The following is a 57409-nucleotide window of genomic DNA, read 5'->3' as shown; positions in this document are numbered from 1 at the left end:
TATGAAAAGAAGACCACTCCATGTTTGCAAATGAAACCAAGAAACAGTTTGCATACGGAAATGAAAACTGCAGACAAAGGAGCGGGATACTCACTTTGTCTGCAGTCTGCCGGGATATTCGGGTCAGTCTTCGTACTTAAGCGGATCGCCATCAAACGGGACATCCGCAATCTTGATGGAATCTGTCGGACAGCCGTCGAGGGCGTCTTCCATGTCCTCGATGAGCAGCTCTGGCACTTCGGTTGTGCCCGTGTTATCATCTAGGATAACAAATGACAGGCCCATATCATCATAGTCATATATATCAGGGGCGGCTGCGCCACAGGCCCCGCATGCGATGCACGTATCCTGATCGACGATCGTGTATTTCGGCATATTGGGTCTCTCCTTTTATCAGTTGAATCTTTTGTCCCACGATTCACGGGACAGGTTTTGCTTCAAACTAATCATAACACTTTATCCAGCGGAGGCGTGCCATGAGCTTTGATGACATTTTATTGAACATCATCAGCCGGCTTGACGGCGAGCGTTACAAGCATGCCGCCTTCCATCTGATGAAGGGCAAGCGTTCCGGCCAGACGCTGCAGGATACGGAATATTACGGGCTGCATCCGTTTTTCGGGATGCTGCCTTCTTTGCATGCAATGGATTTTGACCGGGCCTACCGCAGTCTTCTCGACTCGGGATTCATCGAGGAAAAAGAGGATCGCTCGGTTTTCCTGACCCCATCAGGCAGGGGCCGGGCTTCAGAACTGTCCCCGGTCCGGCTGAACGGCTGGGCCTACAGAGGGATGGAAAAAGTATTTTTCGCAAGGCTCGCGCTCACGGTTCAGACTGTTTCACATCTGTCTGCGGGCGATAAGACGTTCATGCCGGTGTCCGCCGATCCGGCCGTCCAGCGCGACGTCAGAAGACTCTTTTCATCCGTCCTGAAAGGGATCAAGCCTAAAGACATCGCTTTTGAAATCCGCTCATCGCTGGAGACCACCGGAATGGAAGAGGCCAGGCTTGCCAGGCTGGTGGCGCGCCTCACCGGCAAGGGCATGTCGGGCATGACGTGGCGCCAGCTGTCCGAAGTTACGGGCATGACTGAGATGGACCTGAAAGTCGAGTGTGTGGAATCCCTACATATATGGCTGGATACGATCTTCGCCCATCCGTCGCCATTGCTGTCCGAACTCGCCAAAGGCGTCAGGACTAGCAGCCCGCTCACCGGTTCTGCCGAAAAGACGGCTGAGTTGTACCGGGCGGGGATGACAATGCCTGAAATCGCAACGCGCAGAAATCTCAGAATGAGTACGATTGAGGACCATTTCGTCGAAATTGCGATTAACGATTCTGATTTTCCATTGCATCATTTTGCAGCAGACGAAGAGGTCAAGGCGGTCAGACAGGAAGCGGACCGCCTTTCCACCCGCAAGCTGAGCGTTCTGAAAAAGGCATTTCCGGAGTTAAGCTACTTCCAGCTTAGGCTGATCCTGGCGCGGCTCGGAAAGGAGGGGAATGAAAGTGAACGAGATGATTCAGCAAGACCTGACCGCCCTGCTCAAACGGGTAACCGGATTTGATGCATTCCGCGAAGGGCAGGAAGAGGTGGTCCGTTCGGTGATCAACGGGCACGACACCATCGCAGTGTTGCCGACCGGAGCGGGGAAGTCACTTTGCTACCAGCTGCCTGTCCATGCAATGGGCGGAACGGTGCTGATTGTGTCTCCACTCCTTTCCCTCATGGAGGACCAGGTTGCCCAGCTGAAGATGAACGGTGAAAAGCGGGTCGCGGCATTGAATTCCTTTCTGGCGCCCAAGGAAAGATCTGCAGTTTTAGCCAACCTGGGCAAATACCGCTATCTCTTCACCTCGCCGGAAATGCTGGTACAGCCCCATATTTCCGACCGGATCAAACAACTGGAACTGGCTTATATCGTTGCCGATGAGGCGCATTGCATCTCTCAGTGGGGCTTCGACTTCCGTCCGGACTATCTCAGGATGAGGGAATGGCTCGGGTCTCTCGGTGAACGGCCGCCTGTGCTTGCCCTCACGGCTACTGCTTCCGAAAAGGCTATTCAGGATATCGCGGACTATCTCCTGATGAAGCAGCAAAAGTTATTCATCCACCCGCCTGACCGGCCGAATATCGCGATGGAACTTGTCCGTCAGGAAAGCCGTGAGGAAAAGACAAAATGGATCCTGAATGCCCTTACCGGATGGAAAGGGCCCGGCATTATTTATGTGCAGTCCAGAAAACGGGCCGAAGAGCTCGCTGAACTGCTGAGGCTCCGGAATATCCGGGTTGCAGCATTCCATGCGGGCATGGAGGGCGAAGACCGTATCCTAGTCCAGCAACAGTTCCTGACCGGAGAACTTGAATGGATTTGCGCAACGAATGCATTCGGCATGGGCATCAATAAGCCTGATATCCGGTGGATCATTCATGATCAGCTGCCCCCTTCGGCGGCCCAGTATATTCAGGAGATCGGCAGGGCCGGAAGAGACGGAGGCCAGTCACTGGCAACGCTCCTATACACGGAGACCGATGCAGATAAAGCGGCTTTTATTGCCTTGGATGACCTTCCTGAACCGGAGACAGTCCGTTTTATCGGCAAATGCATATCGGAAGGCATGGAACTCAAGGAAGCCGGAGACCGTGCCGGATTGTCGGATACCGCTTTGCGTGTCGTCTCTTATTGGCTGGGCAGGCTCGGAACCGATAAAGCGGCAATCCAGATGGAGGAGCTGGCTGCAGGAAAACGGAAAGAGATATTCTCGATGGTCCGCTTTGCGGAAGGGGGAGGGTGTATCCGTTCCCGTATTCTCGCACTATTCGGTTATGCCCCGGCCACCCGGCCAGTCCACTGCTGTTCAGATTGCGGATTTGTGGCCGATCAATTTCTATCCGCAAGGACAACTGTCGACAACGCTTCGGGCCTGCTGGGCTGGAAAGAGCGGATCGACGGTTTACTGGGAGTGGGAGAATAACGTTTACTTTTCCGACAGCATTCGGCATAATATGTGTACGTACCTTTTATTGGAGGGTGACGGCCATGACGAATGACGATTTCAGGCAGAAGTTCGAGCAGCACCGCAAAGAAATCGCGGTAACTGATGATGCGGATGACTTGGACAAGCCGGTGACAAGAGCAGAACTGCACGGCCGCAAGGAACCGTCAGCCAAGAAAAAACAAAAGGCCGGTAAAGCGACGGGCAAGAAAAAAAGGCCAAAAGGCAGCACACTGATCAATACGCTCCTTATTTTATTCATGTTGATTCCCATTTCGCTATTTATCTATGTTTATAAATTCTATGACCCTATTGAAGGCGGCAGCGCGGCTGAGCTCGAGCAAAATCTCGAGATCGAGACGTCCATCGCGGGTGATGGAGCCGAGCCGCCTGAAGAGGCTTCCGCTATCGCAGATCAGGAAGAAAAGCAGAAGCTCGAAGAACAGAAACAGCAGGAAGACCAACAAAAAATCGAGGAACAGAAAAAGCTCGAGGAACAAAAGAAACTGGAAGAACAGAAAAAACTCGAGGAACAGAAGAGACTCGAGGAGCAGAAAAAACAGGAAGAACAAAAACGCCTTGCTGAACAGCAGCGTATTGAAGAGCAAAAGCGCAAAGAAGAGCAGGCCCGAATTGCCGAACAGAAAAAGCGTGAAGAGCAGGAACGCCAAGAGAAGGAAAAACAGCAGGCCAGTCGCGGTTCGCATACCGTACAGCCGGGTGAGACTCTTTACCGGATTTCCGTGAATATTTATGGTTCCGGTGATGGCGTGGAAAAGATCAAGCGCGCGAACGGCCTTTCTTCAAACGAAATTTCGGTCGGACAAACACTTATCATCCCGTAAATAGCCGGGATTAAAGGAATGACCGGCCCATCTGACGAATAAAAATAGCCAGGAAACAGATTCCATGAGGATGAGGTGGGACAATGTTTGTACGAAGCGTTATGATTCCAAAAGAAAAATGTGTGACCGTTCAGATCGGCGAATCGCTCGAAAATGTCCTTCAGCTGCTCCGGCGCGAGGATATCGATGCATTGCCGGTGCTGGATGGTGATGAATACAAAGGCATTGTCAACCAATATCTGACGTACGAAGCCTATTTCCATTCCGGAAAAGATAAGGAATCCTATCTTGCGGAGACGACTCTGAACGATATCGCCATCCGCAAGGAGATTACACTTTCGATTGATGATGTGTTTGAAAAATCATTTGTTGAGATCAGTGATTTTCCGATCATCGCAGTTACCGAGGGGGAAAAGTTTCTCGGAATTGTCACACGCCCAGACATTGTAAATCAAGTGAAAAGTGCATTCGGCATGCGGCGGAAAGGGGTCCGAATCACATTCACTTCTGTCGAGACGGAAGGCCAGATTGCCCGGCTCGGAGAACTGCTGCACAAATACCATGAAACGGTCATTTCTCTGATCACCTTTGATGAAACAGACAAGCTTGTCAGGCGGATTGTCCTTAAGGTTGAACAAAATGACAATCTGGGACAGTTTATGAAGCAACTTGAAAAAATCGGTTTCCGGGTACTGCACATCCATGAGGAAGACTGAACGAATTTCATAGTAACCGGCAGTGGCCTGCGGTGAAGCGACCCGAGCCATTGCCGGTTGCTTTTTTTATCGGGCCATTGTGGCAGAAAAAGCAGTGCGCAGAACAACTGCGGCCTGTTTTTTTGCATACTTTAGCAATATGAAATAAGGGCTCCGGCAGCCAGCGAAACAGGAAACAACTCCGGGAGTTGATGTATATGGAACTAAAGACTGCGGCAGCTATTCTGGCAGCAATGGCGGGCGCTGTGCTCGTGCCGATGTATGCCAGCGCCAAATGGGCTGTGCTCAGGAAACATGAGGCCATCATCCATGCTGATAATGATGATGTGGGGCCTACCCTATTCTTTATATCGGATATCCATCGCCGGCGGGTTTCCAGAAAACTTGTCAGGCAGGCAGGAGGTCCGTTTGACGCGGTGATCATCGGCGGCGATCTGGCAGAAGGCGGCGTGCCGGAAACCCGGATCCGCAACAATATCAAACGGCTATCTGCTCTCGGACCGATTTATTATGTCTGGGGGAACAACGACCGTGAAGTTGGAGAAGCTTTGATCCGTGCCGCTGTCTCCGAGGCGGGCGGAATGGTGCTGGATAACGAGTCTGCAGAACTGATGGCCGGTTCTGTCCGCTGGATGATTGTCGGAACCGATGATACCTCGTCCCATAATGTGGATGTCAATAAAGCATTCCGGGATGTGCAGCAGGGAGATGCGGTCGTTTTCATCTCACACTCGCCAAAAGTGTTTGAAATGCTCGGTTCCAAGAATCCGGAAGTGCGGATGGCCGGACATACCCACGGCGGACAAATCCGGCTCGGGCGGTTCGGGATGCTTGAAAAGGGCCGCTTTCGGTCGGATAATGGACAGGTGGAGCTCGTGAGTAACGGCTACGGGACCTCCCTTGTGCCGCTCAGGCTTGGTGCGCCTGCTGAATGCCATATCATCAGGCTCCGGGCAGAAAAGAAGGAAAGTACTGGAGAGTTGTAATCATGAATCAGGAAGAAGCAATTATCATCGGGGGAGGGCCATGCGGAATTGCCGCCGCAATCGCACTGCAGGATCAAGGCATCCGGCCTCTCATCATAGAAAAGGGCAATGTGGTCAATGCCATCTACAATTATCCGACCCACCAGACCTTTTTCAGTTCGAGCGAAAAGCTTTCAGTCGGAGACATCCCATTCATTACGGAGCGACTGAAACCGAAGCGGAACGAAGCCCTTGTCTATTACCGCGAAGTCGTCAGGAGAAAGCAGTTGCGGGTCAACCGTTTTGAACTGGTGGAAAGCGTTGGAAAAGTGGAAGGCGGGTTTGTCATTAAAACCGATAAAGCACATTATCGCACCCCCGTTGCGGTTGTTGCGACAGGTTATTACGACAATCCGAACTACCTTGGGATCCCCGGGGAAGACCTTCCCAAAGTGTTCCACTACTTCAAGGAAGCGCATCCGTTTTTCGATACGGATGTTCTGGTGATAGGCGGCAAAAACTCCGCAGTCGATGCAGCGATTGAACTTAACAAGGCTGGAGCCCGTGTGACAGTCTCATACCGTGGCTTGGACTACTCCCCGAGCGTCAAGCCTTGGGTGCTGCCCGAGCTGGAGGCACTCGTCCGGAGCGGCGCTGTCGATATGCATTTTGGTACGGCTCCTGTCCGCATTACCGATGGCAGTGTGGAACTTCAGGACAGTGAGGGCAACGTAAGCGCCTTGCCGAATGACTTTGTGTTCGCCATGACGGGTTACCATCCTGACCATGCGTTTTTGCGGGATATGGGCATCGGGATCGACGAAGAGACCGGTCGCCCGCAATACGATCCTGAAACGATGGAAACGTCGGTGCCCGGTCTTTTCATTGCCGGCGTTATTGCCGCAGGCAACAACGCAAATGAGATCTTTATCGAAAATGGCCGGTTCCACGGAGGCCTGATCGCCAGGAAAGCAGTGGAATATTTAAAATGAAATACCGGTCTGCATGGGTTCTCCCAAGCAGACCGGTATTATTGTTACTTTATAATATTGTTATGTAAACTAACCGCGAGCTGCTTTGTATCCTACCTGACAGATTCAGTCAATGACCCTTAAATGATTCGGCTATCTCTTCCGGGGTGATACCGGACGAAAGAGCAAGCAACAATTGGATCCGCGCTTTTTGTCCGCTGAGGCCATGAGCGAAAATGACACCCTCTTCATGTAACATTCTTCCACCGCCTTCATAGCCGTATACCGGTTGGGCAATGCCATTGAAGCAGCGGGAGACGAGTACAACAGGAATTTCGTCAGTGAGGAGCCGTTGGAGGCCGGGCATGAGAGAAGGTGGGACATTGCCCTGCCCGAGCCCTTCAAGAACGATTCCTTCATAGCCGGCATCTGCCGCATGAAAGAGGAATTCAGAATCCATTCCGGCATACACTTTCAGGAGTGCCACCCGACCGCCCAGCTTATCAACATTGAAACGGGTGCGCATCAGGGGAGCATGATGATAATGGATATGTCCGTTTGTCACGATCCCAATCGGTCCGTACTGCGGACTCTGGAAAGTCGAAACATTCGAAGTGTGGGTCTTCGTCACATTTTGTGCGGTATGGATTTCATCATTCAGGACGACAAGGACCCCTTTTCCCTGTGACCCGTCATCGGAGGCGACACGGATGGCGGACAGGACGTTATGGACACCGTCCGACCCGATTTCATCCGCGCTCCTCATGGCGCCGGTCAACACGACAGGTATCTTCGGATCAAGTGTCAGATCAAGAAAATATGCCGTCTCTTCAAGCGTATCCGTACCGTGAGTGATCACCACGCCGTCCGCCGGCTGCTCCAGGAGTGTACGGGTGATCAGCTCTTTCAGCTCCAGCATGTGCGCGGGGGTGATGTGAGGGGAAGGCAGGTTGAACGCATCGATTTCGATGATTTCATCCGCCAGCCCGAGTTTGTTGATCTCGCCCAGAAGAGGGTTGTGCAAGCCGGGCGTCACGGCGCCCCGTTCATCGGTGGTCATAGAAATCGTTCCGCCCGTATGGATCAGCAACAAGGTTTTTGTCATTTTGGTCCTCCCGGTAGATTTTGTCATGTTAAAATAGGATGATGGAAGTAGTTCGCAAGGAGGGGTAGACGCCCATGTTTATGCTTCTGACGGTGGCGATCGCCCCGGGCCTCGCGCTGTTCAGTTACTTTTATCTGCGAAAGCAAATACATAAAGACCCTTCGCGCAGCCTGCTGCAGACCTATGTTTATGGCATGATGCTGACATTTCCAATCCTCTTCATCCAATATGTATTCGATGAAGAAAGGGTTTTTGGATCCGCTTTTATCAATGATGTCCTTTTCACCAGCGGACTGGAAGAGTTTTTCAAGTGGCTTGTCTTGCTTGTTGTCGTCTATTCACATGTGGATTTTGAAGATCCCTATGACGGAATTTTGTTCGGTGCATCTGTGTCGCTCGGGTTCGCCACAGTCGAGAATATTCTTTTCCTGCTTACATTCGGCATGGACGAAGCACTGATCCGGGCGCTTCTTCCCGTCTCCAGCCATGCGCTGTTCGGTGTCGTGATGGGCTATTACCTCGGGCGCGCCAAGTTCGTCGAAGAATCGGGAACGAAGCCGATGCTTTTCCTCTCATTTTTCGCCGCATTTGGCCTTCACTTTGTATATAACTCACTCGTCATGGCCGGGAATTTCAGAATGTACTTATTGATTCCGTTTATGCTCTTTCTCTGGTGGTTCGCGCTGAAGCGCGTCAAGCGTGCCCATACGCTGAGTGTTGACCAATACATCCAAAAACAGCGCACCATGCGCTAACCCGGCCAACCGCCGGGTTTTTTTGTGTCTGTAAAGGGCAGAATTTTGATGGCAGAAAAGGGATGTATTCGTCTGTTGCAAACTGAACTTCCATGATTTATGTGCTGCCTGTTTATAATCCCCCTATTTTTGCACACGCTATGCAAAAGACCCTTCCGTAAAATTCCGGACTGGGCGATGCAAAACACACAGGAGGGATACATGTGCAATTGAAATCGGCGCGCCGAAAGCGCAGGCCCGTCCTGGCGGTGCTGGTTCTGGTCATGGCGCTGTCCGTCCCGGCCGGCAAGGACGCATTCACTGCGCAGGACATCGGTCGCGGGGCTTTCGGGGATGATGTCATCGAGCTTCAGGCCCGCCTGCAATGGACAGGCTTCTACGACGGGAAGATTGACGGGAAGTTCGGATACGGAACTTACTGGGCGCTGCGCAATTTTCAGCAGGCATACGGTTTGCCCATTGATGGCGTTGCCGGTGCCGGAACAAAAGAGAAATTGGTATCTGTATCAAAATATCACAAAGACTTTGTCATGGACAATATCGCTGCGGGCAAGGCATTCACTCATTACGGCGGCACCCCGCTTGACGCGCAAGTCAAGGGCGGAGGAGGCGGTGGCTCCGGAGGTGGAGGACAGGCTGCCAATACACCTCCAGGATACAGTGATCAGGATATACAGCTGATGGCCAATGCGGTTTACGGCGAGGCGCGGGGAGAACCGTATGAAGGCCAGGTCGCCGTTGCTGCGGTCATCCTGAACCGGCTGGAGCATGCGGACTTTCCAAATACCGTGAGCGGAGTCATCTTCCAGCCGCTGGCCTTTACCGCCGTGGCTGACGGCCAGATATGGCTCACTCCTAATGAGCGGGCAAAGGAAGCCGTCATCGATGCCATCAACGGTTGGGATCCTACGGAAAACGCCATCTACTACTTTAATCCGGTAACAGCAACAAGCGAATGGATCTGGTCCAGGCCTCAGATCAAAAAAATCGGGCAGCATATCTTCTGCATGTGAGGGGTTCCCATGAAAAAACTGATATTTATACTTGCCTATACTGCTGCAGCCCTGGCCATCTTCTCCTGGTCCGCCTCGGCGAAAAATGAAAGGCTGACCTTACTCCTGAATGGCCAGTATACTGACAAACTGACCGAAGCGACCGAGCAGATGAACGAACTGGAACAAGAAGTCAGGAAGGTTCTTCTATACCAAGACCATACGGCAGCCGAGGAACCGCTGGGCAACATCTGGCGATTGTCATCCGAGATCAGGAATAACATTTCATCCTTGCCGCTTGACCGGGAGTTTTCTTCAGAGTGGATGAATTACCTGACACGCCTCGGTGATTATGCTGATCTGGCATCGACAGGAGCGATTCCGCAAGAAAAGTGGGGGAAGGCGCTTGGAAATGCTGCGGCCAATCTGGACCAGTTTTCCACTGAATGGTCATCTGCGACGCAGGGGATGTTCGCCGGCGGCACGGGTCCCGAAAACTGGTTTGCCCAAGTGGAGAGTGAAAAGCCCGATAAAAGGTGGGCGGATCTCGGGCAGGCCGTCAAAACCTATTCTGAGAGTGATTTCCCGCTGACCGCCAGTGAGCATGACGAACAAAAGAAAAAGGATCTGGAACATCTGGAGGATCAGCCGATCAGCCGTGATGACGCACTCAGCCGTTTCAAGAAACTATTCCCTGAATACGAGGGCGCCACTGTACATGTAAGCGAGAGTGAGCCGGATGCACCATATCCGTTCTATCATATCCGCTTCCAGGACGGTGCCAGGATCGGATATGCCGACTTTACCGTGCGCGGCGGGCATCTCCTTTCCCTTCTTGTGGAACGTCCGTCAGGGAAGGGGACGATGCCAGAAGCGGAGATCCGAAAGCTTGCCGAGGATTTTCTCCGCCAGCTGGGTTATGAAGATCTCGTTTATGAGGAATCCAGGGAAAACAGTCATTTCTGGCACCTTAGCTTCGTGCGGATCGATCCGGATACCGGCGGTAAGGTATTCGCAGATGGGGTCCAGGTGAAGCTCGCAAAGGATAACGGAGAAGTGCTTGGCGTCAATGCGATGGAATACATTCAGAAAGAGGTGCTCGAGGCTCAGCCGGTCAAGCCGTTTGATCCGGAGGAATTCTTCACGGACGGGACCCAGGTCCAGTCTGAAGAGCTTGGATACACGGCCAACCGAGAGCTTGTCCAGAGGCTTTGCCACCTCCTGGTCGTCACGAAAAAGACCGGAGGCAGAACTGACACCTACCGGCTCATGGTCGATACGGAGACCGGGGAAGTGCTCAAGAGCGAATTGCTGCGCTAAACTGTTGAAAAGTCCCTGCCATCGGGGGCTTTTCATTTTTTGTTATGGTACAATGGGGTCGAATTGACTTGAGGAGAGTTGGAATACATGAAGAACGAAATCCGCATTGCAATCGACGGACCCGCCGCAGCGGGAAAAAGCACAATTGCGAAGTTAGTAGCTGAAAAATTAGGCTATACATATATCGATACGGGCGCAATGTACCGGGCGCTGACGTATAAAGCGATTGGAGCGGGCATAGATTTGGACAAGGCCGCCGAAGTGGAAGCTCTCCTTCCGGGGACCGAAATTGTCCTTAAGGCCGGTGCCGATGGACAAACAGTCTGGTTGGATGGCAGGGATGTTTCAGCTGAAATCCGCACAGATCCTGTAACGAACGGCGTTTCCGCCGTCTCGGCACATGCAGGGGTCCGTACCTATATGGTCGATGCCCAGCGCCGGATGGCGGAAGAGGGAGGTGTCGTCATGGATGGCCGCGATATCGGAACGGCCGTGCTGCCTGATGCGGAGCTGAAGGTCTTCATGACGGCAAGCGTAGAGGAACGGGCGCGCCGCCGACATGCGGAGAACCTGAGACGTGGATTTGACTCCTCCCTTGAACAGCTGGCGGGTGAAATCGCACTACGCGACAAAAAGGACAGCGAACGCGAAGTGTCACCGCTTGTCCAGGCTGAAGACGCCGTGCTCCTTGATACGACCTCGCTGTCGATCAATGAAGCTGCAGATGCCATCCTGGAACTTGTCAGGGAGAAGGTGGACTGATGGACTTTTACCATTTCGCCAAGTCAGTCGTCTATGGCGTACTGAAGCCACTGTACCGGCTGGACGTGAAAGGAACCGAACACTTCCCGAGAGAAGGTGGGGTCCTCGTCTGTGCGAACCACATCTCCGAGCTGGATCCGCCGGTAGTCGGGATCACAGCGCCGCGTCCAATTAACTTCATGGCCAAGGCGGAGCTTTTCGAAGCCCCCATCCTGAAAAACCTGCTGCCGAACCTTCATGTCTTCCCGGTCAAACGGGGACTCAGCGACAGGAACGCGATTCGTACGGCGGTCGGTCTGCTGAAAGACGGACAAGTTGTCGGCATGTTTCCTGAAGGAACCCGGAGCAAGGACGGCACCCTCGGCAAGGGCTTGTCCGGAGCCGGCTTTTTCGCATTAAAGGGCGGCGATGCGGTTGTCGTTCCCTGCGCGGTCATCGGCCCGTACCGGCCGCTTCGGAAAGTCAAGATCCGTTACGGCAAGCCGCTTGATATCACTCCGTTCAGGGATCGGAAAGCAGGGGCCGAAGAAGTAACAGAAGCGATCATGGAAGAAATACGCCTGCTGATTGAAAAAGAAAATTCCGGCAAATAAGCTTAATATTTTGTTTTTACAGGCGTTTTCTAATAAAATGGGGTCAGGAACCTTTATGGAGGAGGACTTAGGCATGAGTGAAGAGATGAAAAACATGGAGCAACATATGGAAGAGCAAGAGATCCGCGATTTCAAAACAGGAGATCGTGTAACGGGGAAAGTCGAAAAGATCGAAGATAAATCGGTGACGGTCACGATCCCCGGAGCACCGTTTGACGGTGTCATTCCGATCAGCGAACTGTCAAGCCTCCACATAGAAAAGGCATCCGATGCAGTCCAGGTTGGCGACACCCTGGAACTCATCATCCTCAAAGTAGAAAACGATAATGAGAACTTTGTTCTGTCGAAGCGCAAAGTCGACGCCGAAGCTGCCTGGGATAGCCTGAAGGAGCAGTTTGACAACAATGAAACAATCACTGCCGATGTAAAAGATGTCGTCAAGGGCGGTCTTGTGGTGGATCTAGGAGTCCGCGGCTTCGTACCGGCTTCCCTTGTGGAAGACCATTATGTGGAATCCTTCGAAGATTACAAAGGCCGTGAGATGACGTTCAAGATCGTGGAAATGGACAAGGAGAAAAATCGCCTCATCCTTTCCCACCGTGCTGTCATCGAGGAAGAAAAGAATGCCCAGAAGGGTGAAGTCCTGAGCAACATCCAGGAAGGCGATGTCATCGAAGGGACTGTCCAGCGCATTGCATCATTCGGTGCATTCGTCGATATCGGCGGTGTAGACGGGCTCGTCCATATTTCCCAAGTCGCACATGGTCACGTCGAGCAAGTGAGCGATGTCCTGTCAGAAGGAGATAAAGTGAATGTCAAGGTCCTGTCCGTGGACCTGGACAACGAACGCATTTCGCTTTCTATCAAGGAAACCCTTCCCGGACCATGGGAAGACATTGAAGAAAAAGCACCTAAGGGCTCCGTGTTGGACGGCGTCGTGAAGCGCATCGTTTCCTACGGTGCTTTCGTTGAAGTACTTCCTGGTGTTGAAGGGCTCGTCCATATTTCCCAGATGGCCCGCCACCATATCGGAACTCCTCACGAAGTTATTGAGGAAGGCCAGACCGTGCAGGTGAAAGTCCTCGACGTCAACAAACAGGACAAGCGTCTTTCCCTCAGCATCAAGGAAACACTTCCTCGCGAAGAACGGTATGAGGCACAGCCTGAAGAATACGACATGCCGGAAGAATCCAAAGGCTTCTCGATCAGTGACGTGATCGGTGATCAGCTAAAAGGTTTCCGGGACTGAGTTTAAGTCAATCCAGTGAATAATCCGGGCGGTGATGGCGAACTTTATGCCATCACCGCCTTTTTCAATGAAACGGAACCTTAGATGAACCCTGTTTTAATTAGCATCACAATCAGTATTGGCTCCACTCCCTGTCTGGGCATCCGTAACATAAAAAGCAGTCCCGCGTGCCAAATGTACAAAAAAGCTGTAATATCAAGGTTCTGTGACACCGGATGTTATCATCTGTTTACTGAAACGTTTTATTGTATAATGACACAAGAAGAAACCGGAAGGGTGGAACTGATGACCAAACCGATTGTAGCGATCGTCGGACGGCCGAACGTCGGCAAGTCAACGATCTTTAACCGCATCGTCGGAGAACGTGTCTCGATCGTCGAAGATGTCCCTGGAGTGACGAGAGACCGGATTTATAGCGCCGCAGAGTGGCTGAACCACGAATTCAATATGATTGACACGGGGGGCATCGACATCGGGGACGAGCCGTTCCTCGAACAGATCCGTCAACAGGCGGAAATTGCGATGGACGAAGCTGATGTCATCATCTTCCTCGTTAATGGACGCGAAGGTGTAACCGCAGCGGACGAGCAGGTGGCGAAAATCCTGTACCGGACCAAAAAGCCGGTTGTCCTCGGGGTCAACAAAATCGATAACCCGGACATGCAGAGCATGATCTATGATTTCTATTCGCTCGGTTTCGGCGAGCCATTCCCGATTTCCGGTTCCCATGGTCTTGGCCTGGGGGATTTGCTGGATGAGGTCGTCCGGAGTTTCCCTGATCCGGAGGAAGAAAAGATTGAGGATGACGTCATCCGATTTTCCCTGATCGGCCGGCCGAATGTCGGAAAATCCTCCCTTACAAACGTATTCCTCGGCGAAGAACGGGTCATCGTCAGCGATATCGCAGGAACCACGCGTGACGCGATCGACTCCGATTTTGTCCATGAAGGCCAGAAGTATAAGGTCATCGACACAGCGGGCATGCGCAAGAAAGGCAAAGTTTACGAAACAACAGAAAAATACAGCGTCCTCCGAGCGCTCCGTGCGATCGAGCGCTCCGATGTCGTCCTGGTCGTCCTCAACGGTGAAGAAGGCATCCGTGAGCAGGACAAGCGGATCGCCGGCTATGCGCATGAGGCAGGGCGCGGTGTCATCATCGTCGTGAACAAATGGGATGCCGTCGAGAAAGACGAGAAGACAATGAACAGGATGACTGAGGAAATCAGGAGCCACTTCCAGTTCCTGGACTACGCACCGATCGTCTTCGTCTCTGCGAAAACGAAACAGCGCGTATTCGGAATCCTTGAGACAGTCGACATGGTTAGTGAGAACCATGCACTGCGCATCCAGTCCAGTATCCTGAACGAGGTAATCGAAGATGCTGTGACCCGGAATCCTGCTCCGTCCGATAAAGGGCGCAAGCTCCGGATCTATTACATGACCCAGGTCCAGGTGAAGCCTCCGACATTTGTCGTATTTGTCAATGATCCGGAGATCATGCATTTCTCCTATGAGCGGTTCCTTCAGAACAAGCTCCGTGAGGCATTCGGTTTCGAGGGGACGCCGATCCGCCTCATCACAAGAAAACGCAGCTGATGACGGAAAGGATTTGAACGCAATGACCAAAGTCGCCGTGCTTGGAGCCGGCAGCTGGGGCACCGCCCTCGCCGCCGTTCTCGCTTCCAATGGGCATGATTGTACGCTATGGTCCCGCCGTACGGAACAGGCGGAAGAAATAGCAGAAAAACATACAAACGAGCAGTACCTGCCGGGAGCGGTGCTTCCGGATACGCTGAAGGCGGACCACAATCTGGCCAGAGCCGTGTCCGGAGCTTCCATCATCGTCATGGCCGTTCCGACAAAGGGCATCCGGAAAGTTTGCCGGGACCTGAACAGCGTGCTGGAAGGCCCGGTTCTGTTCGCCCATGTTTCCAAGGGGATCGAACCGGATACGCACAAGCGGATCAGCGAAGTCATGGAAGAGGAGCTGGACCGGGAAATCTGCCAAGGCATCGTCGTCCTGTCCGGACCGAGCCATGCCGAAGAGGTAATCCGGAACCAGCCCACAACCGTAACAGTTGCTGCCAAAAACACGGAACACGCGAGAAGAGTTCAGGACCTGTTCATGAACCAGTCATTCCGCGTCTATACAAACGATGACGTGGTAGGTGTGGAAATCGGCGGTGCGCTGAAAAACATCATTGCTCTTGCGGCGGGCGTGACCGACGGACTCGGCTATGGCGACAATGCCAAAGCTGCCCTCATTACGCGCGGCCTTGCCGAGATTACCCGTCTCGGAGTGGCGATGGGTGCCAATCCGCTTACTTTCTCCGGCCTTTCCGGCCTGGGTGACCTGATTGTCACCTGTACGAGTGTCCATTCCCGAAACTGGCGGGCCGGCAATATGCTCGGCAAAGGCAAGAGTCTCGATGAAGTGCTCGACAGTATGGGAATGGTCGTCGAGGGTGTCCGGACCACAAAGGCCGCTCATCAGCTTTCCAAGGAATGCGGCGTACCGATGCCGATCACGGAAGCCCTATACGCGGTCCTGTTCGAAGGCCAGAAGCCCATCGACAGGGTGGAACTCCTCATGGGCCGCATGAAAAAAAACGAAACAGAAGATCTCGCCGGTTGGTCCTGAAAACTGACCGGTCCTGAAAGGTGGACCCGTTTTGTCATCCCTGGATAAAATGTGGCTGTCATTTTACGCGATAGGAGCCATGTTCGTCTGCATACTCCTCGTCACGATCAGCCGCAACAAGATTAAAAACAAATTGTTAAAATTCGTATTCAGTGCCACAGCATTCCTGCTGCTTCTCTTCGGATTCTTCTCAATGGTCTACCTCGTATTCAACGGACCGACGGGAGGATGAGCGGCATGAAAAAAACATGGCTACTCCTTATTGCCGCAACAGTGGTCCTGCTGTCGGGATGCATGCTTCCTGACAGTGAGAAGGCTGCCGGCACGATCCCTTATGAAGAGCAGCTGAATTCCGTACAGTCCGCGGTCGAGCAATACCGTGAGAAGAGCGGGGGCCTGCTGCCGATCAAAACACGCGATCAGGACGTGGACGCCTTTATCAAATATCCGATTGATTTCTCCAAAATTGTTCCGGCACATCTTGAGAAGATTCCTTCAAACGCTTACGAGACCGGCGGGATTTTCCAATATGTCCTGATGGATGTTGAAGAAAATCCCACAGTCAAGCTCGTGGACCTGAACGCTCCCGAGCGGATTCGCGAGTTGAATCTCAGGAAGGGCGTAAATGGACATGTGCCGATCGAGGAAATGCTGACAGATCAGGTGTTTCTTCCGAACTTCTCCGCAATGGGCCTTCGTGAAGCACCTAAGGTGAAGAGCCCGTACAGTGACCGGGAATTGCCGGTTATACTGTCCTCGGACGGCAACTTCTACATTGACTATACAGCCGACCTCCATGACGTGATTTCGGCAGGCGATGCCGATGTAGAACCTGGAGAAGATATCCGGCATATTCTATATGACAAGAATCCGGTTCTTCCGGCGTACAGCCTGCCTTATACGGTGGATGAAGAAGGAAATGTCATCTTCATGACCGAGAAATAATCCGAGCGCTTCGTGCATCTGCATGAAGCGCTTTTAGTGTGCATACAATGAATTGCGCAGAAAAGGAGGGCGAAAGGTTTGAGCGAAGCATTGTATGAAGAATTGGCAAAACGAACCGATGGGGATATTTATATCGGCGTTGTCGGCCCGGTGCGGGTCGGGAAGTCGACGTTCGTAAAACGGGTCATGGAAGAAGTCGTCATTCCGAACATGGTCGAGGAAGGGGACAGGACCCGAGCGCAGGATGAACTGCCCCAGAGCTCCCCCGGCCCGGTCATTATGACTGCCGAGCCGAAATTCGTCCCGGCACGGGGGACAGGCATCTCGGTCGGTGACGGAGACCTGACCTTCCAGATCCGGCTTGCAGACTGTGTCGGCTATGTGATTGACGGGGTAAAAGGGCATATGGATGAGGACGGGCCGAAATACGTCCACACTCCATGGCACAACGAGCCTGTTCCGTTCGAGGAAGCCGCACGTATCGGAACTGACAAAGTCATTCGTGATCATTCGACGATCGGCATTGTGATGACAACTGACGGGACCGTAAACAATATCCCAAGGGCAGCCGCGCTCAAGGCGGAAGAGGAAATTGTCGGCAAGCTCAAAGAAATCGGCAAGCCCTTTGTCATCGTCCTGAACAGCCGGATGCCGGCTCATTCGGAGACAGTTGCTCTTCGGGATGAGCTGACGGATAAGTATGGGGTGCCAGTAATCGCCATCAGTGCCGACCAGCTGAATGCAAATGAAATCCAGCTGATTTTGCAGGAGGCATTGTTTGAATTCCCGATTTCCGAGATTGAGCTTCAAAAACCGGAGTGGATGGATGTCCTTGCGGATGACCATGATCTGAACACGGCTATCCGAAGCCGCTTGGACGAAGGACTGTCCGCTGTGTCCAAGATCCGTGATGTCCAGCGACTGGCCGCTTCCATCCAGGAAGAAGACTTTGTCCGCCGTGCCGAGGTTGTCAGTGTTGATGCCGGACAGGGCAAAGCGAACATACTCGTCGAAACCGAGGACGGTATCTTCCACGAAGTGTGCGATGAGATGATGGGCGAACCGATCCGGACAAAAAAAGACTGGCTGCTGTTCATCCGGGATGCGGTCAAGTCGAAAGAAGCTTTTAGCCAGTATGAAGACGCCATTGAATCCGCCAAGAAAACCGGCTACGGCGTCACCCTTCCCGTCATGCAGGACTTTGAACCGACACCTCCTGAGCTCATCAAGCAAAACAACTTTTTCGGTGTCCGTATGAAAGCCAAAGCCCCATCGCTCCACATCATGAGAATCGACATGGAGGCCGAATTCTCACCGCTCATCGGATCCGAATTCCACAGCCTGCAGCTTCTCAAGGACCTGAAAGAGGCCTATCTCAATGACAGGGAAGCCCTGTGGTCGACCCAACTGTTCGGCACACCTCTGCATGAGGTGATGAAGGAAAGCATTCGCTTCAAGACGACTGCGGTACCGGAACGAGCCAGAAACCGGATTCGGGAAACCATGGAACAGATGGTCAACGACGGAAACAAAGGTATGGTCACGTTCATTCTCTGAACTCATCCCGGCACCCATGGAGGTGCCTTTTTTGTGTTGGACAGATCCCACCCGTCCTGATAGAATGTCAGTCTTAGGCAAAGGGCCCGGCAATCGGCGTCTCTACTGCATTCCGGGCATTGTTTGTGTCATTTTTTGAACGAAAAATGACAATCGGGCAGTTTAGCAGCCCTGATTCGGGGGAAGCATGAAAAACAGGGCCGCCATTGGCCCGGAATGCCCGTGAAACCGGTTGCGGTGCGGGTTTCGATATGATACAGTTTGAACATGCTTAAGCAAACTTTCTCTTTGGGAGGAGGTGAATGGTATGAACAAGACAGATTTGGTGAACTCTGTGGCGGAAGCGACAGGTCTCTCCCGCAAAGATGCGGTCAATGCTGTTGAATCCGTATTCAGCACAATTTCCGATGCACTTGCTAAAGGCGAGAAGGTCCAGCTGATCGGTTTCGGCAACTTCGAAGTACGTGAACGTGCTGCCCGTAAAGGACGCAACCCGCAATCGGGTGAGGAAATCGAAATCGCTGCGAGCAAGGTTCCTGCGTTCAAACCAGGGAAAGCTCTCAAAGATGCGGTAAAATGATATCCTGACTACATAGGACGGTCCCACTCTTCCGGTTCCGGAAGAAGGGGGGCCGTCCTTTTAGTTTGGTACAAAAGGCGGGTATGAAGTCCCGCATTCCGGCTGAACCGGCGAATTGTACCCGGACTCCGGTTGTGCTAACATTTAGGAATGATGCGTAGAGGAAGCCGGTGAGGCTTCTGCGCCGTTTGCGGCGAGAGTGTTTCCGTATATGGAGGGACGAAAATGGGAAAAGTGGACCATGGCAAGATCGAGGAAGCGGTCCGGCTGATTCTTGAGGCGGTCGGGGAAGACCCGGAACGCGAAGGTCTGTTGGATACGCCGAAACGTGTGGCCAAAATGTATGAAGAAGTGTTCTGGGGCATTGGTGAAGATCCAAAGGAATATTTCAAAACAGTTTTCCACGAGGATCACGAAGAGCTGGTCCTCGTCAAAGATATTCATTTTCAATCAATGTGTGAACATCACCTGCTCCCTTTCTATGGAAAGGCTCACGTGGCCTATATACCGCGCAATGGTGAAGTGGCCGGGCTGAGCAAGCTGGCCCGCGCAGTCGAGGCGGTCTCCCGCAGGCCACAGCTGCAAGAGCGGATCACTGCGGAAGTGGCGGATGCACTGGCGGAAATGCTCGATCCGCTGGGTGTATATGTTGTGGTGGAAGCAGAGCATATGTGCATGACAATGCGCGGCATCAGGAAGCCGGGATCAAAGACAGTCACGGCATCTGCACATGGAATCTTCGACCAGGACGACAGCAAGAGGGCGGAAATCATTTCGCTTATCAAGATGTCCTGACGCCCGGCATTTTGCGGGCCCATTCCCCACTATGATATGATAGGAAAGATTATAGATAGGAGACTGAACATGGCACAAAACGAGTTTGTCGTCATCAAAGCCAAGGAAGACGGTGTCCAGGTAATCGGCCTCACCAGAGGTGCGGATACCAAATTCGGTCATTCGGAGAAACTGGACAGCGGCGAGGTTCTTGTCGCCCAGTTCACAGAGCATGTTTCAGCCATTAAAGTGCGGGGAGAAGCGGAAGTGCTTACCGCACATGGCATGGTGAAGGGCGAATCACGGAAATGACGGGCAGCCGTCCGGTTTCGGGCGGATGGGGAAAACTTTCAGATCCGTGCGGAAATGGAGCGGCGGAAGATGAATCCAACAAGTTTACATACAGAAGCAGAACTACTCAAAGACGAAATCAGCCGGCGGCTGGCCAACCGTACGCTCCTTAAGTACACTGGGCGGCCGATAGTTCCCGAGCCGGTTCTGATCTCTCTTCTGCTCCCGAAGATTTTCGGGGAAAAGTGGGAAGAAGAGGACCGGTTGTCGGCTGTTGCAGCAGGCGCGCTTTATGCTGCTTTTTCCGCGCACGATTCAATCGGGCGTGAAGCTTCGGAAAGCAGGCAGGGCCAGCTCACTGTACTGGCAGGCGATTACTACAGCGGGATCCATTACCGGATTCTGGCTGAAGTCCCTGATCTCCGGATGATCCGCAGGTTCTCCGGTTCGGTTACAGAAATGAGCGAGCGGAAGATCAGGCTGTTCGAACATCGCGAGGGGGAGCCCCCGAACTTTCTGCTGTCTTCTCTCGAGACGATTGAAGCCGCGACGGTTTCGGCGTTCCTGATGGGGCGGGGCTATGCGGCCTATGAGGCAGCGGCGCGCCATGGATTGACTGCGGCAAGGCTTAATTTTGAAATCAGCAATCTCCACGACGGGGAACATACGCCGTTTCTGGATGCCCTCCTCCGTTCGGAGGGCATCGGCGGCGACCCGGCGGCTGCGGCCCGGATACTGGACCGCTGCCGCCGGTTTCATGCAGGCCGGCTAATTGAAGAAACCGGACTGATTGGGAAAAGGGGAGGCCCGGACATTATGGCGATCGCCGAAGTCTATGGGGTCAGCGAACCGGCATCCATTCAGACGGGAAAAAAGGATTGAGCAGTTTGGAGACACAAAAAGAGCGACGGGTCCATGACGTGTTTGAAAAGATTTCGGACAACTACGATACGATGAACTCGGTCATCAGTTTCCAGATGCATAAGTCATGGCGCAAGGAAATGATGAAGAAGATGGATGTCAGGGAGGGGGCTTCCGCACTCGATGTTTGCTGCGGCACCGGTGACTGGACCATTGCGCTCGCCGATGCGGCCGGTCTTTCGGGTGAAGTGACCGGCCTGGACTTTTCCGCCAACATGCTGAGCGTAGCAAAAGAAAAGACCAAAGACCGCCCGAATATCAGGCTTGTTGAAGGGAATGCCATGGACCTCCCGTTCCCGGACAACAGTTTTGACTATGTCACAGTCGGTTTCGGTCTCCGCAATGTTCCCGATCTCCGGACGGCACTTTCCGAGATGCACCGGGTACTGAAGCCGGGCGGGATGATCGCCTGCCTGGAAACCTCCCAGCCGACATTGCCGGGGTACCGGCAGGCGTTCAAACTCTACTTCAACAACATCATGCCGCTCTTCGGCCGTATGTTCGCGAAGAGCTACAAAGAGTACCAGTGGCTGCAAGAGTCCGCGGAGACCTTCCCGGATGCGCGGGCACTGGCAGGCGTCTTTGCTGAAACCGGGTTTGAAGGCATCCGCTACAAGCCGTTCAGTGGAGGAGCGGCAGCGGGGCATATCGGCTACAAACGGAGATAACGAGAACAAAAAGCGGGGAAGGTTTTTCTCTTGGAGAAGTTGAAACTAAAGTCCATCTATTCAGAGTTCCGTACGGACCTGGAATTTATAGAGAGAGAACTGAACCGGTCGGTCCACTCGGCGTCCCCCATGCTGGAAGATGCCTGCCTGGCACTCATCGGTTCGGGAGGCAAGCGGATCCGCCCGGTCTTCACGCTTCTTGCGTCGAAGTTCGGGGACTACAATCCGTCAGTCACGGCGAAGGCAGCCGTACCACTTGAGCTGATCCATATGGCTTCGCTTGTCCATGACGACGTCATCGATGATGCCGATCTGCGCCGCGGAGAACGGACAGTGAAGTCGATTCACGGTAACCGGGCGGCTATGTATGTCGGCGATTTTCTGCTTGGCCGGTCTCTCGAAATCATCGGCGAACTGGATTCCCAAGAAGTTCACCGAGTCCTGTCACGGACGATGATTGAAATCTGTGTAGGTGAAATCATCCAGATCGAAGACAAGTTTGCTGCAGAGCAGAATCTGAGGGATTATCTTCGCCGGATCAAACGAAAAACCGCACTTCTCATCTCTTCCAGCTGTGAACTGGGAGGTCTTGTGGCAGGGGCGGACCCGGCGACGGTCAGGAAACTGAAGCGTTTCGGCTACTATGTCGGAATGTCCTTCCAGATTACGGATGACCTGCTCGATTTCACAGGTACGGAAAAACAATTGGGCAAACCCGCTGGAGGCGACCTTCTCGCGGGCAATATCACGCTTCCGGCAATATACGGTCTGCGCGATCCTGAACTCCGTCCTTATTTGCTTGATGCCCTTGGTGGCGGTCTGGATAAGGCCGGTGTAGCCAAGCTTCTCGGCTTGATGAGAAACTCGGAAGCGATCCGCGAATCGGTGCGCATCAGCGACCTCTATCTGGAGAAAGCGCTCCGTGAAGCGGAAGCCCTGCCCGACATCCCGGACCGTGATTCTCTGATTCGGATCGCGAAATTTATCGGAAAACGGAAATTCTGACCAATCGGGCACAACTTTTGTTGAAAGTCATACAGGTGCAGTGGTAACATTTTGGAGGCGGCATCGCCGCACACCCTCAACTCACAAGGAGTGTACAAGAAAATGGAAAAAACATTTCTAATGGTCAAGCCTGATGGCGTCCAGCGCAACCTGATCGGCGAGATCGTCAGCCGTTTCGAAAAGAAAGGCTTCCAGCTTGCTGGCGCAAAGCTGATGCAAATTCCACAAGAACTCGCTGAGCAGCACTACGGCGAACACAAAGAGCGTCCATTCTTCGGCGAACTCGTTGAGTTCATCACTTCCGGCCCAGTGTTCGCGATGGTTTGGGAAGGCGAAAACGTCATCTCGACAGCCCGTCTCATGATGGGTGCGACAAACCCGAAAGAATCTGCACCGGGCACGGTCCGCGGCGACTACGCAGTCACTGTGGGCAAAAACATCATCCATGGTTCCGACTCCCCTGAAAGTGCGGAGCGCGAAATCAACCTGTTCTTTAAGCAGGAAGAACTGGTTTCCTACGAAAAGCAAATCAATAACTGGGTCAACTGACCCTGATGCCCGGCGCATGCCGGGTTTTTTTATTTCCGGTGATTCTTCAGAGCAGATAAATAAGCATGGCTGTGGACTTTCTTAAAACTTTATTCTGGGGATAAATGACAGTTGAAATAAAGACTTTTCGCCTTTTTAAAAAAGAGAGCGTTTTCATTTGCGGATAGTGATTAAACCCTTGTGTTTTCTGCGAAAATCCAAATGATTCACACGATGGGTTGTGTTATAGTGGTAAGAAAATTAAATGTATTTAGAGCCTGGGGGGAGCAGAAATGAGATATTTGACAGCGGGAGAATCCCACGGTCCACAGCTGACCGCAATTATAGAAGGACTGCCATCCAATCTTGAACTGACGGCGGAGTCCATTAACGGTGACCTTGCCCGGAGGCAGGGCGGTTATGGCCGCGGCCGTCGGATGCAGATTGAAAAAGATACAGTCGACATCACGGCAGGTGTGCGCCACGGAAAGACGATCGGAGCACCGGTTGCGCTGACCGTGACGAATGATGACTGGAAGCACTGGACAAAGATCATGGGAATCGAGCCCCTTCCGGAGGATGTCGATCCGGACGAGATCAAGCGCCGTGTGACACGGCCCCGTCCGGGACACGCTGACCTTGTCGGCGGCATGAAATATGGCCACCGTGATCTCCGCAATGTGCTGGAGCGCTCATCAGCCAGGGAAACGACTATGCGTGTTGCTGCAGGTTCCGTTGCCAAGAGTTTCCTGAAGGCGCTTGGCATCGAAGTGACGGCACATGTTGCAGAAATCGGCGGTGTAAAAGCCGACATGACCCTCCGCAACGGCAAGACGGTCAATGAGATCCGCGAAATTGCGTCTGCAGATGACGTTTATTGCATTGATCCGGCAGCATCGGAAAAGATGAAGCAGGCAATTGATGACGCAAAGGCGGCCGGCAACTCAATCGGCGGCGTCGTGGAAGTCATTGTCGACGGCTGCCCTCCCGGAGTAGGCAGCTATGTTCAATACGACCGCAAGCTGGATTCGAAAATTGCAGGAGCCATGGTCTCGATCAATGCGTTTAAAGGCGTCGAGTTCGGCCTAGGTTTTGAAATGGCACGGCTTCCGGGCAGTGAAGTCCATGATGAGATCGAATGGACGGAAGAATCCGGTTACCGTCGCCGCACGAACAACCTCGGAGGTTTCGAGGGCGGCATGACAACAGGCATGCCGATCGTGGTGCGCGGCGTCATGAAGCCGATCCCGACACTCTACAAGCCGCTGGAGAGCGTCGACATCGATACGAAAGAGCCGTTTAAGGCGAGCATCGAGCGATCTGACAGCTGTGCGGTGCCGGCGGCGTCCGTCGTCGCAGAACATGTCGTCGCATGGGAAGTGGCCAAAGCCATCTCCGAAACATTCCACAGTGACACGATCGAAGGGCTCCGGAAGAACATCAGGGAATTCCTCGATTACTCACGGGAGTTCTGACATGGAAACGGTCAGGGTCGATACACAGGATCGCAGTTATGATGTAACAGTGGGTCCGGACGCGCTGCAGGGGCTTGAAAGACTTCTTGCTGATGCGGACCGGGTCGCTGTAATTGCGGATGAAAAAGTGACAGCCCTGCATGGGGAACATCTTCGTGCAGCGCTTGGCGGAAACCGAAAGGACGTGGCTTGGCTGGATGTTCCGGCTGGCGAGTCCTGCAAGACGCTCGAGTGGTTCGGGCGAACGCAGCAATTTCTCCTGGATGCAGGATGCACACGCAAATCGGTATTGATCGCGTTTGGCGGGGGCGCATGCGGCGACCTTGCCGGATATGCGGCAGCCGCCTACATGCGCGGAATCCGGTTTATCCAGTGCCCGTCAACGATCCTTGCTCACGACAGCTCTGTCGGCGGAAAAACCGCGATCAACCTCCCCGGGGGCAAGAACATGACGGGGGCGTTCCATCAGCCAATTGCAGTGCTGTATGATACGAATCTTCTCCGGACGCTTCCTGAAGGAGAAGTCCGCTCCGGTATGGCGGAAGCGGTCAAGCACGTGCTGATTTCATCCCGGGAAGATGCATTGGAGCTGCTCCGCACGCTCGAGCTTGACGAAATGGGCGAAGAGGAACTGATACGGCTCATCGTCCGGGGCATCCGCGTGAAAGCGGAAATCGTCGGCCGCGATGAGCGGGAAGGATCCGTCCGCAAATTCCTCAACTTCGGGCACACTTACGGCCACGCGGTCGAGGCGGCCGCCGGCTATGGCGGTATCACACATGGCGAAGCCGTCATGATCGGGATGGTCTATGCGCTGATCCTGAGTGAACAGCAGGCGGGTGCAGCCAGGGAACTGACCGATACTCTCCAGGCATTTGCCGAACGGAACGGCTATCCGCTGAAAAAAATTGCGGATTATCCGTTTGGGAAATTGCTTGGCTATATGAAGAAAGATAAAAAAGCTTCCTTCGGGGACCTTCATTTCGTCCTTCTTCCGGAAGCAGGTGCACCGGATGTCCGGAGCGTCACGGAAGAGGACTGCGAGAAGGCTGACAGGGAACTAAGAATACGCATGGGGGTGGAACCGGAATGATGGTGAGGGGCATCCGCGGTGCGACATGCATCACGGCAGACGACGAACAGCAGATCATGCAGGAGACCGCCGCCCTGGCAAAGGAAATGGCGGAACAGAACGGATTGGAACCGGAAGAGATTGTCTCGGTGATCATCTCAACGACAACGGATATTTCATCCGGATTTCCGGCCAAGGCTGTCCGGACGATGGAAGGCTGGGAGTATGTACCGGTCATGTGCACCCATGAAATGGATGTACCCGGGGCGCTCCCGCTTTGCATCCGGCTGCTCATGCATGCAAATACTGCAAAGACACAAAAAGAAATCAGGCATATCTACTTGAACGAAGCGGTCCGCCTGCGTCCGGACCTGGCCGGAGCCGCTGCACGAAAGGAGGAAGCGAGATGAGGTGGAATCCCCGACTGGAAGGCATGAGGGCTTACGAGCCCGGCAAGACGATCGGAGAGGTCAAGCGGGAATTTGGCCTTGAACGCATCGTCAAGCTCGCTTCCAATGAAAATCCATTCGGCTGCTCAGCAGAAGTAAAGAAATTCATCGCAGAATCAGGGCTGGAGACTGAACTTTATCCTGACGGTTATGCGACGGAGCTGCGGGAAGCGCTGTCCGATCATCTTGGCATCAGCCCGCGGCAGCTTCTGTTCGGCGGGGGTTCGGACGAGCTGATCGTCATCCTTTCCCGTGCCCTCCTATCGGAGAACGAGAACACGGTCATGCCGTGGCCCTCATTTCCCCAGTATCGCCATAATGCAAGGATCCAGGGTACGGAGATCAGGGAAGTTTCCCTTCACGAAGACTTCAGCCACGATCTCGACGGCATGCTGAAAGCTATCGATGAAAATACTTCGATTGTATGGCTGTGCACGCCGAACAATCCGACCGGCGGAATTATTCCGCATGAAGAACTGAAAGCTTTCATCCGAAAGGTACCGGAGCATGTGCTCGTGATTGTCGACAACGCGTATCATGAATTTGTGACGGACCCGGCATATGCCGATCCGCTTACTCTTGTCGAAGAGTTCCCGAATGTGCTCGTTTTGCGCACTTTCTCGAAAGCTTATGGACTCGCGGCATTCAGAATCGGTTATGCAGTCGCGCGTGAAGAAGTCATTGCAAAGCTCGACCCTGTCCGTCCGCCGTTTAATACGAACGTCCTCGGCCAGCAGGCCGCTGCCTTCGCACTTGCTGACCAGGAGTTTATCGCAAGGACACGCCAGCAGAACGTGGCGGGCAAGGACCAGTACGTCCGTTTCGCAGAAGCGCACGGATTAAACTGTCCGGTCTCAGAAGCGAATTTCGTGCTGTTGGAAGTAAAGGGAAGCGCGGATGCCGCAGCGTATGAGCTGCTGAAGCGCGGATATATTGTACGGAGCGGGGACAAACTCGGCACACCGGGTTATCTGCGCATTACCGTGGGAACGCAGGAAGATAATGCGGGCCTGCTTGCCGCGCTTGAACAAGTGCTGGCACACGGAGTGCCTGAAGCGTAAGCAGTGTTTGATGGGAGTGTTGGGTTTTGTCAGAGTTAAAAGCTGCGATCATCGGCCTCGGCCTGATCGGGGGATCACTCGCCCTTGCGATCCAGCGCCACGGGAATGTCACGGTCACAGGTTTTGATGCCGATCCGGTGACGCTGCGTGAAGCGCAGACGCTCGGGGTGGTTCACCATACGGCAGGATCGGCGGCAGAAGCCGCCGAGGGCTGTGATTACATATTTTTTGCCACGCCCGTCAATGAGACGGTGCGGATGCTGAAGGAAGCTGCCGCGGGCTGGAAACTGAAAGAGGGAGCCATTCTGTCCGATACGGGGAGCACTAAAACCTGGATCATGGAAGAGGCGGGCGGCTTCGCCGGCGGCAGCGCAACCTTTGTCGGCGGCCACCCGATGGCAGGCTCACACAAAAGCGGGGTCCGGGCGGCCCGTGAGCACCTTTTTGAGAACGCCTATTACCTGCTGACCCCTGCAAGCAAGGAGGATGCGCCGGCTGTCAGGAAGCTGGAGGAGTTCCTCAGTGTGACTAAAGCAAAGACTGCGGTCGTGAGTGCAGAACAGCATGATGCCATGACAGCCGTGGTCAGCCATTTCCCGCATGTCGTCGCGGCATCGCTTGTGCGCCGGCTTGAAGAGGAGACCGAAGAGATGCCGTTTACCCGTGAACTGGCTGCGGGAGGGTTCCGGGACATTACCCGGATCGCTTCTTCCGATCCGGTCATGTGGCGCGACATCACCCTGCAAAACCGTGACGAGCTGGTGGGCCAGATTAATCTGTGGATCGAAGAGATGACCCATGTCCGGGACATGATCGAATCGGGTGACGCAGAGTTGATCCATGATTTTTATGGCGGGGCGAAAACCTACCGGGATGCCCTGCCTGCAAAGTCCCAGGGGGCGCTCTACACCACATTCGACCTGAACGTCAACATCCCGGACAGCCCGGGTGCGATTTCGGAAATCGCCGGTTATCTGGCGGATGCAGGCATCTCAATCACGAACGTGCGGATCGTCGAATCGCGGGCAGACGTATTCGGAATCATGGTCGTCAGCTTCCAGACGACAGAAGACCGGGAACAAGGCCGCAGGCTGCTGAGCGACCGGACAAATTATGATATCTACATCAGTTAATGGGGCAGGAGGCCGGAACTTATGGATAAGATGACATTGAATTACCCGCATGTACCGCTCCGAGGCACGCTCGACGTGCCGGGGGATAAATCCATCTCTCACCGGGCTGTCATGTTCGGCGGGATTGCCAAAGGGCGTACGACAGTCTCGGGCTTTCTGCCTGGAGAGGACTGCCTGCGCACTATTGAATGCTTCCGTCTGCTGGGAGCGGAAATCAGCCGTGACGGAACGGATCTGGTGATCGACAGTCCCGGCATCGGCAGCTGGAAGGAGCCGGAGGACATCCTATATACCGGGAACTCCGGCACGACGACCCGCCTGATGCTGGGGATTCTTGCCGGATCCGGCGTTCACTCCGTGCTGGCGGGGGATGAATCAATCGCGCACCGGCCTATGAAACGTGTTACGGGGCCGCTCCGTCAGATGGGGGCGGATATCCGGGGCCGTGAAGGTGCCCAGTATACGCCCATCTCCGTTCTTGGCGGGCCGCTGCAGCCGATCGACTATGAAATGCCGGTTGCGAGTGCTCAGGTCAAGTCGGCGATCCTATTCGCCTCGATGCGTGCTGACGGCACGTCGGTCATACGTGAAAAGGAAGTGTCCCGCGACCATACCGAACGAATGATGCGCAACTTCGGGATGGAAGTCGGGACCGGTAACGGTGTCATTACCCTGCGGGGTGGCCAGGACCTGGTCCCTGCACACGTGGACGTGCCGGGCGACATCTCGTCAGCAGCCTTTTTCCTCGCTGCAGGTGCCATGGTGGCCGACAGCGACGTGGTGCTAAGGAATGTCGGCCTGAACCCGACACGTACAGGCATGATCGACGTCCTCGAAGAGATGGGTGCCGATTTTACAGTGGACGAGGCAGACTCGGATGATTCGGAGCTTCGCGGTACGGTTACCATGCGTTCGTCTGCACTGAAGGCCGTGGAAATCGGCGGTGAACTGATCCCGCGCCTGATCGACGAAATTCCGGTCATCGCCCTGCTGGCCACCCAGGCTTCAGGAACGACCGTGGTCCGTGACGCGGAAGAACTCCGGGTCAAGGAGACGGACCGCATCGCGGCAGTTGCTGAAGAACTGAACAAGCTCGGAGCGGACATCACCCCTACCGAGGATGGCATGATCATCAACGGGCCGACGAAACTGTCGGGAGCGGTCCTCGATTCGAGGGGGGATCACCGCATCGGCATGATGGCCGCGGTCGCCTCGCTTGTTACAGATGGCCCGCTGGAACTGCAAGGTCCCGGATGCATCGCTATTTCCTATCCGGAATTCTTTGGCCACCTGGAATCCCTCCGCGGAGAATAAGCTCCCCGGAGGGGCTTTTTTCTTGTGAAGGAAGCCCTGCATCCAGTAGCATTGAAGTATGAAAAACGCGGGGACGGGTGAATACTGATGGAGACAATTGAACAGCTTCAACAATATATTCTGGATGGTGATTTCAAGAAAGCGGAGTCGCTCGTCCTTGAGATCGGAGCTTCATCCGATATGGAGACGCGATACATGGCAGCGGGAATCCTGTCCGAGTACGGCTTCCTGCAGGAGGCGGACACGCTTTATGAAAGCATGATTTCTCTCATGCCTGACGAGGCGCAGCTGAAAATCGACCGGGCGCAGGTGCTGATCGAGCTCGGAGAGGAAGACGATGCCCTCCTTCTGCTTACATCGGTCGGTTCACGGGAGGAAGAGTACCCGCAGGCACTTCTCGTTCTTGCAGACTACTACCAGATGTCCGGCATGGCGGAAGCAGCACTCAGAAAAGTTGAGGAAGCCTCAGAGATCCTGCCGGATGAGCCCGCGGTGAAGTTCGCCAAAGCGGAGCTTCTGCTCGACGGCGGACGGTATGCGGAGGCTGCAAGGCTCTACAAGGAGGTCCGGCAGTCCGCCGGAGAAGTGGCAGGTATCAGGCTTTCCGACCGCATAGCGGAAGCCTACGCCGCCGGAGCGGCCTATGAAGAAGCACTGCCGTATTATGCGGAATCACTTGAAGATTCAAGGACGCCGGATATGCTGTTCGGCTACGCGTATGCCGCCTACCAGAGCAAGCAGTATGCAGAGGCTATCAGGACGCTGGAAGAACTTAAGGCGATGGACCCTGACTACTTTTCCGCTTATGCCCTTCTGGCACAGGCGCAGACCATGGAAGGGGAGGACGAAGCCGCCTACACGACACTTCGTGAAGGTCTGTCCCGGGACAAATATGACAAGGAGCTTTATTTGTCCGCGGGTAAGCTGGCACTCAAGACCGGCAGGCAGGACGAAGCCGAAACCCATTTCCAAGAGGCGATTGCACTCGACCCGGAGTATATGGAGGCGCTCCATGCGCTGATGTCGCTGTATGATCACCAGGAACGCAATGGAGAGATTATCGCGATGATCGGTGAGCTGCGGGAAGAAGGCCGTGACTGGCCGTCACTTTATCCGTTTGCGGCGTCCGCGTTTGAGCGGGAAGAACAATACAAAGAGGCATATGAATTTTACCGGCTGGCATATAATGATTTCAGGGAGGACCCGCATTTCCTCGAGAAATTTGCCCTTTTCCTTCTGGATGAAGGAAAAAGGGAAGAGGCCATCGAATTGATAAAGCAACTCGCCGTCCTAATGCCGGACGATCCGAGATGGTCTTCATTCCTGGAAATGGAAATGTAATGGGAAAGGAGGGGATGGTGTGACAGCGTCAGTCCCGGTCGCCGAGAAAAAGGAGTTTGTCAGGTGGTTTCTGAAAACCTACCATTTAAAACGGCGGGAATGCGTGTGGATCCTGAATTATCTCCTGAGCCACGACCAGCTTCTCAACCATGTGCGCTTTGTCGACGAGGCTCACTACTGCCCGAGGGCGATGGTCATGTCCACAACCGACTCGGACGGCATCCCGTTCCGTTTTTACAAAGGGAACCTGATGACGGCGGATGCCGAGAAGTCGTTCCACGACCTCCGGCTCCATCCGGAAGAGAACATGTACCTTCAGCTCAACTTCCCGAACCGGCATGCATGTCCGGAATATGCGGCAGTGCTGGAGGACAATCCGTTTGTGCCGGAGTATATCAGGATCAGCGACAAGGACCGCCGGGATGCGGAGCAGCTGCTTGAAGAAAGCGTCCTCGCTTTCCGGGAAGAACAGCTACTACGCCAGATCGACGAAGCCCTTGACAAGAACGACAAAGAAAAATTCTTCGCCCTCTCCAAGGCTCTGCAGTCTATCAAGGAGGTCGGCGCCAAATGACTTCATCGACCACGATGAAGTCTTTTTCTTTGCTTGGTAATTGATCAATTTCGTAATCATAATTCCATTTGGCATCTGCGTGCAAAAGCAAAGCATTGCGCGGCATCACTCGGGGGCTTCAGCTCATGCTATTCCCACAGGAATGCTCCATCGGAAAAGGAAGAGCGGAAAGACCCTGCAAGGGGCTTGATGCCTTCCCCGCGGAAAGCCTGCGCCGGAACGGAAATCAACCGCCCTTTCTTCATGAGGAGCTTTCTTTAGTTGATTCCATAGGGAAGACTTCCCCCTTCTCCACTGCGAAAAGTCAAAATCGACTCGTCCCTCGCCGTGTTTCCTTTATCTCATTTCGAAAGGTTTCAGTTTGTACGTTGCTGAACGGGCGCCTGCGCTTTTGTTGTGGTAAAGTGAGGAAGCGAAGTATGTATTGATGGAAGCTTTAGGAGGAGTCATTTAATGAACTGGACCGCTAACGACATCGATCTGTATATGCAGCAGCAGGAGTATATCGACACCGCACTGATTCCGCTTGTCCATATCGGCGGCGGGGGAGCGATGAAGCAGAGCGCCTCTTCGGCAGAGTTCCTCTTGAACCTGTCCGCCTTCATCGAACGCCAGTTCAAGGGGCGTGTCGTGCTGTTCCCGCCCTTTAGCTATACCGATGGCAATGACAGGGAGCGGCTTGCGGCTGAATGGGGGTCCTCGGTGTCGGACATGCCGTTCAGGCATGTCTTCTATCTGACCACTGACCCGTCCTGGTCCCGCGAAGGCATCATTGAAGATGCGATCTGGATTCCGTCCATTCCGCTCGAGAGCATGGACAAAAAACTGAAGCAGTCTGTCCTGGAGGATCAGGTCCGCCAGATCATCCCTGTTCTGACCTCGAAGTGGGCAAGTGAATAAAGCCGACAAAAAAAGTTCACAATCTACATGGACCGCCAAATGCTTTGTTGAATTTCGATTTTGATTGGGATATCATAGATATGTCCTAGCTAAGCTATTCAGTAAAAGTTTGTCCGATGGACTGAACCTTTAGTAAGAGGGGGGAACATGATGAGCAATACTCGAGTTTCACGACGCCAATTCCTGAACTACACACTGATGGGCGTCGGCGGATTCATGGCTTCCGGAATGCTCATGCCAATGATCCGTTTCGCAGTGGACCCTGTCCTCGAAGCCGGCGCTGCGGGAGATTACATCCCGACAAGCCAAAAGGTGAGCGAGCTGACAGAAGAGCCGGTACGTGTTGACTTCACGTACGATCAGGTTGACGGCTGGTATGAGTCCGAAGTGACCGGTACCGCATGGGTTTACAAGGAGGGCGACAAAGTCGTCGCGCTTTCACCTGTATGTAAGCACCTCGGATGCACAGTCAACTGGGGCGGGGATTCAGCCCATCCGAATCAATTCTTCTGCCCATGCCACGCGGGCCGCTATGAGAAGAACGGCCAGAACGTCCCGGGCACACCGCCGATCGGGCCGCTGGACGAGTTCGATGTAAAAATCGAAGACGACCTGCTCTATCTTGGGGCAACAAAACCGAATACGTTGATTTAATCTAGTTAGGGGGTAAGACAACCGTGCTGAACAAGATCTACGATTGGGTGGACGAGCGGTTGGACATCACGCCGATCTGGCGCGATATCGCCGACCATGAAGTACCTGAGCACGTAAACCCTGCGCATCACTTTTCTGCATTCATTTATTGTTTCGGTGGCCTGACGTTCTTCATAACGGTCATCCAGATCCTGTCCGGAATGTTCCTGACGATGTACTACACGCCGGACATCGAAAATGCATGGAGATCCGTTTACTATCTTCAGAATGAAGTAGCATTCGGCGAAATTGTGCGCGGTATGCACCACTGGGGAGCATCTCTCGTTATTGTCATGATGTTCCTCCACACTCTTCGGGTATTCTTCACAGGCTCCTACAAGAAGCCTCGTGAGCTTAACTGGATGGTCGGGGTTATGATCTTCGTCGTTATGCTTGGCCTCGGCTTTACGGGCTACCTGCTCCCTTGGGACATGAAGGCCCTGTTCGCAACGAAAGTCGGCATCGAGATCGCCGCTTCCGTACCGTTCATCGGGGAATGGATCAAGATCCTCCTTGCAGGGGATTCGACGATCCTTGGTGCACAGACACTGACACGCTTCTTCGCGATTCATGTCTTCTTCCTGCCGGCCGCTCTGCTCGGACTGCTCGCAGCGCACTTCATCATGATCCGGAGACAAGGTATTTCCGGTCCGTTGTAAGAATGGCGGACAATACGATCCTTAAAGAGGAGGGGACACTATGCATCGCGGTAAAGGGATGAAATTTGTCGGGGATTCCCGTATCCGTTCTTACGAGAAGAACCGGATCCCTAAAGACTATTCAGAGTATCCAGGCAAGACTGAGGCGTTTTGGCCGAACTTCCTTCTGAAAGAATGGATCATCGGCGCAGTCTTCCTTGTTGGCTACCTGATCCTAACGGCCGCACATCCGTCGCCACTCGAGCGGCAGGCCGATCCTACAGACACGGGTTATATCCCGCTGCCTGACTGGTACTTCCTACAAATGTACCAACTTCTGAAATATGAGTTTGCATCCGGCCCATGGAACATTGTTGGTGCCATCATCATGCCGGGTCTTGCCATCGGCGCACTCCTGCTTGTACCGTTCATGGATACATCGAAGGAACGACGTCCGTTCAAGCGCCCGCTTCCTACAGCTTTCATGCTCCTCACACTGTTTGCGATGATTTACCTGACTTGGGAATCCGTCGCGAACCACGACTGGGAAGCAGCAAAAGCACAGGGTGAAATCGTCGAGGAAGCAGAGTTTGACACTTCCGATCCGGGCTATGAGATCTACATGGGCCAATCGTGTGTCACCTGCCACGGCGAAAACTTCGAAGGAACACCTGCAGGAGTACCGCTCACAGGTACAGGCCATACACCTGAAGAGATTGCGGACATCGCCGTGAATGGCGTTGTCAAGGACGGCCAGCAGACCATGCCGGCTGACGCATTCTCCGGCAGTGAAGAAGAGCTCCAGCAGCTTGCCGAGTTCCTCTCGACTGTCACACAGCAATAATTCCGAAAGAAAGAGCCAGGGAACTGGCTCTTTTTTCTTACCCGGAGGTAAGCCATGCAATCCGTGATTCCATACGTCCGCGCGGCACTGGAAGACCGCCGCTTCCTCATCCTGTTGTTTTTCATCAATCTCGGCGGCACGATATACGGCTATATCTGGTATGAGTCCCAGCTCAGGATTACCGAACCGATCTTCCTCCTGTTCGTACCGGACAGCCCGACGGCAAGCCTGTTCTTCACCCTGGCAGTTGGGGCGTGGATCTGGGGAAGGCACTGGAAGCTAATCGAGGCGCTTGCCCTGATCACACTTGTCAAATACGGCCTTTGGGCGGTCGTCATGAACATCTGGACACTTGTAGAAGTCGGTACGATCGGTCCCAGTGGCTGGATGCTCGTCGCTTCCCACTTCCTGATGGCGGTCCAGGCGGTGCTTTATCTGCCGAAGTATGCATTCGGCATCTGGCATATCGCCATTGCCGGGGTGTGGACGCTGCATAATGACGTGATCGACTATGTGTTCGGACAGATGCCGATCTACGGCCGGATTATGGAACATATCCGCATCATCGGCTACTTCACGTTTTGGCTGTCGCTCGCCTGCATCGCTCTCGCAGTCTACGGGTGGCGCCGCCGGTCCGTTTCAGTTGCGGCAGGGGCACAGGAGCCGTTAAAATAAAGAGAGAGACAAAAGGGAGGAAGACGAATGTTCCTGATCTACCTGATCATCATCATTGCACTGCCCCTCTATTCGCAGTTCAAAGTCAAAAGTACGTACAACAAGTATGCTCGCGTCCGCTCCACATCCGGCATGACCGGAAGGGAAGTGGCACGGCTGATTCTTGACCGGAACGGTCTCGAAAACGTCAAAGTGGTTGAAACCCAGGGCGTCCTGTCCGACCACTATAATCCGATGACCAAGACAGTCGCGCTCTCCTCGGACAACTACCACAACGCATCCGTTGCCGGCACGGCTGTAGCAGCCCACGAAGTCGGCCACGCCATCCAGGATGCGCAAGACTATGCGTTCCTGCGCTTCCGTCACCGGCTGGCGCCTGTCGCGAACATCACGTCCAACGCGTCCTGGATTTTCATCATGGCCGGTCTTTTCTTCTCCAGCATGAACAATCTGCTCGGAATCGGGATCGTGCTCATGGCGGTCGGCGTCCTGTTCCAGATTGTGACGCTTCCTGTCGAATTCAACGCTTCCAGCCGGGCGATGAATACGATTGTCGAGCTGGGCATTATCCGAAACGAAGAGGAACCCCACGCCAAAAAGGTGCTTAATGCAGCCGCTCTTACCTATGTGGCAGCAGCAGCCGTCGCTGTACTCGAACTTGTACGTCTTGTTCTGATTTTCCAAAACCGCGAATAACAGACATGAAAAGCACCCCGGCATTTCTTCACGGAATGCCGGGGTGCTTTCGTATGTTTTCAGTTTGGTGCAGTCGGCCGTCAGCGTCAGTCCAGCGGCTTTTTTTCCTCATCCAGTGTGAAGCCTTCACCCATGACGTCATGGACATCGGTGACCGAAACGAATGCTGACGGATCCACGCTGTTGATGATGTTCTTCAGCCTGACAATTTCGTTTTTGCCGACCACGCAGTACAGGACTTCACGTTCCTGCTTGGTATAATGACCCCGTCCTTTCAGCACGGTCACGCCGCGGTCCATCTCCTGTGTAATCTTGTCCGCAATCTCATCCTGCCATTCGGAGATGATCCAGGCCCCGCGACCTGAGTATGCGCCTTCCTGGACAAAGTCGATGACCCGTGCGCCGACATAAACGGCGACAAGCGTATACATCATCTTCGGCATGGTCAGGTAGGTTGCCCACGACAGGAGGATGACACCTGCATCAAAGATGAACATCGTGCGCCCCATGCTCCAACCGTAGTACTTGTTCGCCAATCGGGCGATGATGTCCACGCCTCCCGTCGTCCCGCCGAACCGGAAGATGATCCCGAGCCCGATCCCAATGAAGACACCGGCGAACAGGGAGACGAGGAGGAGGTCATTCTCCATGTTGATATCGTATTGGTATACCGTGAAGATGCGGAGGAAGACCGACACCGCAACTGTTCCCACAACCGTATATACAAACGTTTTCCGGCCGAGCAGTTTCCAGCCGATAAAGAACATCGGCACGTTCAGGACCAGGTTCATGATCGCCGGGTCCAGGTCGAAGACGAACAGGAGGATCAGCGTCAGGCCTGTGAATCCACCCTCCGCCAGCTCATGCTGGATATTGAAATGGACAAGGCCGAAACTGAAGATGGCCGCGCCGATCAAGATCATGATCAGGTTTTTCAATTTGATTCCCCGGAACAAAAGCAACACCCCTTCGGAACAAGTCTGTCCCCACATCCAGTATCCTTTATTCAATTAGTTTTGACAATAGAGCAGGGGATTATATACGATTGACGAAGGAGTGATGGACGAATGAATGAATCCCGTACGATGAAGGACATGCAACAAGAAGTGGATCGTTACATATCCCAGTTTAAGGAGGGGTATTTCCCGCCAATGGAGATGCTCGCAAGGCTGACCGAAGAGCTGGGCGAACTGTCGAGGGAAGTGCAGCATGTGCACGGAACCAAAAAGAAAAAGCCGGGGGAAGCGGAAAAATCCCTCGAAGAGGAGACAGGCGACTTGTTCTTCGTCCTCGTCTGTTTTGCGAATGCGAACGGAATCGACCTTGACCAGGCACTGGCCGGGGTCATGGAGAAGTTCAACCGCCGTGATAGCGGGCGCTGGACAAAAATCGGGGAGGAATGATGATGATCCGTGTAGCAGTAGCTGGTCCGCGCGGACGCATGGGGGCGCTTGCGGTCGAGACGATGATCACAGGAAAGGATTTCCTGCTGGTTGGCGTCCTGGACAGAAAAATGGCGGAAAAGGCGGACACGCTGGCAGGCGCTGTCCCGATCTATACAGACATGGCCACCCTCGCGCAGGAGGCCCAGCCGGATGTGCTGGTCGAACTGACCAATCACGAATCGGTCTACCCGCATACAAGGGATGCGATCTTGAACGGCATCCGACCCGTGGTCGGTACGAGCGGACTCAAGGAAGAGCAGATCACCAGACTATCGGAACTCGCCAGTGAGCACAAAATCGGCTGCATCCTTGCGCCCAATTTCTCGGTCGGGGCGGCTCTTCTCATGAAGTTTGCTGCGATGGCCGTGAAGTATATGCCGGAGGCCGAGATCATCGAAATGCACCATGATGGAAAGAAAGATTTTCCTTCCGGTACGGCGGCGCTCACAGCGAGGATGATGGCTGATTCGAAGGGCACAGAACCTAATCAGCCGGATGGCCGGGGTACGGATATTTCCGGTGTCCCGGTTCACAGCGTCAGGCTCCCGGGGCTGCTTTCCCACCAGGAGGTGCTGTTCGGCGGCGACGGGCAACTGCTTACGCTCAGGCACGATTCCTTCAGCAGGCAATCCTACATGTCCGGAATGACGCTTGCCGTGAAGGATGTTATGAACAGGGACCGTCTCATTGACGGACTTGATAAGATCATCGGGTAACAGGAGGGGTTGGAATGAATATTGCACTGATCGCACACGACAGGAAGAAAGATGACCTGATCCAGTTTGTCATCGCTTACCTGCCCATCTTCAAAGAACACGCATTGTTTGCGACAGGCACGACGGGCAAGCTGATTGCCGAGGCGACTGGACTGGACATCCACCGGTTCCGGTCGGGACCTCTTGGGGGCGACCAGCAGATCGGAGCAATGGTAGCGGAGAACCGCCTGGATCTCATCATCTTCTTCCGTGATCCGCTCACGGCTCAGCCTCATGAGCCGGATGTTTCCGCACTCCTCCGGCTGTCGGATGTGTACAAGGTGCCGCTCGCCACGAACATGGGAACGGCGGAAGTGCTGCTCCGCGGACTGTCCGAAGATCACTTGGACTGGCGGCTAAACAAGAACCCGGATGGCGGTGGCGGCGCATGAGAAACCTGAAAATCGGAATCACTTGTTACCCGTCCCTTGGAGGGTCCGGAGTTGTTGCGACCGAACTTGGCATTTTGCTGGCTGAACGCGGCCACGAGGTGCATTTCATCACATCGGGCCGGCCGTTCCGCCTTTATATGGACCAGCCGAATATCAAGGTGCATGAAGTCGAAGTCGGCCAGTACGCTGTCTTTAAGTTCACGCCTTATGATATCGCTTTGGCAAACAAAATTTCTGAAGTCATCATTGAAGAGGAACTGGATATCCTGCATGCCCACTACGCCGTCCCCCATGCCATCTGCTCCGCGCTGGGGCGTGATATGGCGGGTGTGCCCATACCGATCATTACAACGCTCCACGGGACGGATGTGACGATCCTCGGCCATGACCGGACACTCGCGGGAACAGTTAAATATGGGATCAACAAGTCGGATATGACAACGGCGGTTTCCCATTCTCTAAAACAGGAAACGTATGAGCTGATCAGGCCGTCGAAGGAAATCCGCACCATCTACAATTTCATCGACGAAAGGCAGTACCGCCCCGTCGACGCCCACCATATAAAGGTTGGGCTCGGCATCGCGGAATCGGACAAGCTCCTGATCCACGTATCCAACTTCCGGAAGGTCAAGCGTATTGAAGATGTGATCCGGAGCTTCTCAATCATCAACCGGGAAGTCCCGTCGAAACTTCTCCTGGTCGGCGACGGACCGGAGGCAGAGGCGATCCATACACTCGTTCAGGAAGAAGGACTCGGAATGGAAGTGCTTTTCCTCGGGAAGCGCGACGACCTGCCTGATCTGTTTTCAATCAGCGACCTGAACATGCTCGTTTCGGAAAAAGAGGCATTCGGCCTTGTCCTGATCGAGGCAATGGCTTGCGGCGTGCCGTGTATCGGCTCTGATATCGGAGGAATTCCGGAAGTGATCGAAGACGGGAAAAACGGTTTTATCCGGCCTCTCGGCGACATCGAGGGGTATGCGGAGTCCGCAATCCGTATTTTGAAAGATCCGGAGCTTGCTGCAAAGTTTTCCGAAGATGCCATGCGGTCGGTGCGTGAACGGTTCAGCTCGGAGCGGATCGTCCGCGAATACGAGTCGGCTTATTACGAATTGCTGGAGCGGAAGGAACCGTGACGGATCTGCACTGGACCTCGGCTTTTGAAATAGTGGAACGTCTCAGGCAAGCGGGGCATGAGGCGGTGATTGTAGGGGGAGCGGTCCGCGACAGGCTGATGGGCCAGCCTGCCCACGACGTTGATGTCGCGACCGCAGCGCTGCCCGAAGAGGTCAAGGCAATCTTTCCTAAAACGGCTGATGTCGGCATCGCGCATGGGACGGTCATGGTCCTCGATCCGTCCCCTCCGGTCGAAGTGACCACCTACAGGACCGAGGGGACCTACACCGATCACCGCAGGCCGGACACGGTGGAGTATGTGACCTCGCTGAAAGAGGACTTGCGGCGCCGTGATTTCACGATGAATGCCATCGCCATCCGCGGTGACGGCTCCCTTTTTGATCCGTTCGGCGGAGAAGAGGATATCCGGCGGGGGATCATCCGGGCTGTCGGTGATCCCGGAGAACGCTTTGAGGAAGATGCGCTGAGAATGCTCCGTGCTGTCCGTTTTGCCGCGAAGACGGCCTTCACGGTCGAACCCGGCACAAAAACAGCAATTACCGCACATGCGGCAAGCATTTCCCATGTTTCTGTAGAGCGCATCAAGATTGAAATGGATAAAATCTGGTTAAGCGGACGCTCGGGACTGGCGGCCAGGCTGATGCAGGAGACAGGACTGGCAGGACAACTTCCGATGATGGGAAAGGCATTTGCCCCGGGGAATGCCGTCATCTGGGACAGGCTTGGCAAGCCTGATGAACCTGCCGAGGGCTGGGCGCTGCTTGAGCTCCTTGGCGGTGAACCGGATGGAAATCCGTACAAGCTGTCGAACAAGGAGAAGCGGGCGGTGCGTGAGATCCTCACCGCATGCCGGATCCGTTCGGAGCGCCAGCTAAGCCCGATGGATGCCTACCGGCTGCCTGAATACGCACTTTTGGCGGGGGCAAGGTTCGCCTATCTGACGGATATGACTGAGGAGCCGGATGATCCGGCCGCCGTCGCCAGGATGAAAAACGAACTTCCGATCCGGTCGCTCAGGGACCTGGCCGTAACCGGGAATGACCTGATCGGATGGTATGGCAGGAAGGGCGGTCCATGGGTGAAGGAGTGGCTCGCCAACATCGAGGAAGCGGTCGTCACCGGGCGTCTCATGAACACCCGGGAAGACATCAAAGGATGGTTTTTAGATGGAATTGAAAGTGAAAGATAAAGAAAGCCTGCTCCGGCGGCTTATGGTTGCCGGCGGGGAGCCGGTCTCCGGACAGATGCTGGCTGATGAGGCCGGTGTCTCCCGTACCGCTGTCTGGAAATGGGTCCGGGAACTTGAGGAGGATGGCTATACCGTCCGCTCAGTCCGGAAAAAAGGATATGTGCTGGAGGCATCTCCTGATCGGCTGAGCCCCGCGCTGATCAGGCAACACCTGAAAGATGACCGGTTTGTCAAAGACATCATCCACTACGAATCTGTGGGTTCGACGATGCCGCTGGCCCATAGGGAAGCGCAAAATGGCGCCCCGGACGGAACAGTGATCGTGGCCGAAGAGCAGACGGAGGGCAGGGGCCGGCTCGCCCGGCCATGGTCCTCGGCGGCGGGAAAGGGCATCTGGATGAGTGTCATCCTGAAGCCGGATATCCCGCCGCACCGGGCGCCCCAGTTTACACTGATCGCTGCGGTGGCCATCTGCCTGGCCATCCGTGAGACGGCGGAAGTGGAAGCACGCATCAAGTGGCCGAATGACCTCCTGGTCGGCAGGCGCAAGGTGACGGGCATTCTGACGGAACTTCAGGCCGATCCCGACCGTGTCCAGGCGATCATCATCGGTACCGGCATCAATGTGAACCAGGAACTGGATGACTTCCCTGCCGAGCTGGCAGACATCGCGACATCAGTCCGCATCGAAGCCGGACAGCAGGTGGATCGTGCGGCGCTGGCTGCGGCAGTACTGACGAACCTCGGAAAATATTCCCGGCTTTATATCGAGGAAGGCTTCACCCCCATCAAAGAGCTCTGGGAAAAGAACTCAGATACAATCGGCAGGAAAGTGAATGCCGTCATGATGAGGGAGAAGGTCACCGGTACAGCCATCGGCATCACGGAGGACGGCGTACTTGAGATCCGTACAGAAGACGGCGGCATTCGCGGCATTTATTCCGCAGACATCGAGCCGGCAGAATAACCTCTTGCGCCCGGAAACCGCTTTCTGCTATATTGAAGGCGGAGAAGGGCGGTATCGTAACTGAACTGCACCTGAAACAAGCTGAAAGACCGGAAAAAGCGAATCAATCCTCAATGGGATGGATCGCCAATAGACTTGTTCCGCCTTGATCCGAAAAAGACAGGGACGGAGAAGACCGGAATGCATATTCAGCCCTTCTGCCATTTTTTGGCGGGAGGGCTTTTGGTTTTCTCCCGAAAGGAGAAGAACGATGAAAACCACTTCAGATCTGCTGAAGAAAAAGAAGAACGGCGAAAAGATCGCGATGCTGACGGCGTACGACTATCCGACGGCGAAAATGGCTACTGAAAATGGAATCGATGTTTTACTCGTCGGAGATTCCCTTGGAATGGTCGTACTGGGTTATGAATCGACTGTGCCGGTAACGTTGGATGATATGATCCATCATGGAAAAGCGGTCCGGCGCGGTTCGGGGCACACGTTCATGGTGGTGGACATGCCCTTTGGAACTTATCACGGCAACCCCGACAGGACGCTTGAAGACGCGGTCCGGCTGTTCCGTGAAACAGGTGCGGATGCGTTGAAGCTGGAAGGGGCGGGTATCGTGACAGATGCCATCAGACGTCTCGTTTCCGCGGGTATCCCGGTCGTCGCCCACTTGGGGCTCCTGCCGCAGTCAGCGGGTGTGACAGGGGGCTATAAAGTGCAGGGCAAGACGGCTGAAGACGCACTCCGCCTGGTCCGTGAAGCGAAGGAAGTGCAGGAGGCGGGTGCCTGCATGCTCGTCCTTGAATGCATTCCTCACCAGCTTGCCGGCCGGATCACCGAAGAACTTTCCATTCCCGTGATCGGAATCGGAGCCGGAGCGGAAACAGACGGCCAGGTGCTCGTCTTCCATGACATGATCGGCTACGGCAGCCACTATGTGCCGAAATTCGTCCGACAGTTTGCAGATGCAGGAAAGCCGATCCGTGAAGGGATCGCAGCGTATTCAGAAGCCGTCGGAGACGGCTCCTTCCCTGCCGAAGCGCACCGCTTCACGATGAAAGAAGAAGAGGCCGGCAAACTGTATGGAGGCGATCCTGTTGAAGCACATTGATAAAGTCGCAGACATGGCCGCAGTATCGGGGCGCCTGGCTTCGGAAGAGAAGAGCATCGGATTCGTCCCGACGATGGGCTATCTGCATGAGGGGCATTTGGCTCTTGTCGAGGAAGCCAGGAAAGAAAATGATATCGTGATCATGAGCATCTTCGTCAATCCGGCACAGTTCGGTCCCGGAGAAGACTTCGACAGCTATCCGAGAGACCTGGAGCGGGATGCCGCGCTTGCAGAAAAAGCGGGAGTCGACATCCTGTTCCATCCGTCACCTGAAGAGATGTATCCCCAAAAAAGCGATATCCGCATCATGCCCGGCAAACAGGCAGACGTTTTGTGCGGTGCAAGCCGTCCGGGGCACTTTGACGGTGTCCTGAAAGTGATCACGAAGCTGTTTCACCTGACGCGGCCGGAGCGGGCCTACTTTGGTCAGAAGGACGCCCAGCAACTTGCCATCATCGAAACCTTTGTCAGGGACTATAACTTCCCCGTCGAAATCCGGCGCGTACCGACTGTCAGGGAAAAGGACGGGCTCGCAAAAAGCTCACGGAATGTCAGGCTGACACCGGCAGAACGACAGGAAGCCCCGTCCATTTATGAAGCCTTGCGTAAAGGGAGCAGGATGCTCCGGGAAACGGGAGATGCTGATCGCGCACTTAAAATTGTGCGTGATGGACTCGCACTTATCCCTGGCGGAAAGACCGATTATGCGGAAATCCTAGAGTATCCGTCACTCCGGCCCCTTACTGCGGAATCGCAGGAAGCGATCGTCGCCGCAGCGGTGCAGTTTTCCGGCGCGCGCCTGATCGATAACATACTGGTCGCGATGGATGATAAAACATGCTGAAAATCATACTGAACGGCAAAATCCACCGTGCAACTGTCACGGAAGCCAACCTGAACTATGTAGGCAGCATCACCATCGACCGAGACATCCTGGACGCGGCCGGCATGGTGCCGAACGAAAAGGTCCAGATCGTCAACAACAACAATGGCGCCCGCTTCGAAACGTATATTATAGAAGGCAGCCGCGGTAGCGGAGTCATCTGTGTGAACGGTGCCGCCGCCCGACTTGTCCAGCCGGGCGATATCGTCATCATCCTGAGTTATGTCCACGTGGATTCGAAAGAAGCGGAACAGCATACGCCGAACATCGTACTGATGGGCGAAAAAAACCGGATCGATGCCGTTATCGGCCACGAGCCGGAAGCGACGATCTATTGAAATGCGGACTCCCGGGCCATAGGCTCCGGGAGTTCTTTTGTTCCGCATCTGAATGAACCAGCTTTAGGCGGCCGCGAGACGATTCAAGGCCGCTGGTTGTGGTACAATTTCCGTAAGACACCGACGGACAGCGAGATGATAAAGATGGATGGAAAACGATATGCGGTCGTGGATCTTGAAACGACCGGACATTCACCGAAGAGTGGAGACCGGATTATCGAAATCGGGATGGCGCTCGTGGAAAACGGCAGCGTGACAAAAACGTATGCCACATTCCTGAAGCCCGGACGGAAAATCCCTGCCTTCATCAGCAGCCTGACCGGCATCCGGGAAAAGGATGTGGCAGACGCACCGCTGTTCGAGGACCGGGCCGCGGAAATCCGGGAATGGCTGGAAGGCTGTGTGTTCGTCGCGCATAATGTTTCGTTCGATCTGCCGTTTCTGCAACACGAATTCCGGCGGGCAGGACTCCCGAAATGGAGCGGTGAAACAGTTGATACAGTGGAGCTTGCAAAAATCATCTGCCCCTCGGCGCCGAGTTTCAAGCTGCAGGATATAGCAGCGGAATTCGGCATCGGCCTGGAGAATGCCCACCGTGCCATCGAAGACGCCACAGCGACCGCGGAACTCCTCATCCGGCTTCAGGAAGAAACAGACAAGCTCCCTGAGCCGACGCTATCCATCCTCCACAAGCGGTCATTCCGCCTCAAGTCCGACCTGAGCTCCCTCTTCTATGAAGCGCTCAAGAAGAAGAGGAGACATGTCGCGGGGGAGAAAGGCTGCTTTACATGGAAGGGTATCGCAATGAAAAATCCGATTCCGCAAAAGAATCGGGTTTCTGCTGACATCGGATATCCCGAAGGCAAAGATGCAAAAGAAACTCGTTTCCGCCATGCGTTCGAAAAGTATGAGGAGCGGCCTGCACAGTCTGCGATGATGGATGCCGTTTACGATTCTTTAGAATCTAAGACCGAAATTGCTGTCGAGGCCGCGACCGGCATCGGCAAGACGTTCGCCTACCTGCTCCCGGCAGCGGTACATTCTGTACGGGAAAGACGGCCTGTCGTCATCAGCACCCATACCAATCATTTGACCGAACAGATCATCGGCCGAGATATGGAAAAAGCAGAGCGGGCCGTCGGAGTGCCGCTTCGCACGGCTCTTCTGAAGGGAGTCGGTCACTATATCGATCTCGAACGGTTTGCGGGCATCTTGGCGGCGGAGGATGAGTCCTACGATGAGACCCTCGCCATCCTGCAGGTGGTTGTCTGGCTTGCGGGCACAGAGACGGGTGATCTGGAAGAACTCAACGTTTCCGGCGGTGGACGGCTGTTCCTCGATAAAATCCGGAAATACCGAGCGGCCGTCCGCGACAGCGGACTGGAGAATTCCGATTTCTACCTCCGGTCGCTGCACCGTGCACGGAACGCGGACCTGCTCATCACCAATCATGCCATGCTCCTTTCCACACAGGACCGTATCCATTCACCGTTCCCGAACATATCTGGAATGGTCATTGATGAGGCACATCAGTTCATCACCGCTGCCAGAGCCCATGCGGAGACTCTTTTCTCCTACACGGATTTTAAATATACACTCGGGCAGATGGGCAAACCCGGTGAAGGGCTACTGCAGGACCGGTTCGTTTCGCTGTCCCGCAAAACCGGCATGCCCGGAGAACGCGAAGCCGAGCGTTCCGGAGAAATGTACGACCGGGCGATGGACGCTTTTGATGCCGCATTTGAAGGAATGCAGTCTCTGATTCAGACTTTGGGTGCAGACCGTCCGCATGAGCAGAAGCGGACGTTTGCGCTCACCGATCTCGAACCGCTTGTCCTTCTCTGTAGGGAGGCGGGAGAATTGCTGTATGCATACCTTGACAAGGTGGCTGAACTCACCGGACCGCTTATGAATGGAGCGGGGGAGAAGTACCCGGAAGAAGCCCGTTTCTATTCAGAGTGGCAGCACTGGGTCCGTGAAATCCGCCTGCAGGCCGCCGGTTGGATGGAGTTGTTCGGCCCGGCTGGTCTGGATGATGCGGCTGCATGGATCGAGGCGGATATGAGGAGCATTCCCGGCAGTCTGAAAATTGTGCGCCAGCCGGCGGATGTCTCCGGATTGATCCGGCAAGCGGTGAAACCCGATGGCCGGTTCGGTGTAATCTGGACATCCGGGACACTTTCGCTGCCTGGGCGGGAGCGGTTCATCGCTGATCAGATCGGTCTTCCCAAAACGGTGGAAATCCAAAAGTTCGCCGCACCCCCCGAGTTTTACCGTGGCGCGAAAATGTATATCGTGAGCGATATGCCTGACATTCTTAACGTGCCGCAGCAGGAATATATCGAATCAGTTGCGGATGCGGTCGTCCAGGCAGTCATCGCGACAGGGGGCAGGTGTTTTGTACTATTCACCTCTCATGATATGCTCAGAAAAACGTATGAACTGATCGTGGACAGCGAACTGCTTGCAGAGCACATGCTGATCGCCCAGGGCATTACGCCGGGTAGCCGGATGCGCCTCTTGAAATCATTTCAGCGCTTCAGCAATTCCGTCCTTTTCGGAACCGACAGCTTCTGGGAAGGAGTAGACGCACCGGGTGATGCGCTCGCCGCTGTCATCGTTGTCCGCCTGCCATTCAGTTCGCCTGAGAACCCTCTGTTCAAGGCACGTGCAGCCAGAATTGCCGCATCCGGAAAAAATCCGTTCCAGGAACTCTCCCTCCCGGAAGCCATCATCAAATTCAGGCAGGGATTCGGACGGCTGATCCGCTCGTCATCAGACCGGGGCGCATACATCGTTCTTGACCGGCGCATCGAGAAGAAGTCGTACGGCCATGATTTTATCCGTGCACTTCCGCCGGTTCCAGTCGAGAAAGTAGGCCTCGGTGATATGGTGCTTGAATTGGAAAGTTGGTATAATGACAAAGTATGAATACAGAAGGCAGGTCAAATATGGAAAGCAGAATCGAAATCGTGAATACGGTCAAAATCAAGCATCAGCCGGATCTGTACAAAATCGTTGATGCGCTCAATCGGACATTAAAGGAAGATGACCTGATGTTCGGCCTGGCGCTTGATCCGGATGATCAGGAAACAGCCGTATTCACGATATACAGGACGTGACAGCGTCATGAAAAACCGGAAAAGGTTCAGCATTATCCTCGTGCTCGCATTTATCACGCTGATCGGTGTCATTCTCTTTTACACCGCTCAGAAGCCGATCGGCAACGCGGAGGAAAAGGCGGAAACGCGTGCCATCGATGAAGGCCATCTAACGGAAATTTCCAGGTCGTACCCGGTCAATGGCTCCGAACCGTCGATTACAGTTCTCGGCAAGAACAAGGACGGAAAGCCGGCAGCAGTATTTGTTCCGGACGGTACAGAAGGGGAAATGCGTTCCGTGCTTTTGAAAGACGGCATCGGTTTCAGGCAGGCGCTTGATGTTGTACGGGAGGACATGGATGTCCGCAAAGTCCTGCATGTGCATCTTGGCAATGATGAAAGCGGGCCGTTCTGGGAAGTGGCATTTACCGGGCCGGATGATAAGCTGAACTATGTTCATCTCAATTTTGGAGATGGCAAAGTACGCAAAAAAATATTGAACTTATAGGAAGGGGTTCCCGGCATGGAGCGCAGACTCGCAAAACGTACAGAAACGCTTACGCCATCGACAACGCTCGCAATCACGGCAAAGGCGAAGCAGATGAAAAAAGAGGGCATCGATGTCATCGGACTCGGTGCCGGGGAGCCGGATTACAATACACCGGATCATATCATTGAAGCAGCCTATGCCTCGATGAAGGAAGGCAAGACGAAATACACGCCGGCTGGCGGCCTTCCGGAGCTGAAGGATTCGATTATCCGGAAAATGTCACGGGACCACGGACTTACATACAAGCCATCCGAAGTGATGGTCGGCATCGGGGCGAAGCATGTCCTCTATACGCTTTTCCAGGTCATTCTTGACCCGGGTGACGAAGTTATCATTCCTATTCCTTATTGGGTCAGCTACCCGGAACAGGTCAAGCTCGCGGGCGGTGTGCCTGTTCATGTTGAGGGATCGGTTGATTCCGGATTTAAAATTACGGCGGAGCAGCTGAAAGAAGCCGTATCAGAAAAGACGAAAGCGTTCATCCTGAATTCACCGAGCAACCCTTCGGGCATGATCTATACGGAGGACGAGCTGCGCGCCATCCTGGAAGTGTGCAGGGAAGCGGACATCTGGATCATCTCTGATGAGATATATGAAAAGCTGATTTATGGAGATGCCGGGCACGTATCCATCGCAACGCTTTCGGAAGACGCGAAAGAGCGGACGATCGTGATCAACGGCGTCTCGAAATCCCACTCGATGACCGGCTGGCGAATCGGCTACGCGTGCGGCGACGAAGCGGTCATCAAGGCGATGACGGACCTCGCGAGCCACTCCACTTCAAACCCGGTCACGACGTCGCAGTATGCGGCGATCGAGGCCTATGACGGCTCGTGGGATGCGGTCGAGAAAATGCGGAAAGATTTTGGAGAGCGGCTAGAAGCCGTTTATCCGATTCTTTCAGATATCCCGGGATTCAAGGTATTGAAGCCACAGGGCGCGTTCTACCTGCTTCCGGATGTTTCGGAGGCAGTGCGCAAAACAGGATTCGGAGACACCGACGCCTTTGCCCAAGCATTGCTGGAAGAAGCGAAAGTCGCAGTTATTCCGGGCAGTGGATTCGGCGCGCCGGATACGATCCGGCTCAGCTACGCGACCGAACTTTCACAATTCAAGGAAGCCGTCCGGCGGATCCGTGAATTTGTGGAAGCGCGCTGGCAAGACTGAACGAAAATACGGAGGGTTTACTTTATGGATAAAATCATGATCAAAGAGATGCCGCAGCATGTGGGAGAAACGGTCCGCATCGGATGCTGGCTCGCGAACAAACGCTCAAGCGGGAAAATTGCCTTCCTGCAGCTGCGCGATGGCTCAGGCTTCGTGCAGGGTGTCGTCGTCAAGGCCGATGTGGCGGAAGAAATCTTCGCCACGGCGAAATCGATGAATCAGGAAACGTCAATGTACGTTACGGGAACTGTTGTCACTGACGAGCGTTCCGCGTTCGGCTACGAACTCCAGGTAACCGGCATCGAAGTGATCGGAGAAGCGGAAGACTACCCGATCACACCGAAAGAGCACGGCACGGAATTCCTAATGGACAACCGCCACTTCTGGCTCCGCTCCAAGAAGCAGCATGCCATCATGAAGATCCGGAACGAGATTATCCGCGCGACGTATGAATTCTTCAATGACCGCGGCTTCGTGAAAATCGATCCGCCGATCCTGACCGGTTCCGCACCGGAAGGAACGTCGGAACTGTTCCACACCAAATATTTTGAAGAGGACGCATTCCTCTCCCAGTCCGGCCAGCTTCATCTGGAAGCAGCCGCGATGGCACTGGGCAAGGTATTCTCGTTCGGTCCGACATTCCGCGCCGAAAAATCCAAGACCCGCCGGCACCTGATCGAATTTTGGATGATGGAACCGGAAATGGCGTTCACGGAACACGCAGAGAGCCTCGAGGTCCAAGAACAGTATGTCTCCCATCTCGTCCAATCCGTGCTTGAAAACTGCGAGCTGGAACTCGGCGTGCTGGGCCGCGACACATCAAAACTCGAGAATGTACAAGCACCGTTCCCGCGCATTTCCTACGATGACGCCATCGAATTTCTTCATGAAAAAGGCTTTGACGATATCAAATGGGGCGACGACTTTGGCGCGCCACATGAAACGGCCATCGCAGAACACTACGACAAGCCTGTATTCATCGTCAACTACCCGACGGCGATCAAACCGTTCTACATGCAGCCGCATCCGGACCGCGACGATGTCGTTCTCTGCGCGGACCTGATCGCGCCTGAAGGCTACGGTGAAATCATTGGAGGTTCCGAGCGGATCCATGACCATGAACTTCTGAAGCAGCGGATTGAAGAGCATCAGCTCGACCCTGAAGCCTATGCATGGTACCTCGAACTCCGCAAGCAGGGCTCAGTGCCGCACTCCGGCTTCGGTCTCGGCCTTGAACGTACGGTCGCCTGGATTTCCGGTGCGGAACACGTGCGCGAAGCGATTCCGTTCCCGCGTCTGTTGAACAGGCTCTACCCATGAGAAAGATGAAGGAGGTTGATTCGGTGAACAGTCAGGATCGGCTCCGCATCTGGATTGAGCAGGGGAATGTCTCCATTTCCCAGCTCTTTTTTAGCTCTTACAGGCAAGTGGGCATCCGTGACCTGGATGCCTTGCTCGTCCTGCAGCTGATGTCATTTGCAGAAGAAGGACAGGGCTTGCCCGGACCGTCCGATTTGGCGGTGCGGATGTCCCTTTCGGAAGAAGAAATCGGGCACGGCCTCCAGCGCCTCATGCAGTCCGGCTTGCTGACAATCGAACGGACGATGGACGACAAGGGATTGCTGAATGAAAACTATTCCCTTCAGCCCTTGTGGACACGGCTTGTCGATGTTCAGGTCCTCGGCTGCTCCGGCAAAGAGGAAGAAAACCGGCAGGCGGAAGAAGGCGAGATTTTCGCGATGTTCGAGCAAGAGTTCGGACGCCTACTTTCTCCAATGGAATGTGAGACGATCTCGATGTGGTTTGACCAGGACGGCCATTCCGCCGACCTGATCAAGGCGGCACTGCGGGAAGCAGTGATTGCCCGGAAGGTAAGCCTCCGCTACATCGATCGGATACTGTTTGAATGGAAAAAGAAAAATATCCGGACCGTCGAAGAAGCGGAGGGGGAGGCACGGAACTTCCGCGGCCAGTCCCAGCCTTCGCGCCATGCGGCCGGAAACGAAACCAAACGGAAAGTCCCGTTCTACAACTGGCTGGAAGAACGGGACTGAAGGGCGGACAACAACCGGACGGCCGGCTCCCGCTTCTCAAAGGGAGCCGGCCGTTTCAGAAAGGACCAGGACATGCTGACGAAAGCACAATGGAAGGTATGCCGCGATGAAATAGCGGATATGTATCCTGACGCGCACTGTGAGCTCGTACACGACAATCCGTTCGAGCTGCTGGTCGCGACGATGCTGTCTGCCCAGTGCACCGATGCGCTGGTCAACCGGGTGACAAAAGATCTCTTCAAGAAGTACAAGCGGCCTGAAGATTATCTTGCAGTTCCGCTCGAGGAGGTCCAGAACGACATCCGGTCGATCGGCCTCTTCCGCAACAAAGCAAAAAACATTCGGGCGATGAGTGAAATCCTTCTTGAAAAGTATGGGGGCATCGTCCCTGACGACCGGGATACACTGACGACGCTTCCCGGTGTCGGCCGCAAGACTGCGAACGTCGTCGTCTCCGTCGCTTACGGCGTGCCCGCCTTTGCCGTCGATACCCATGTGGAACGGGTCTCCAAGCGCCTCGGAATCAACCGCTGGAAAGACAGCCCGATGGAAGTGGAACAGAAACTGATGCGGTGGACACCGGAAGAAGAGTGGTCCCAGACCCACCATCAGCTTATATTCTTCGGCCGCTATTTCTGCAAAGCGAAAACACCGGAATGCGGCATCTGCCCAATCCTCAACATGTGCAGAGAAGGACGCAAGCGCATGGGGCTCAACAAAAAAGATGAAGAAATGGAATAAACGTAGAAAACCGGAATTGCCGATAAAAAGGCCATTCCGGTTTTTTGGATTCGGTGAGGATTTGTACATGGCGTTTCGGGTTCGCGTACGAAAAAAGGAGCATCTCCACGGTTTGCGTATGAATCCGGAGAGTTCGCGTACGAAAAAAGCACGTGTTCCAGGTTTGCGTACGAAACCAAAAAGTTCGCGTACGAAAAAAGGAGCGTCTCCCAGGTTTGCGTACGAATCCAAAAGTTCGCGTATGAAAAAAGGCACTCCTCCACTAAACGGCAGACAAAAAACGTCCATGCGGTCATTCCGCATGGACGTTTTCTAATTATGGACTTCCGGTTCCGCCGGTATCGCCGTCTCCGTTACCATCACCACTGCCGGGTTCGGTCTGGCCGCCTTGGCCGCCGCCAGGAGTCTGTCCCTGGCCGCCACCCTGGTTGCCTTGACCTCCCTGGCCATTGTTCGGATTGCCTTGGTTGCCGGATCCGCCGCCCGGGCCTTGACCGGGGTTCTGGTTGCCAGGATTTTGGTTTCCTGGATTTCCGGCGTTGCCGCCTTCTCCCTGTTCGTTTTCATCCGGCTCCTGTTCATTTTCATCAGGTTCCTGTTCGTTCTCTTCCGGCTCCTGTTCATTTTCATCAGGTTCTTCCGGCTGTTCCTCCTCAGGCGCACCGCCGATCTGGAGTGAGACCGTTGCAGGCGGACTTGTGGCATCTCCTGATCTTGCAACGACCGAGAAGGTATAGGTTCTGCCCGGTTCGACGCCGGTGGCCGCTGCGGCCATATCGGTCGTTGTCGTCAGGTTCTGGGCGCCGCCGCCATCGACACTGTAAGTGACAGCGAACTCGACTCCATCACCGCCTTCGTGGTTCCAGCTGAGCCGCACGAGATTCTGTGCCTCATCATAATCCGCACTCAGGCCAGTAGGGGCCGGTAGGGTGTCTGTTGTTTCCTCATCTTCCTCAGGTTCATACGTCTTGGACACACGCTCCGGCACCGTTCCGCGGACGAACAGCTCTGTGCTCTTCCGGTTTGACGGTGTCCAGTCGCTCGCAAGGCGGAGCGGGTCTGAGCCGATCTCGATCGTCGCTTCGACGACGGATTTCGGTTTCTTGAAGGAAGTATGTTCACCGCGCTGGGCGAGATCTCCAAGGATTTCAGAGAATGCCACTTGAGGGAAGGAGCGCTCTTTCCATTCGGTCATCGGTTCCCGGTTTGCATGTCCTGACCAGACTGCTATGGAGTATTCAGGCGTATAGCCGACAAACCAGCTGTCAGGAACAGCCATCCGATGTTGGCTGTACTTTTCCTGATAGGTTTTTGCATCATAGTTCGTCGTTCCGGTTTTGCCCGCTACGTCCAGTCCATGAGACTTCACATATTGATAAGCAGTTCCCTGTGGGTTTTTCACGACTTCACGAAGTACATCGGTGATCATATATGCCGTGGAATCCTTCATGGCGCTGACCGGTTTCGGCCGTAGGTCGCGCTCTGTTTTTCCGTCCCGAAGCACGACTTTATTGATCATGTATGGTTCAGTGTACATTCCGCCGTTGCCGAATGCTGCATAAGCACCGGCCAGCTCGAGCGGAGAGGAACCGACTCCGCCGCCAAGCGCGGTGGAGGAGTGGGGTTCTTTTACGTCGATGCCGAGTCCCCTTGCAAAATCAGCCGCTTTTTCGCCGCCGACTTCTTCAAATGTGGAAACGGCAGGGACGTTCTGTGACATATAGAGCGCCTTGCGCATTGTCATTTTACCTAGATAGCGGCCAGTCGCGTTTCGGATCACCTGGTCGCTGCCTTTATAAGTCCGTTCTTCATCATTAACCGTTTGGCCGGTGGACCAGTCCATGTATTCAATGGCCGGACCATAAACGAGAAACGGCTTGACTGTAGAGCCGAGGTCCTGCTTTTTCTGGTTCATAATGCCGTAGTGCGAACCGGTCGGTACATAATCAGGGCTTCCGCCCATTGCACGGACAGCGCCGGTTTTCGTATCAACGACCGCGACCCCGGCCAGCAGTTTTTCGGTCGGCATATTTTCACGGTCAATGGTCTGTTCGACTTTTTCCTGTGCTGCAGGATCAAGTGTCGTATAAATCTTCAGGCCATCCGCGATCGAGAGATCATGTTTTTCCAGTTCATCTTCAATCAGGTCGACAAATGCTGAATATTTATTTTTGCCATGAGGCTTTCGTTGTTCGAGTGGAATCAGCCCTTCGGTGACCGGCACCGCCTTTGCCGCATCCGCCTCTTCCTGGGCGATCTTGCCGTGTTGGACCATGAGACCGAGGACGATATTCCGGCGTTTTTCGGCGCGCTCGGGATGGCGGTAAGGATTATAACGGTTCGGACTCTGCGGCATCCCTGCGAGGAGGGCCGCCTCATGCAGCAGGAGTTCTTCAGGATTCTTTCCGTAAAACTGTTCCGCTGCGGTACCGAAGCCATAAATATTGTCGGTCATAAGGATTTTGTTAAAGTACATCTCGAAGATTTCTTCTTTTTCGTATTTCCGCTCCAGTTGGAAGGCGAGCCAGGCTTCCTGGGCTTTCCGCTTCAGCGTTTTCTCGTTCTGCAGGAACGAGTTTTTCACGACCTGCTGGGAAATCGTACTGGCGCCCTGTGCGCCGAACCCGTCCCGGAAGTTGGCAAGAACGGCGCCGCCGAGCCGCCACAAGTCCATCCCGTGGTGCTTATAGAAGCGCACGTCCTCGGTCGCGAGGATCGCATCTTCCATCACTTGCGGAATCTGTTCATATTCCACGTACTCCCGGTTTTCAGCACCCAAGGTAAGGAATGGTTCTGATGCGCCTTCTGCATAAAGTTCAGAGGAAAGCGGATCCTTCAGCGATTCCTCATCCAGTTCTGGCGCGGTCGCCGCGTAGAAAGTGAACAGTCCTACTCCGAATACAAAACCGATGACCGCAAGAAGGACGGCGATCTTCAGAATCGTTTTCCAGAGCGGCCGTTTCTTTTTGCCCGCCGGTTTTTTGGAGCTTTTCCTGTCCGACTTGCGGGCCTGCTCCTGCTGTTTTCGCCTTTGGGAGCGGGATTGAATATTGTCACTCATAGGTTTTCCTCTCTTTCTGTTGCGTTAAGAAATGCCTAATTTCGCGATGGCTCCCAGGTAGTCGAGTCTCGGCCGGAATCCGGCATGGAACTCGACAGCCTCTTCCTCCAGTTCGGTGACCGGAATCGATTTCCGGCCTCCGTCTTCCATCCGCTTCCATGCACGGTCGACCAGATCGAACGGTACGATAAAATAACGTTCAGTTTCTGTGAACTTGACGATCAGGAAAGCGGTGCCTCCTTGATCTGTCACGCTGCGCATATGCCTGATCTGGTGTTCGTGGATGTTTTTCAGCGGAAAAGAAGAGCTGATTCGGGTCTCCTTCGCGTCAAAATCAATATGATGGCCGTGGTAGATCCCGTTGTAGTCGGTCGTCGACGGTGTTTTGAAGTAGGCTTCGCGAATGACTGCGGCACTTCTTGACGGATAGTCGACCTTTACGATCTGAACAGGTACGGGTTTCTTGTGGATGACCGCGATGCCGTTTGCGAGATAGTAGGCATTGGACTCGTCCAATTCATCCTCCAATGTCTTACCCCTGTTACTGAAAGAGTAGTCTTTTTTCGCAGACTTTATCACGGGCTTATCGGCCGGGGTATACTTCTTTCCCCCCGGATAGCGGATCGCCATTTTCCTCACCTCGCATTTCACCCATCATACCACACGCATAGGACGTCCTAAGACAGTCCGGGGTTGCGGAAACACAGGTGGATGTTTTTTACAAATCCGATTCGAGGAATGTCTGTTCCCCTCTTGGTGGTCACTTACCATCATATTTGGTAGGATGAAGAAAACCAACTAAAAAGGACGACTTTATATATGAAACTTTTTGAAATGACATCAGAGCTGCTTGACGAATGCGGCAAATGCCGGCCACGTCATGCCCGCATGAGGGAGGAAGAACGGGAACCGGACTTTTTTGGCGAAGTAAAGCCGTATGCAGACCGTGTCCATCAGCTGATCAATGAATGGAAGGAAATGTCAAGTGAGTGGATCAGGAAAGAGCGACCGAAGCATGTTCGCGAGGCACAGATCGAGAATGCGGCGGATATGATGACTCAATTCGTCGTCCAATCGTTTTATCCGAAAACCGGCAAGAAGCGCTTTTATGATTCGATCCAATCGGCGGAGTATCTGCTCAAGACGATGATGGCTGCAATGGAGGAGGGGACGGATGATGCTCAATAAGCAGAAGACCATCAGTGAGCTGGTCGGTGAATGGCTCTCCGATCCCGAAATGCGCGATTCGATCCGTCATCACCGGGTCATTGAAGGGAAGGATGCCCGATATGCGCCTTTCCCTGAACGGCTTCACCCGTCAATTCGAACAGCACTCGAGTCACGGGGAATCGGACAGCTTTATACACACCAGCGTGAAGCCTTTGATCTGGCCGTCTCCGGCAAGTCATTTACGGCCGTGACGCCGACCGCCTCCGGCAAGTCGCTCTGCTACCACCTTCCAGTGTTGCAGTCCGTTCTGGAGGACCGTTCATCACGGGCGCTTTATCTGTTCCCGACAAAAGCCCTCGCACAGGACCAGATGGCGGATCTTCACAGACTGATCGAGGAAAGCGGTGAGGAGATCCTGAGCCATACGTATGATGGAGACACGAGTCCGGGCATCCGACAGAAAGTGAGGAAGTCGGGGCACATCATCATGACGAATCCGGACATGCTCCACTCCGGCATCCTGCCGCACCATACGAAGTGGGTCTCGCTTTTCGAGAATCTGAAGTATATCGTGATCGATGAGCTTCATACGTATAAAGGAGTATTCGGCAGCCATGTCTCGCATGTGCTCCGCAGGCTGGTCAGGATTGCACGCTACTACGGAAGCGACCCGGTCATCATCTGTACGTCTGCTACGATCGCCAATCCTCAGGAGCTGGCAGAATCGCTTGCAAATCGGGAGATGACGCTGATTGCTGAAAATGGTGCGCCGTCTGGTAAAAAGCATTTCATCTTCTACAATCCTCCTGTGGTACACAAGACATTCGGCATCCGGCGGTCTGCAGTACTCGAGGTGCGTGATCTTGCCCGCAGGCTGTACCAGGAGAACATCCAGACCATTGTATTTGCCAAAAGCCGGGTGCGTGTCGAGATGCTCGTCACATATATGAAAGAGATGACAAAGAAAAAGCTGTCCGATACAACAATCCGTGGCTACCGGGGCGGCTATCTGCCGTCGGAGCGGCGGGAGATTGAAAAGGGGCTCAGAAACGGAGAGATCAAAACGGTCGTTTCAACGAATGCGCTCGAGCTCGGTGTCGATATCGGCCAGCTCCAGGCCTGCATCATGACCGGTTATCCGGGCAACATTGCAAGCGCCTGGCAGCAGGCGGGCCGTGCCGGCCGCCGCCAGGACGAGGCGCTGATCGTCTATGTTGCCCAGTCACTGCCTCTTGACCAGTATGTGATCGAGAATCCGGAGTACCTGTTCGGGCAGTCACCGGAAGAGGCGCGCATCCATCCGGACAACATCCTC

Annotated in this window: 61 protein-coding genes (1 of these 61 running past the window's edge); 56 read left to right on the top strand and 5 right to left on the bottom strand. The window is 54.3% G+C overall.

Annotation, left to right across the window (positions count from 1 at the left end):
• Positions 1-123: 123 nt before the first annotated feature.
• The gene (locus BMX91_RS00535) at positions 124-375 is read right to left on the bottom strand and encodes a ferredoxin (RefSeq protein WP_092048753.1); all 252 of its coding nucleotides are present in this window, start codon (positions 373-375) and stop codon (positions 124-126) included.
• Positions 376-476: 101 nt separating this feature from the next.
• Here BMX91_RS00535 and BMX91_RS00530 point away from each other — a divergent pair, with 101 nt between their 5' ends.
• From BMX91_RS00530 to BMX91_RS00505, 6 genes are all read left to right on the top strand, one after another.
• On the top strand, positions 477-1568 hold the full coding sequence (locus BMX91_RS00530) for a helix-turn-helix domain-containing protein (RefSeq protein WP_092048751.1): 1092 nt from the start codon (positions 477-479) through the stop codon (positions 1566-1568).
• A complete protein-coding gene (locus BMX91_RS00525; protein ID WP_245744260.1) occupies positions 1519-2976 on the top strand; it encodes a RecQ family ATP-dependent DNA helicase in 1458 nt (485 codons plus the stop codon). The genes BMX91_RS00530 and BMX91_RS00525 overlap by 50 nt, the downstream gene beginning before the upstream one ends.
• A gap of 65 nt (positions 2977-3041) precedes the next feature.
• A complete protein-coding gene (locus BMX91_RS00520; protein WP_092048747.1) occupies positions 3042-3842 on the top strand; it encodes a LysM peptidoglycan-binding domain-containing protein in 801 nt (266 codons plus the stop codon).
• Between the two features lie 83 nt (positions 3843-3925).
• On the top strand, positions 3926-4558 hold the full coding sequence (locus tag BMX91_RS00515; protein WP_092048745.1) for a CBS domain-containing protein: 633 nt from the start codon (positions 3926-3928) through the stop codon (positions 4556-4558).
• A gap of 197 nt (positions 4559-4755) precedes the next feature.
• Positions 4756-5544: a metallophosphoesterase gene (locus BMX91_RS00510; protein WP_177168210.1), complete on the top strand. Its 789-nt coding sequence runs from the start codon at positions 4756-4758 to the stop codon at positions 5542-5544.
• 2 nt (positions 5545-5546) lie between these two features.
• A complete protein-coding gene (locus tag BMX91_RS00505; protein ID WP_092048740.1) occupies positions 5547-6515 on the top strand; it encodes a YpdA family putative bacillithiol disulfide reductase in 969 nt (322 codons plus the stop codon).
• 109 nt (positions 6516-6624) lie between these two features.
• On the opposite strand, the gene BMX91_RS00500 is transcribed toward BMX91_RS00505, so the two are convergent.
• Positions 6625-7599, bottom strand: a complete 975-nt coding sequence (locus BMX91_RS00500) for an asparaginase (RefSeq protein ID WP_092048738.1) — start codon at positions 7597-7599, stop codon at positions 6625-6627.
• 74 nt (positions 7600-7673) lie between these two features.
• Here BMX91_RS00500 and prsW point away from each other — a divergent pair, with 74 nt between their 5' ends.
• From prsW to BMX91_RS00340, 32 genes are all read left to right on the top strand, one after another.
• The gene (gene prsW / locus BMX91_RS00495) at positions 7674-8354 is read left to right on the top strand and encodes a glutamic-type intramembrane protease PrsW (RefSeq protein ID WP_092048736.1); all 681 of its coding nucleotides are present in this window, start codon (positions 7674-7676) and stop codon (positions 8352-8354) included.
• A 263-nt stretch (positions 8355-8617) separates the two neighbouring features.
• Positions 8618-9367 carry a spore cortex-lytic enzyme gene (gene sleB / locus BMX91_RS00490; protein WP_092050670.1) on the top strand — a complete coding sequence of 250 codons (750 nt, stop codon included), beginning with the start codon at positions 8618-8620 and terminating at the stop codon, positions 9365-9367.
• 9 nt (positions 9368-9376) lie between these two features.
• Positions 9377-10666: a PepSY1/2 domain-containing protein gene (locus tag BMX91_RS00485; RefSeq protein WP_092048733.1), complete on the top strand. Its 1290-nt coding sequence runs from the start codon at positions 9377-9379 to the stop codon at positions 10664-10666.
• Positions 10667-10753: 87 nt separating this feature from the next.
• On the top strand, positions 10754-11428 hold the full coding sequence (gene cmk / locus BMX91_RS00480) for a (d)CMP kinase (RefSeq protein WP_092048731.1): 675 nt from the start codon (positions 10754-10756) through the stop codon (positions 11426-11428).
• Positions 11428-12021, top strand: coding sequence for a lysophospholipid acyltransferase family protein (locus tag BMX91_RS00475; RefSeq protein WP_092048729.1), 594 nt, complete (start codon positions 11428-11430; stop codon positions 12019-12021). The genes cmk and BMX91_RS00475 overlap by 1 nt, the downstream gene beginning before the upstream one ends.
• A gap of 94 nt (positions 12022-12115) precedes the next feature.
• On the top strand, positions 12116-13270 hold the full coding sequence (rpsA, locus tag BMX91_RS00470; protein ID WP_092050668.1) for a 30S ribosomal protein S1: 1155 nt from the start codon (positions 12116-12118) through the stop codon (positions 13268-13270).
• Between the two features lie 285 nt (positions 13271-13555).
• Entirely contained in the window at positions 13556-14866 is a 1311-nt protein-coding gene (gene der, locus BMX91_RS00465) for a ribosome biogenesis GTPase Der (RefSeq protein ID WP_092050666.1), read from the top strand.
• A 22-nt stretch (positions 14867-14888) separates the two neighbouring features.
• The gene (locus BMX91_RS00460; protein ID WP_092048727.1) at positions 14889-15911 is read left to right on the top strand and encodes an NAD(P)H-dependent glycerol-3-phosphate dehydrogenase; all 1023 of its coding nucleotides are present in this window, start codon (positions 14889-14891) and stop codon (positions 15909-15911) included.
• A gap of 31 nt (positions 15912-15942) precedes the next feature.
• A complete protein-coding gene (locus BMX91_RS00455; protein ID WP_092048724.1) occupies positions 15943-16143 on the top strand; it encodes a DUF2768 domain-containing protein in 201 nt (66 codons plus the stop codon).
• A gap of 5 nt (positions 16144-16148) precedes the next feature.
• A complete protein-coding gene (locus tag BMX91_RS00450) occupies positions 16149-16856 on the top strand; it encodes a hypothetical protein (RefSeq protein WP_092048721.1) in 708 nt (235 codons plus the stop codon).
• A gap of 78 nt (positions 16857-16934) precedes the next feature.
• Positions 16935-18413, top strand: a complete 1479-nt coding sequence (spoIVA, locus tag BMX91_RS00445) for a stage IV sporulation protein A (protein ID WP_092048718.1) — start codon at positions 16935-16937, stop codon at positions 18411-18413.
• Positions 18414-18720: 307 nt separating this feature from the next.
• The gene (locus tag BMX91_RS00440; protein WP_008297005.1) at positions 18721-18993 is read left to right on the top strand and encodes an HU family DNA-binding protein; all 273 of its coding nucleotides are present in this window, start codon (positions 18721-18723) and stop codon (positions 18991-18993) included.
• A 225-nt stretch (positions 18994-19218) separates the two neighbouring features.
• Positions 19219-19788: a GTP cyclohydrolase I FolE gene (folE, locus tag BMX91_RS00435; RefSeq protein ID WP_092048715.1), complete on the top strand. Its 570-nt coding sequence runs from the start codon at positions 19219-19221 to the stop codon at positions 19786-19788.
• Positions 19789-19857: 69 nt separating this feature from the next.
• Positions 19858-20079 carry a trp RNA-binding attenuation protein MtrB gene (gene mtrB / locus BMX91_RS00430; protein ID WP_092048712.1) on the top strand — a complete coding sequence of 74 codons (222 nt, stop codon included), beginning with the start codon at positions 19858-19860 and terminating at the stop codon, positions 20077-20079.
• Between the two features lie 69 nt (positions 20080-20148).
• A complete protein-coding gene (locus BMX91_RS00425; RefSeq protein ID WP_177168209.1) occupies positions 20149-20940 on the top strand; it encodes a heptaprenyl diphosphate synthase component 1 in 792 nt (263 codons plus the stop codon).
• Between the two features lie 5 nt (positions 20941-20945).
• Entirely contained in the window at positions 20946-21647 is a 702-nt protein-coding gene (locus tag BMX91_RS00420; RefSeq protein WP_092048708.1) for a demethylmenaquinone methyltransferase, read from the top strand.
• A gap of 30 nt (positions 21648-21677) precedes the next feature.
• Positions 21678-22652, top strand: a complete 975-nt coding sequence (locus BMX91_RS00415) for a polyprenyl synthetase family protein (protein WP_092048705.1) — start codon at positions 21678-21680, stop codon at positions 22650-22652.
• Positions 22653-22754: 102 nt separating this feature from the next.
• Positions 22755-23201: a nucleoside-diphosphate kinase gene (gene ndk, locus BMX91_RS00410; protein ID WP_035001220.1), complete on the top strand. Its 447-nt coding sequence runs from the start codon at positions 22755-22757 to the stop codon at positions 23199-23201.
• A gap of 272 nt (positions 23202-23473) precedes the next feature.
• Positions 23474-24655, top strand: a complete 1182-nt coding sequence (gene aroC / locus BMX91_RS00405; protein WP_092048703.1) for a chorismate synthase — start codon at positions 23474-23476, stop codon at positions 24653-24655.
• 1 nt (position 24656) lies between these two features.
• Positions 24657-25748, top strand: a complete 1092-nt coding sequence (gene aroB, locus BMX91_RS00400) for a 3-dehydroquinate synthase (protein WP_092048700.1) — start codon at positions 24657-24659, stop codon at positions 25746-25748.
• Entirely contained in the window at positions 25748-26137 is a 390-nt protein-coding gene (aroH, locus tag BMX91_RS00395) for a chorismate mutase (RefSeq protein ID WP_092050664.1), read from the top strand. Before aroB ends, aroH begins: the two co-directional genes overlap by 1 nt.
• A complete protein-coding gene (gene hisC / locus BMX91_RS00390) occupies positions 26134-27237 on the top strand; it encodes a histidinol-phosphate transaminase (RefSeq protein WP_092048698.1) in 1104 nt (367 codons plus the stop codon). The genes aroH and hisC overlap by 4 nt, the downstream gene beginning before the upstream one ends.
• Before the next feature lie 26 nt (positions 27238-27263).
• A complete protein-coding gene (locus BMX91_RS00385) occupies positions 27264-28370 on the top strand; it encodes a prephenate dehydrogenase (protein ID WP_092048696.1) in 1107 nt (368 codons plus the stop codon).
• Between the two features lie 21 nt (positions 28371-28391).
• On the top strand, positions 28392-29684 hold the full coding sequence (gene aroA, locus BMX91_RS00380; protein WP_092048693.1) for a 3-phosphoshikimate 1-carboxyvinyltransferase: 1293 nt from the start codon (positions 28392-28394) through the stop codon (positions 29682-29684).
• An 87-nt stretch (positions 29685-29771) separates the two neighbouring features.
• Entirely contained in the window at positions 29772-31025 is a 1254-nt protein-coding gene (locus BMX91_RS00375) for a tetratricopeptide repeat protein (protein WP_092048690.1), read from the top strand.
• Between the two features lie 19 nt (positions 31026-31044).
• Positions 31045-31599, top strand: a complete 555-nt coding sequence (locus tag BMX91_RS00370; RefSeq protein WP_092048687.1) for a ReoY family proteolytic degradation factor — start codon at positions 31045-31047, stop codon at positions 31597-31599.
• A 453-nt stretch (positions 31600-32052) separates the two neighbouring features.
• On the top strand, positions 32053-32499 hold the full coding sequence (locus BMX91_RS00365) for a YpiF family protein (RefSeq protein ID WP_092048684.1): 447 nt from the start codon (positions 32053-32055) through the stop codon (positions 32497-32499).
• A 150-nt stretch (positions 32500-32649) separates the two neighbouring features.
• Positions 32650-33153 (top strand): QcrA and Rieske domain-containing protein, encoded by a 504-nt coding sequence (locus tag BMX91_RS00360; RefSeq protein ID WP_092050662.1) that lies wholly within the window; start codon positions 32650-32652, stop codon positions 33151-33153.
• A gap of 23 nt (positions 33154-33176) precedes the next feature.
• A complete protein-coding gene (qcrB, locus tag BMX91_RS00355; protein ID WP_092048681.1) occupies positions 33177-33851 on the top strand; it encodes a menaquinol-cytochrome c reductase cytochrome b subunit in 675 nt (224 codons plus the stop codon).
• 40 nt (positions 33852-33891) lie between these two features.
• Positions 33892-34674 (top strand): menaquinol-cytochrome c reductase cytochrome b/c subunit, encoded by a 783-nt coding sequence (locus BMX91_RS00350; protein ID WP_092048678.1) that lies wholly within the window; start codon positions 33892-33894, stop codon positions 34672-34674.
• A gap of 54 nt (positions 34675-34728) precedes the next feature.
• Entirely contained in the window at positions 34729-35349 is a 621-nt protein-coding gene (lhaT, locus tag BMX91_RS00345; protein ID WP_092048675.1) for a lipoprotein heptaprenylglyceryl N-acetyltransferase LhaT, read from the top strand.
• 27 nt (positions 35350-35376) lie between these two features.
• On the top strand, positions 35377-36045 hold the full coding sequence (locus BMX91_RS00340) for a zinc metallopeptidase (protein ID WP_092048672.1): 669 nt from the start codon (positions 35377-35379) through the stop codon (positions 36043-36045).
• Positions 36046-36131: 86 nt separating this feature from the next.
• Here the strand turns inward: BMX91_RS00340 and BMX91_RS00335 are convergent, their stop codons facing one another.
• The gene (locus BMX91_RS00335; protein ID WP_092048670.1) at positions 36132-37001 is read right to left on the bottom strand and encodes a YitT family protein; all 870 of its coding nucleotides are present in this window, start codon (positions 36999-37001) and stop codon (positions 36132-36134) included.
• A gap of 111 nt (positions 37002-37112) precedes the next feature.
• Between BMX91_RS00335 and BMX91_RS00330 the strand changes: the two genes are divergently transcribed.
• From BMX91_RS00330 to nth, 16 genes are all read left to right on the top strand, one after another.
• Positions 37113-37448: a nucleotide pyrophosphohydrolase gene (locus BMX91_RS00330; protein ID WP_092048667.1), complete on the top strand. Its 336-nt coding sequence runs from the start codon at positions 37113-37115 to the stop codon at positions 37446-37448.
• The gene (dapB, locus tag BMX91_RS00325) at positions 37448-38206 is read left to right on the top strand and encodes a 4-hydroxy-tetrahydrodipicolinate reductase (RefSeq protein ID WP_092050660.1); all 759 of its coding nucleotides are present in this window, start codon (positions 37448-37450) and stop codon (positions 38204-38206) included. Before BMX91_RS00330 ends, dapB begins: the two co-directional genes overlap by 1 nt.
• Positions 38207-38220: 14 nt before the next feature.
• Positions 38221-38637 carry a methylglyoxal synthase gene (gene mgsA / locus BMX91_RS00320; RefSeq protein WP_092048665.1) on the top strand — a complete coding sequence of 139 codons (417 nt, stop codon included), beginning with the start codon at positions 38221-38223 and terminating at the stop codon, positions 38635-38637.
• On the top strand, positions 38634-39773 hold the full coding sequence (bshA, locus tag BMX91_RS00315) for an N-acetyl-alpha-D-glucosaminyl L-malate synthase BshA (protein ID WP_092048663.1): 1140 nt from the start codon (positions 38634-38636) through the stop codon (positions 39771-39773). The genes mgsA and bshA overlap by 4 nt, the downstream gene beginning before the upstream one ends.
• Positions 39770-40963, top strand: coding sequence for a CCA tRNA nucleotidyltransferase (locus BMX91_RS00310; RefSeq protein WP_092048660.1), 1194 nt, complete (start codon positions 39770-39772; stop codon positions 40961-40963). Before bshA ends, BMX91_RS00310 begins: the two co-directional genes overlap by 4 nt.
• The gene (locus BMX91_RS00305; RefSeq protein WP_092048657.1) at positions 40941-41930 is read left to right on the top strand and encodes a biotin--[acetyl-CoA-carboxylase] ligase; all 990 of its coding nucleotides are present in this window, start codon (positions 40941-40943) and stop codon (positions 41928-41930) included. Before BMX91_RS00310 ends, BMX91_RS00305 begins: the two co-directional genes overlap by 23 nt.
• Positions 41931-42180: 250 nt before the next feature.
• Positions 42181-43029 carry a 3-methyl-2-oxobutanoate hydroxymethyltransferase gene (panB, locus tag BMX91_RS00300; protein ID WP_092048654.1) on the top strand — a complete coding sequence of 283 codons (849 nt, stop codon included), beginning with the start codon at positions 42181-42183 and terminating at the stop codon, positions 43027-43029.
• Positions 43016-43873, top strand: coding sequence for a pantoate--beta-alanine ligase (gene panC / locus BMX91_RS00295; RefSeq protein WP_407640867.1), 858 nt, complete (start codon positions 43016-43018; stop codon positions 43871-43873). The genes panB and panC overlap by 14 nt, the downstream gene beginning before the upstream one ends.
• A complete protein-coding gene (panD, locus tag BMX91_RS00290) occupies positions 43867-44250 on the top strand; it encodes an aspartate 1-decarboxylase (protein WP_092048648.1) in 384 nt (127 codons plus the stop codon). The genes panC and panD overlap by 7 nt, the downstream gene beginning before the upstream one ends.
• A gap of 144 nt (positions 44251-44394) precedes the next feature.
• On the top strand, positions 44395-47181 hold the full coding sequence (gene dinG / locus BMX91_RS00285) for an ATP-dependent DNA helicase DinG (protein WP_177168208.1): 2787 nt from the start codon (positions 44395-44397) through the stop codon (positions 47179-47181).
• A 20-nt stretch (positions 47182-47201) separates the two neighbouring features.
• Complete coding sequence (locus BMX91_RS00280) at positions 47202-47372, top strand: YpmA family protein (protein WP_092048643.1); 171 nt, start codon at positions 47202-47204, stop codon at positions 47370-47372.
• Positions 47373-47379: 7 nt separating this feature from the next.
• Entirely contained in the window at positions 47380-47859 is a 480-nt protein-coding gene (locus tag BMX91_RS00275) for a cell wall elongation regulator TseB-like domain-containing protein (protein WP_092048641.1), read from the top strand.
• Positions 47860-47874: 15 nt separating this feature from the next.
• Positions 47875-49068, top strand: coding sequence for a pyridoxal phosphate-dependent aminotransferase (locus BMX91_RS00270; RefSeq protein ID WP_092048638.1), 1194 nt, complete (start codon positions 47875-47877; stop codon positions 49066-49068).
• Positions 49069-49092: 24 nt separating this feature from the next.
• Positions 49093-50388 carry an asparagine--tRNA ligase gene (gene asnS / locus BMX91_RS00265; RefSeq protein WP_092048635.1) on the top strand — a complete coding sequence of 432 codons (1296 nt, stop codon included), beginning with the start codon at positions 49093-49095 and terminating at the stop codon, positions 50386-50388.
• Between the two features lie 23 nt (positions 50389-50411).
• Positions 50412-51122, top strand: a complete 711-nt coding sequence (locus BMX91_RS00260; protein WP_092048633.1) for a DnaD domain-containing protein — start codon at positions 50412-50414, stop codon at positions 51120-51122.
• Positions 51123-51194: 72 nt separating this feature from the next.
• Entirely contained in the window at positions 51195-51863 is a 669-nt protein-coding gene (gene nth, locus BMX91_RS00255; protein WP_092048630.1) for an endonuclease III, read from the top strand.
• A gap of 316 nt (positions 51864-52179) precedes the next feature.
• Here the strand turns inward: nth and BMX91_RS00250 are convergent, their stop codons facing one another.
• Both BMX91_RS00250 and recU read right to left on the bottom strand, forming a co-directional pair.
• On the bottom strand, positions 52180-54924 hold the full coding sequence (locus BMX91_RS00250; protein ID WP_092048627.1) for a penicillin-binding protein 1A: 2745 nt from the start codon (positions 54922-54924) through the stop codon (positions 52180-52182).
• 24 nt (positions 54925-54948) lie between these two features.
• The gene (recU, locus tag BMX91_RS00245) at positions 54949-55554 is read right to left on the bottom strand and encodes a Holliday junction resolvase RecU (RefSeq protein ID WP_092048624.1); all 606 of its coding nucleotides are present in this window, start codon (positions 55552-55554) and stop codon (positions 54949-54951) included.
• A 189-nt stretch (positions 55555-55743) separates the two neighbouring features.
• On the opposite strand from recU, the gene BMX91_RS00240 reads away from it, so the two are divergent.
• Positions 55744-56112, top strand: a complete 369-nt coding sequence (locus tag BMX91_RS00240) for a YppE family protein (protein WP_092048621.1) — start codon at positions 55744-55746, stop codon at positions 56110-56112.
• Positions 56102-57409, top strand: the 5' portion of a protein-coding gene (locus BMX91_RS00235) for a DEAD/DEAH box helicase (RefSeq protein WP_092048619.1). It continues 960 nt past the right edge of the window; only the first 1308 of its 2268 coding nucleotides appear in the window; it begins with the start codon at positions 56102-56104; the stop codon falls past the right edge of the window. The genes BMX91_RS00240 and BMX91_RS00235 overlap by 11 nt, the downstream gene beginning before the upstream one ends.

Source organism: Bhargavaea ginsengi (assembly GCF_900109165.1).
GTDB classification, from domain to species: domain Bacteria; phylum Bacillota; class Bacilli; order Bacillales_A; family Planococcaceae; genus Bhargavaea; species Bhargavaea ginsengi.
This window is presented reverse-complemented; position numbering and strand designations above follow the sequence as displayed.

What these genes read in the sequence shown, in the direction of transcription:
- aroH (WP_092050664.1), top strand. Translation starts at nt 25,748, where the DNA reads ATGGTGAGGGGCATCCGCGGTGCGACATGCATCACGGCAGACGACGAA.
- BMX91_RS00305 (WP_092048657.1), top strand. Translation starts at nt 40,941, where the DNA reads ATGGAATTGAAAGTGAAAGATAAAGAAAGCCTGCTCCGGCGGCTTATG.
- BMX91_RS00535 (WP_092048753.1), bottom strand. Translation starts at nt 375, where the DNA reads ATGCCGAAATACACGATCGTCGATCAGGATACGTGCATCGCATGCGGG.
- BMX91_RS00475 (WP_092048729.1), top strand. Translation starts at nt 11,428, where the DNA reads ATGGACTTTTACCATTTCGCCAAGTCAGTCGTCTATGGCGTACTGAAG.
- dinG (WP_177168208.1), top strand. Translation starts at nt 44,395, where the DNA reads ATGGATGGAAAACGATATGCGGTCGTGGATCTTGAAACGACCGGACAT.
- BMX91_RS00485 (WP_092048733.1), top strand. Translation starts at nt 9,377, where the DNA reads ATGAAAAAACTGATATTTATACTTGCCTATACTGCTGCAGCCCTGGCC.
- BMX91_RS00340 (WP_092048672.1), top strand. Translation starts at nt 35,377, where the DNA reads ATGTTCCTGATCTACCTGATCATCATCATTGCACTGCCCCTCTATTCG.
- folE (WP_092048715.1), top strand. Translation starts at nt 19,219, where the DNA reads ATGGGAAAAGTGGACCATGGCAAGATCGAGGAAGCGGTCCGGCTGATT.
- rpsA (WP_092050668.1), top strand. Translation starts at nt 12,116, where the DNA reads ATGGAGCAACATATGGAAGAGCAAGAGATCCGCGATTTCAAAACAGGA.
- dapB (WP_092050660.1), top strand. Translation starts at nt 37,448, where the DNA reads ATGATGATCCGTGTAGCAGTAGCTGGTCCGCGCGGACGCATGGGGGCG.
- aroA (WP_092048693.1), top strand. Translation starts at nt 28,392, where the DNA reads ATGGATAAGATGACATTGAATTACCCGCATGTACCGCTCCGAGGCACG.
- der (WP_092050666.1), top strand. Translation starts at nt 13,556, where the DNA reads ATGACCAAACCGATTGTAGCGATCGTCGGACGGCCGAACGTCGGCAAG.
- BMX91_RS00460 (WP_092048727.1), top strand. Translation starts at nt 14,889, where the DNA reads ATGACCAAAGTCGCCGTGCTTGGAGCCGGCAGCTGGGGCACCGCCCTC.
- BMX91_RS00425 (WP_177168209.1), top strand. Translation starts at nt 20,149, where the DNA reads ATGAATCCAACAAGTTTACATACAGAAGCAGAACTACTCAAAGACGAA.
- hisC (WP_092048698.1), top strand. Translation starts at nt 26,134, where the DNA reads ATGAGGTGGAATCCCCGACTGGAAGGCATGAGGGCTTACGAGCCCGGC.
- BMX91_RS00365 (WP_092048684.1), top strand. Translation starts at nt 32,053, where the DNA reads ATGAACTGGACCGCTAACGACATCGATCTGTATATGCAGCAGCAGGAG.
- BMX91_RS00350 (WP_092048678.1), top strand. Translation starts at nt 33,892, where the DNA reads ATGCATCGCGGTAAAGGGATGAAATTTGTCGGGGATTCCCGTATCCGT.
- BMX91_RS00330 (WP_092048667.1), top strand. Translation starts at nt 37,113, where the DNA reads ATGAATGAATCCCGTACGATGAAGGACATGCAACAAGAAGTGGATCGT.
- BMX91_RS00510 (WP_177168210.1), top strand. Translation starts at nt 4,756, where the DNA reads ATGGAACTAAAGACTGCGGCAGCTATTCTGGCAGCAATGGCGGGCGCT.
- asnS (WP_092048635.1), top strand. Translation starts at nt 49,093, where the DNA reads ATGGATAAAATCATGATCAAAGAGATGCCGCAGCATGTGGGAGAAACG.
- BMX91_RS00250 (WP_092048627.1), bottom strand. Translation starts at nt 54,924, where the DNA reads ATGAGTGACAATATTCAATCCCGCTCCCAAAGGCGAAAACAGCAGGAG.
- bshA (WP_092048663.1), top strand. Translation starts at nt 38,634, where the DNA reads ATGAGAAACCTGAAAATCGGAATCACTTGTTACCCGTCCCTTGGAGGG.
- mtrB (WP_092048712.1), top strand. Translation starts at nt 19,858, where the DNA reads ATGGCACAAAACGAGTTTGTCGTCATCAAAGCCAAGGAAGACGGTGTC.
- BMX91_RS00280 (WP_092048643.1), top strand. Translation starts at nt 47,202, where the DNA reads ATGGAAAGCAGAATCGAAATCGTGAATACGGTCAAAATCAAGCATCAG.
- nth (WP_092048630.1), top strand. Translation starts at nt 51,195, where the DNA reads ATGCTGACGAAAGCACAATGGAAGGTATGCCGCGATGAAATAGCGGAT.
- BMX91_RS00375 (WP_092048690.1), top strand. Translation starts at nt 29,772, where the DNA reads ATGGAGACAATTGAACAGCTTCAACAATATATTCTGGATGGTGATTTC.
- BMX91_RS00520 (WP_092048747.1), top strand. Translation starts at nt 3,042, where the DNA reads ATGACGAATGACGATTTCAGGCAGAAGTTCGAGCAGCACCGCAAAGAA.
- prsW (WP_092048736.1), top strand. Translation starts at nt 7,674, where the DNA reads ATGTTTATGCTTCTGACGGTGGCGATCGCCCCGGGCCTCGCGCTGTTC.
- panD (WP_092048648.1), top strand. Translation starts at nt 43,867, where the DNA reads ATGCTGAAAATCATACTGAACGGCAAAATCCACCGTGCAACTGTCACG.
- recU (WP_092048624.1), bottom strand. Translation starts at nt 55,554, where the DNA reads ATGGCGATCCGCTATCCGGGGGGAAAGAAGTATACCCCGGCCGATAAG.
- BMX91_RS00440 (WP_008297005.1), top strand. Translation starts at nt 18,721, where the DNA reads ATGAACAAGACAGATTTGGTGAACTCTGTGGCGGAAGCGACAGGTCTC.
- BMX91_RS00275 (WP_092048641.1), top strand. Translation starts at nt 47,380, where the DNA reads ATGAAAAACCGGAAAAGGTTCAGCATTATCCTCGTGCTCGCATTTATC.
- BMX91_RS00525 (WP_245744260.1), top strand. Translation starts at nt 1,519, where the DNA reads ATGATTCAGCAAGACCTGACCGCCCTGCTCAAACGGGTAACCGGATTT.
- aroB (WP_092048700.1), top strand. Translation starts at nt 24,657, where the DNA reads ATGGAAACGGTCAGGGTCGATACACAGGATCGCAGTTATGATGTAACA.
- mgsA (WP_092048665.1), top strand. Translation starts at nt 38,221, where the DNA reads ATGAATATTGCACTGATCGCACACGACAGGAAGAAAGATGACCTGATC.
- aroC (WP_092048703.1), top strand. Translation starts at nt 23,474, where the DNA reads ATGAGATATTTGACAGCGGGAGAATCCCACGGTCCACAGCTGACCGCA.
- BMX91_RS00450 (WP_092048721.1), top strand. Translation starts at nt 16,149, where the DNA reads ATGAAAAAAACATGGCTACTCCTTATTGCCGCAACAGTGGTCCTGCTG.
- BMX91_RS00270 (WP_092048638.1), top strand. Translation starts at nt 47,875, where the DNA reads ATGGAGCGCAGACTCGCAAAACGTACAGAAACGCTTACGCCATCGACA.
- BMX91_RS00360 (WP_092050662.1), top strand. Translation starts at nt 32,650, where the DNA reads ATGAGCAATACTCGAGTTTCACGACGCCAATTCCTGAACTACACACTG.
- BMX91_RS00530 (WP_092048751.1), top strand. Translation starts at nt 477, where the DNA reads ATGAGCTTTGATGACATTTTATTGAACATCATCAGCCGGCTTGACGGC.
- BMX91_RS00505 (WP_092048740.1), top strand. Translation starts at nt 5,547, where the DNA reads ATGAATCAGGAAGAAGCAATTATCATCGGGGGAGGGCCATGCGGAATT.
- panB (WP_092048654.1), top strand. Translation starts at nt 42,181, where the DNA reads ATGAAAACCACTTCAGATCTGCTGAAGAAAAAGAAGAACGGCGAAAAG.
- BMX91_RS00240 (WP_092048621.1), top strand. Translation starts at nt 55,744, where the DNA reads ATGAAACTTTTTGAAATGACATCAGAGCTGCTTGACGAATGCGGCAAA.
- BMX91_RS00515 (WP_092048745.1), top strand. Translation starts at nt 3,926, where the DNA reads ATGTTTGTACGAAGCGTTATGATTCCAAAAGAAAAATGTGTGACCGTT.
- BMX91_RS00500 (WP_092048738.1), bottom strand. Translation starts at nt 7,599, where the DNA reads ATGACAAAAACCTTGTTGCTGATCCATACGGGCGGAACGATTTCTATG.
- sleB (WP_092050670.1), top strand. Translation starts at nt 8,618, where the DNA reads ATGGCGCTGTCCGTCCCGGCCGGCAAGGACGCATTCACTGCGCAGGAC.
- cmk (WP_092048731.1), top strand. Translation starts at nt 10,754, where the DNA reads ATGAAGAACGAAATCCGCATTGCAATCGACGGACCCGCCGCAGCGGGA.
- lhaT (WP_092048675.1), top strand. Translation starts at nt 34,729, where the DNA reads ATGCAATCCGTGATTCCATACGTCCGCGCGGCACTGGAAGACCGCCGC.
- ndk (WP_035001220.1), top strand. Translation starts at nt 22,755, where the DNA reads ATGGAAAAAACATTTCTAATGGTCAAGCCTGATGGCGTCCAGCGCAAC.